At 65.2% G+C, this 56,823-nt stretch carries 51 protein-coding genes and 2 pseudogenes (1 of these 53 only partly in view); 19 read left to right on the top strand and 34 right to left on the bottom strand.

Going from position 1 to position 56,823, the window contains the following annotated elements:
• The 18 genes from AC1Q5S_RS11110 to AC1Q5S_RS11025 form a co-directional block, all read right to left on the bottom strand.
• Positions 1-836, bottom strand: the 5' portion of a protein-coding gene (locus tag AC1Q5S_RS11110) for a putative O-glycosylation ligase, exosortase A system-associated (protein WP_492238869.1). 496 nt of this gene lie to the left of the window's left edge; the window shows 836 of its 1,332 coding nt (coding positions 1-836); it begins with the start codon at positions 834-836; the stop codon falls past the left edge of the window.
• 30 nt (positions 837-866) lie between these two features.
• Positions 867-998, bottom strand: a complete 132-nt coding sequence (locus AC1Q5S_RS11105) for a hypothetical protein (RefSeq protein ID WP_492238868.1) — start codon at positions 996-998, stop codon at positions 867-869.
• A 22-nt stretch (positions 999-1,020) separates the two neighbouring features.
• On the bottom strand, positions 1,021-2,625 hold the full coding sequence (locus tag AC1Q5S_RS11100; RefSeq protein WP_492238867.1) for an ArnT family glycosyltransferase: 1,605 nt from the start codon (positions 2,623-2,625) through the stop codon (positions 1,021-1,023).
• Position 2,626: 1 nt separating this feature from the next.
• A complete protein-coding gene (locus AC1Q5S_RS11095; RefSeq protein ID WP_492238866.1) occupies positions 2,627-3,808 on the bottom strand; it encodes a glycosyltransferase family 4 protein in 1,182 nt (393 codons plus the stop codon).
• A complete protein-coding gene (locus tag AC1Q5S_RS11090) occupies positions 3,805-4,983 on the bottom strand; it encodes a glycosyltransferase family 4 protein (RefSeq protein ID WP_492238865.1) in 1,179 nt (392 codons plus the stop codon). Before AC1Q5S_RS11090 ends, AC1Q5S_RS11095 begins: the two co-directional genes overlap by 4 nt.
• A complete protein-coding gene (locus AC1Q5S_RS11085) occupies positions 4,980-6,170 on the bottom strand; it encodes a TIGR03088 family PEP-CTERM/XrtA system glycosyltransferase (RefSeq protein ID WP_492238864.1) in 1,191 nt (396 codons plus the stop codon). Before AC1Q5S_RS11085 ends, AC1Q5S_RS11090 begins: the two co-directional genes overlap by 4 nt.
• Positions 6,167-8,110 carry an XrtA/PEP-CTERM system amidotransferase gene (locus AC1Q5S_RS11080; RefSeq protein WP_492238863.1) on the bottom strand — a complete coding sequence of 648 codons (1,944 nt, stop codon included), beginning with the start codon at positions 8,108-8,110 and terminating at the stop codon, positions 6,167-6,169. Before AC1Q5S_RS11080 ends, AC1Q5S_RS11085 begins: the two co-directional genes overlap by 4 nt.
• 2 nt (positions 8,111-8,112) lie before the next feature.
• Positions 8,113-9,684, bottom strand: coding sequence for an exosortase A (gene xrtA / locus AC1Q5S_RS11075; RefSeq protein WP_422203884.1), 1,572 nt, complete (start codon positions 9,682-9,684; stop codon positions 8,113-8,115).
• Between the two features lie 10 nt (positions 9,685-9,694).
• Positions 9,695-10,924, bottom strand: coding sequence for a TIGR03087 family PEP-CTERM/XrtA system glycosyltransferase (locus tag AC1Q5S_RS11070; RefSeq protein ID WP_422203882.1), 1,230 nt, complete (start codon positions 10,922-10,924; stop codon positions 9,695-9,697).
• Between the two features lie 22 nt (positions 10,925-10,946).
• A complete protein-coding gene (locus AC1Q5S_RS11065) occupies positions 10,947-12,002 on the bottom strand; it encodes a FemAB family XrtA/PEP-CTERM system-associated protein (protein WP_492238862.1) in 1,056 nt (351 codons plus the stop codon).
• The gene (locus AC1Q5S_RS11060) at positions 11,995-12,861 is read right to left on the bottom strand and encodes an XrtA system polysaccharide deacetylase (RefSeq protein WP_492238861.1); all 867 of its coding nucleotides are present in this window, start codon (positions 12,859-12,861) and stop codon (positions 11,995-11,997) included. Before AC1Q5S_RS11060 ends, AC1Q5S_RS11065 begins: the two co-directional genes overlap by 8 nt.
• A gap of 18 nt (positions 12,862-12,879) precedes the next feature.
• Positions 12,880-13,998 carry an XrtA/PEP-CTERM system-associated ATPase gene (locus AC1Q5S_RS11055; RefSeq protein ID WP_492238860.1) on the bottom strand — a complete coding sequence of 373 codons (1,119 nt, stop codon included), beginning with the start codon at positions 13,996-13,998 and terminating at the stop codon, positions 12,880-12,882.
• Between the two features lie 3 nt (positions 13,999-14,001).
• Positions 14,002-15,555: a TIGR03016 family PEP-CTERM system-associated outer membrane protein gene (locus AC1Q5S_RS11050; protein WP_492238859.1), complete on the bottom strand. Its 1,554-nt coding sequence runs from the start codon at positions 15,553-15,555 to the stop codon at positions 14,002-14,004.
• An 18-nt stretch (positions 15,556-15,573) separates the two neighbouring features.
• Positions 15,574-16,545 carry an XrtA-associated tyrosine autokinase gene (locus AC1Q5S_RS11045; RefSeq protein WP_303834600.1) on the bottom strand — a complete coding sequence of 324 codons (972 nt, stop codon included), beginning with the start codon at positions 16,543-16,545 and terminating at the stop codon, positions 15,574-15,576.
• Positions 16,546-16,554: 9 nt separating this feature from the next.
• The gene (locus tag AC1Q5S_RS11040) at positions 16,555-18,117 is read right to left on the bottom strand and encodes an XrtA system polysaccharide chain length determinant (RefSeq protein ID WP_492238858.1); all 1,563 of its coding nucleotides are present in this window, start codon (positions 18,115-18,117) and stop codon (positions 16,555-16,557) included.
• Positions 18,118-18,184: 67 nt separating this feature from the next.
• Positions 18,185-18,826 carry an XrtA/PEP-CTERM system exopolysaccharide export protein gene (locus tag AC1Q5S_RS11035; protein ID WP_422203871.1) on the bottom strand — a complete coding sequence of 214 codons (642 nt, stop codon included), beginning with the start codon at positions 18,824-18,826 and terminating at the stop codon, positions 18,185-18,187.
• A 163-nt stretch (positions 18,827-18,989) separates the two neighbouring features.
• Positions 18,990-19,991, bottom strand: coding sequence for an NAD-dependent epimerase (locus AC1Q5S_RS11030; RefSeq protein ID WP_422203869.1), 1,002 nt, complete (start codon positions 19,989-19,991; stop codon positions 18,990-18,992).
• 37 nt (positions 19,992-20,028) lie between these two features.
• Positions 20,029-21,471 (bottom strand): mannose-1-phosphate guanylyltransferase/mannose-6-phosphate isomerase, encoded by a 1,443-nt coding sequence (locus AC1Q5S_RS11025; protein WP_492238857.1) that lies wholly within the window; start codon positions 21,469-21,471, stop codon positions 20,029-20,031.
• Between the two features lie 209 nt (positions 21,472-21,680).
• On the opposite strand from AC1Q5S_RS11025, the pseudogene AC1Q5S_RS11020 reads away from it, so the two are divergent.
• A pseudogene (locus AC1Q5S_RS11020) lies at positions 21,681-22,180 on the top strand (low molecular weight protein-tyrosine-phosphatase).
• 15 nt (positions 22,181-22,195) lie between these two features.
• Here AC1Q5S_RS11020 and rpe read toward each other — a convergent pair.
• The gene (gene rpe / locus AC1Q5S_RS11015) at positions 22,196-22,876 is read right to left on the bottom strand and encodes a ribulose-phosphate 3-epimerase (RefSeq protein WP_092699490.1); all 681 of its coding nucleotides are present in this window, start codon (positions 22,874-22,876) and stop codon (positions 22,196-22,198) included.
• A gap of 29 nt (positions 22,877-22,905) precedes the next feature.
• On the opposite strand from rpe, the gene apaG reads away from it, so the two are divergent.
• The 11 genes and pseudogenes from apaG to AC1Q5S_RS10960 all read left to right on the top strand — a co-directional run bounded on the left by apaG (position 22,906) and on the right by AC1Q5S_RS10960 (position 34,147).
• Entirely contained in the window at positions 22,906-23,313 is a 408-nt protein-coding gene (apaG, locus tag AC1Q5S_RS11010; RefSeq protein WP_303834612.1) for a Co2+/Mg2+ efflux protein ApaG, read from the top strand.
• Positions 23,314-23,369: 56 nt separating this feature from the next.
• The gene (locus tag AC1Q5S_RS11005) at positions 23,370-25,289 is read left to right on the top strand and encodes a site-specific recombinase (RefSeq protein ID WP_492238908.1); all 1,920 of its coding nucleotides are present in this window, start codon (positions 23,370-23,372) and stop codon (positions 25,287-25,289) included.
• 169 nt (positions 25,290-25,458) lie between these two features.
• A complete protein-coding gene (locus AC1Q5S_RS11000; protein WP_026435395.1) occupies positions 25,459-26,715 on the top strand; it encodes a cation:proton antiporter domain-containing protein in 1,257 nt (418 codons plus the stop codon).
• Complete coding sequence (locus AC1Q5S_RS10995; protein WP_026435396.1) at positions 26,705-27,826, top strand: YbdK family carboxylate-amine ligase; 1,122 nt, start codon at positions 26,705-26,707, stop codon at positions 27,824-27,826. Before AC1Q5S_RS11000 ends, AC1Q5S_RS10995 begins: the two co-directional genes overlap by 11 nt.
• A 103-nt stretch (positions 27,827-27,929) precedes the next feature.
• Positions 27,930-28,910, top strand: a complete 981-nt coding sequence (gene thiL, locus AC1Q5S_RS10990) for a thiamine-phosphate kinase (RefSeq protein WP_026435397.1) — start codon at positions 27,930-27,932, stop codon at positions 28,908-28,910.
• A 251-nt stretch (positions 28,911-29,161) separates the two neighbouring features.
• A complete protein-coding gene (locus AC1Q5S_RS10985; protein ID WP_034711797.1) occupies positions 29,162-30,907 on the top strand; it encodes an alpha/beta fold hydrolase in 1,746 nt (581 codons plus the stop codon).
• Between the two features lie 95 nt (positions 30,908-31,002).
• Positions 31,003-31,924, top strand: a pseudogene (locus tag AC1Q5S_RS10980) (efflux transporter outer membrane subunit).
• Between the two features lie 32 nt (positions 31,925-31,956).
• Positions 31,957-32,427 carry a universal stress protein gene (locus tag AC1Q5S_RS10975; protein ID WP_492238856.1) on the top strand — a complete coding sequence of 157 codons (471 nt, stop codon included), beginning with the start codon at positions 31,957-31,959 and terminating at the stop codon, positions 32,425-32,427.
• Between the two features lie 201 nt (positions 32,428-32,628).
• Positions 32,629-33,102 (top strand): phosphatidylglycerophosphatase A family protein, encoded by a 474-nt coding sequence (locus AC1Q5S_RS10970; RefSeq protein ID WP_287878525.1) that lies wholly within the window; start codon positions 32,629-32,631, stop codon positions 33,100-33,102.
• 101 nt (positions 33,103-33,203) lie between these two features.
• On the top strand, positions 33,204-33,629 hold the full coding sequence (locus AC1Q5S_RS10965; protein WP_303834665.1) for a CinA family protein: 426 nt from the start codon (positions 33,204-33,206) through the stop codon (positions 33,627-33,629).
• A 29-nt stretch (positions 33,630-33,658) separates the two neighbouring features.
• A complete protein-coding gene (locus tag AC1Q5S_RS10960; RefSeq protein WP_287878488.1) occupies positions 33,659-34,147 on the top strand; it encodes a nuclear transport factor 2 family protein in 489 nt (162 codons plus the stop codon).
• A 1-nt stretch (position 34,148) separates the two neighbouring features.
• On the opposite strand, the gene AC1Q5S_RS10955 is transcribed toward AC1Q5S_RS10960, so the two are convergent.
• The 11 genes from AC1Q5S_RS10955 to argS all read right to left on the bottom strand — a co-directional run bounded on the left by AC1Q5S_RS10955 (position 34,149) and on the right by argS (position 45,639).
• Positions 34,149-35,657, bottom strand: coding sequence for a SulP family inorganic anion transporter (locus AC1Q5S_RS10955; RefSeq protein WP_422203857.1), 1,509 nt, complete (start codon positions 35,655-35,657; stop codon positions 34,149-34,151).
• A 307-nt stretch (positions 35,658-35,964) separates the two neighbouring features.
• On the bottom strand, positions 35,965-36,813 hold the full coding sequence (locus AC1Q5S_RS10950; protein WP_492238855.1) for a YecA/YgfB family protein: 849 nt from the start codon (positions 36,811-36,813) through the stop codon (positions 35,965-35,967).
• A 93-nt stretch (positions 36,814-36,906) separates the two neighbouring features.
• Positions 36,907-37,449, bottom strand: a complete 543-nt coding sequence (locus AC1Q5S_RS10945; protein WP_422203854.1) for a putative toxin-antitoxin system toxin component, PIN family — start codon at positions 37,447-37,449, stop codon at positions 36,907-36,909.
• Positions 37,439-38,728: a THUMP domain-containing class I SAM-dependent RNA methyltransferase gene (locus AC1Q5S_RS10940; protein ID WP_422203852.1), complete on the bottom strand. Its 1,290-nt coding sequence runs from the start codon at positions 38,726-38,728 to the stop codon at positions 37,439-37,441. Before AC1Q5S_RS10940 ends, AC1Q5S_RS10945 begins: the two co-directional genes overlap by 11 nt.
• A 186-nt stretch (positions 38,729-38,914) precedes the next feature.
• Positions 38,915-39,343 (bottom strand): acyl-CoA thioesterase, encoded by a 429-nt coding sequence (locus tag AC1Q5S_RS10935; RefSeq protein WP_303834629.1) that lies wholly within the window; start codon positions 39,341-39,343, stop codon positions 38,915-38,917.
• A gap of 75 nt (positions 39,344-39,418) precedes the next feature.
• Positions 39,419-41,008, bottom strand: coding sequence for an RNA polymerase factor sigma-54 (locus AC1Q5S_RS10930; RefSeq protein WP_422203850.1), 1,590 nt, complete (start codon positions 41,006-41,008; stop codon positions 39,419-39,421).
• Positions 41,008-41,775 (bottom strand): LPS export ABC transporter ATP-binding protein, encoded by a 768-nt coding sequence (lptB, locus tag AC1Q5S_RS10925; RefSeq protein WP_303834633.1) that lies wholly within the window; start codon positions 41,773-41,775, stop codon positions 41,008-41,010. The genes AC1Q5S_RS10930 and lptB overlap by 1 nt, the downstream gene beginning before the upstream one ends.
• A gap of 11 nt (positions 41,776-41,786) precedes the next feature.
• The gene (lptA, locus tag AC1Q5S_RS10920) at positions 41,787-42,434 is read right to left on the bottom strand and encodes a lipopolysaccharide transport periplasmic protein LptA (RefSeq protein ID WP_026435413.1); all 648 of its coding nucleotides are present in this window, start codon (positions 42,432-42,434) and stop codon (positions 41,787-41,789) included.
• A 97-nt stretch (positions 42,435-42,531) separates the two neighbouring features.
• Complete coding sequence (locus AC1Q5S_RS10915) at positions 42,532-43,188, bottom strand: thiol:disulfide interchange protein DsbA/DsbL (RefSeq protein WP_026435414.1); 657 nt, start codon at positions 43,186-43,188, stop codon at positions 42,532-42,534.
• A 78-nt stretch (positions 43,189-43,266) separates the two neighbouring features.
• Entirely contained in the window at positions 43,267-43,917 is a 651-nt protein-coding gene (locus AC1Q5S_RS10910; RefSeq protein ID WP_026435415.1) for an SPOR domain-containing protein, read from the bottom strand.
• 12 nt (positions 43,918-43,929) lie between these two features.
• Positions 43,930-45,639, bottom strand: a complete 1,710-nt coding sequence (gene argS / locus AC1Q5S_RS10905) for an arginine--tRNA ligase (RefSeq protein ID WP_303834637.1) — start codon at positions 45,637-45,639, stop codon at positions 43,930-43,932.
• Positions 45,640-46,016: 377 nt separating this feature from the next.
• Here argS and AC1Q5S_RS10900 point away from each other — a divergent pair, with 377 nt between their 5' ends.
• Entirely contained in the window at positions 46,017-46,304 is a 288-nt protein-coding gene (locus AC1Q5S_RS10900) for a PsiF family protein (protein ID WP_422203842.1), read from the top strand.
• Between the two features lie 87 nt (positions 46,305-46,391).
• On the opposite strand, the gene AC1Q5S_RS10895 is transcribed toward AC1Q5S_RS10900, so the two are convergent.
• Positions 46,392-46,838, bottom strand: coding sequence for a DUF2214 family protein (locus AC1Q5S_RS10895; protein ID WP_303834641.1), 447 nt, complete (start codon positions 46,836-46,838; stop codon positions 46,392-46,394).
• A 54-nt stretch (positions 46,839-46,892) separates the two neighbouring features.
• Positions 46,893-47,816 (bottom strand): LysR family transcriptional regulator, encoded by a 924-nt coding sequence (locus tag AC1Q5S_RS10890; RefSeq protein WP_303834643.1) that lies wholly within the window; start codon positions 47,814-47,816, stop codon positions 46,893-46,895.
• Between the two features lie 273 nt (positions 47,817-48,089).
• On the opposite strand from AC1Q5S_RS10890, the gene AC1Q5S_RS10885 reads away from it, so the two are divergent.
• Positions 48,090-50,300 carry a malate synthase G gene (locus tag AC1Q5S_RS10885; protein WP_303834645.1) on the top strand — a complete coding sequence of 737 codons (2,211 nt, stop codon included), beginning with the start codon at positions 48,090-48,092 and terminating at the stop codon, positions 50,298-50,300.
• Positions 50,301-50,426: 126 nt separating this feature from the next.
• Here AC1Q5S_RS10885 and AC1Q5S_RS10880 read toward each other — a convergent pair whose 3' ends face one another.
• On the bottom strand, positions 50,427-51,599 hold the full coding sequence (locus AC1Q5S_RS10880; protein ID WP_303834647.1) for a M20 aminoacylase family protein: 1,173 nt from the start codon (positions 51,597-51,599) through the stop codon (positions 50,427-50,429).
• 9 nt (positions 51,600-51,608) lie between these two features.
• The gene (locus AC1Q5S_RS10875) at positions 51,609-52,589 is read right to left on the bottom strand and encodes a tripartite tricarboxylate transporter substrate binding protein (RefSeq protein WP_303834649.1); all 981 of its coding nucleotides are present in this window, start codon (positions 52,587-52,589) and stop codon (positions 51,609-51,611) included.
• Between the two features lie 124 nt (positions 52,590-52,713).
• Between AC1Q5S_RS10875 and AC1Q5S_RS10870 the strand changes: the two genes are divergently transcribed.
• The 5 genes from AC1Q5S_RS10870 (at position 52,714) to AC1Q5S_RS10850 (ending at position 56,629) form a co-directional block, all read left to right on the top strand.
• Positions 52,714-53,616, top strand: a complete 903-nt coding sequence (locus AC1Q5S_RS10870; protein ID WP_303834651.1) for a LysR family transcriptional regulator — start codon at positions 52,714-52,716, stop codon at positions 53,614-53,616.
• Positions 53,617-53,800: 184 nt separating this feature from the next.
• Positions 53,801-54,109 carry a cysteine-rich CWC family protein gene (locus tag AC1Q5S_RS10865; protein ID WP_422203835.1) on the top strand — a complete coding sequence of 103 codons (309 nt, stop codon included), beginning with the start codon at positions 53,801-53,803 and terminating at the stop codon, positions 54,107-54,109.
• Positions 54,110-54,145: 36 nt separating this feature from the next.
• The gene (locus tag AC1Q5S_RS10860; RefSeq protein ID WP_422203833.1) at positions 54,146-54,334 is read left to right on the top strand and encodes a 4-oxalocrotonate tautomerase; all 189 of its coding nucleotides are present in this window, start codon (positions 54,146-54,148) and stop codon (positions 54,332-54,334) included.
• Between the two features lie 10 nt (positions 54,335-54,344).
• Positions 54,345-55,823 (top strand): DHA2 family efflux MFS transporter permease subunit, encoded by a 1,479-nt coding sequence (locus AC1Q5S_RS10855; RefSeq protein WP_422203831.1) that lies wholly within the window; start codon positions 54,345-54,347, stop codon positions 55,821-55,823.
• A 35-nt stretch (positions 55,824-55,858) separates the two neighbouring features.
• The gene (locus AC1Q5S_RS10850) at positions 55,859-56,629 is read left to right on the top strand and encodes a class II glutamine amidotransferase (protein WP_303834660.1); all 771 of its coding nucleotides are present in this window, start codon (positions 55,859-55,861) and stop codon (positions 56,627-56,629) included.
• Positions 56,630-56,823 lie beyond the last annotated feature (194 nt).

Below are 56,823 nucleotides of genomic sequence, written 5' to 3'. Positions count from 1 at the left end.
ACGCGGCCCATGAACGAGCTGTCTTCGTCAGCCTCTTTGATGGAGGACAGGCGGCTGGTGATGTCTTCGGGTGCAAATGCCAGGAAAGCCAGCACAGCGCCCACCACCAGCACCAGCGCCATGCCCTTGCGCCGGGAAGTGAGGATGAGCCACAACCCTACGACCGAGACCGCAATGAAGCCGGCGCGCGACCCGCCGCCCAGAATGGCGAGCACCACCACGCAGAATGCGCCCAGATAACCCAGACGGATGAGACGATTGACGGTGTAGCTCTGCAGGTAAAAAAGAACTGGCAACACCAGCGCGAGCCCGGTGGACAGATGGTTGCGGTCTGCCAGCATGGTCCCTGCGGGACCCAGCATGTTGTGCCCACCGCCCGACGCCACCGTTTTCAGGCCATTGAGCACGCCGTGAACCCCCAGGCCCAAGGCAATGACGATGAGGATGGCGTGGAAATGCACGCGTTCACGCACGAAGAATGGCATGACCAGGCAGAACAGCAAGCCCTTGATGAAGAACTCAAAGTACTGGTCGTTGTAGGGGTTGCCAGCGTAGGCCAGCAAAAAAGCCAGAGTGGCATGGGCCGCCAGCCACAAGTAGAGCCACGTCACCTTGTTGAACTGGTAGTCGCGCCAGGGCACCCGCCCAAGCGCCAGCAACACCAGGGTCAGCACCGCACACACAAAATTGACCCGGTTGCCCACCATCCAGCCGTAAAAGTAAGTGGTGGGCGCGAGCAAGCCCGTCCACCCCCAAAGCAGGTAGGCATTGAACGGACGCGCCAGCGCCAGCGGCAGCGCGGCCAGCAACATCAGGGCAAAAGCCAGATCACGCATGTGTCGTCACCATGGAGGGCATTGGGTAGCTCAGCGCTGCCCGTCGTGCTGGTCAAATCGCAAAAAACCCAGGTCGGTTTCGGCCTTGTCCTCGCCCTTGAACAGGCGCCAGCACAGATACAGCATGACGCCCATGTCTATCAACAGAATAAGTGCTTCCACGAACAGCCTCCCAATATTGCGCTCAGTCGGCCGGTATGCGCCGGTTGATGATTTTCAGTTCGATGTCGGTGCCCTGCCGGCGGGGCATCACCGCCCCCTTGTTCCGGTAGATCACCAACTCTGTCTCGTGCGCCTTGTGGTTGGCCGGGGTGGGTATGCGCGCCACCTCTTCAAACTGTTCGCTGGACATCACGCGCTCAAAGCGCTGCATGGCTTCCAGATCGGCCCAGAAGCCGGGCTGCATCACCACGTAGTGCACACCGTGGGCGTTGACGGCCTCGGCAATCTCGGCTTCGGTCAGGCCTTTTTGTTCCACCCCCAGCTCCCGCCGCACGGCCACGCCCAGCAGCAGCTTGTCGGCCCGCATGACATGCAGGTCGCGCCGGCTCTCCAGTGCGCGCATGTTGAATACAAACGAGCCGTCGCGATAGCCCGAAAACATGACCGTGCTGTCTCGCGGAGCAAGCCGGGCCACCTCGGCGGCTGCCTGGGCATAGCCCTGCACATAGAAAACGGGGCGCGTCCCCACGGTCAGGCCGGCGGTGGCCAATACCAGCAAGGCCAATGCGGCCACCGCCCCATGGCCCACACGGGGTGGCACCAGCGTGTGCAGCAGGAGCACGGCAAAAAAGGCCACCGAGGGCAGCAGGAAAACACTGTGGCGGGCTTCCTTCAGGTCGATGGACGAGAAGAACAGGTACCCTACCCCGAAACCCAGCCACCAGAATCCCAGGCCGGGCATGCGCCGCCATGCGGCCATGACGGCGCCGGCCAGGCCCAGTGCCGTCAGCGGCCACCCTGCCTGCGATGGGATCTGCTGCAGGTACCACACCCAGCCTTGCCAGCTGGTACGCGAGGCCACGGCATCGGCCACACCGGTGACCGACTGCAGATTTGCCTGGCCAAACTGGAGGGTGAGCACGGCCAGGGGCAGCAAGCCCACCAATGCCAGGGTGGCCACCCACCAGTGATGACGGTTGCGCAGCATGGCCCAACCGTCGCGCTGCACGATGAGCGCAGCGTAGACCACGCCCATGTAGGCCACGCTGATCTTGGTGTACATGCCCAGCACCAGCAGGGCAGCCCCAAGGTACAGCCACCTGGGCGGCGCGCCGCGCAGGTAGGCCACCACGGCCACGGCGCTCCACACCAGAAAGGCAAAGGCGGGCACCTCCAGCATCACCTGCCGGCCCCAAAAGGCCACCTCGGGCAGCCAGAGCACAAGCGCAGCGAACGCCAGCGATGGTGTCGCAGGCAGCCAGAACCGTGCCAGGCGCCAGCAGCCCAGGCCGAGCGCCAGATAGTGCAGTGCCACCACCAGCAGTGCCGTTTCGTGCGACACCCCGAGCACTGCATAGAACGGCGCGCTGATGGCATAGAACAGCGGGGGGTAGAAAAGAATGGTGAGCGCCGGATACTGGGCGTAATAGCGATAGGCATAGCCCGCCGGGTCGTCGAAGGGCATGGCTTTGGCAAGGTCCATGACGAACACGCCGTTGAGGGCGTGGCGCGGCGAATCGCTCCAATAAAAGTCGCCGCCGTGAGGTGCCTGCGCAAACAGGAGCGCGACGCACACCAGCACCAGCGCCCACGCCAGCAAGCGTTCTTGGGCGTTGATGGATGGCATTTCAGACCGCTGCATCGACCACCCGTCGGAAAAGCTGCAATTGGCCCTGCGTGGTAGCGTCCCACGAGAAAGTCTGGGCGTGGGCGCGGGTTTCTACCCGCGTGGGCGGCTGGGTGTGCAGTTGCATCCACGCTGCGGCCAGCGCCGGGACATCGCGACGGGCCATGAGTACGCCAGCCGCCGGCTTGCCCACCACCTCGGGCGTGCCCCAGATGTTGGTGGCGATTACCGGCGTGCCGCAGGCCATGGCCTCCAGCAGCACGTTGGCCCAACCTTCGCGGCTGCTGCACAGGGCCAGCACGTCGGCCGCGCTGTACCACCATTTCAGCTCGGTTTGCGGCACCACGCCGGCCCAGTGCACACGCTCGGCCACGCCCAGGCGCTGGGCCAGGGCCTTCAGCGCACCCTCTTGCGGGCCAGCGCCAACAATCAGCAGCGTGACCCCGGGCAAGTGAAGCAGGGCCTCGATGGCCACATGGTGGCCTTTTCGCTCGATCAGGTGGCCTACCGAGAGCAGGTAGTGCCCGTCCACCGGTAGGCCCAGGCGCTGGCGGGCCTCGGTGCGGTCTTCGGGCACGAAGCGCTCCAGGTCCACCCCATTGCGCAGGGTGTGCAGCTTGGCGCGGTCGGCACCCAGTTCGCCCAGGGTGTCCATCAGCGCCTGGCATACACCAATCGAGGCGCTGGCCTGCTCGGCCGTTTGCAGGATGCGCTTGCGCGGGAACGGGTATTGCGCAATGAGGTTCAGATCGGTGCCGCGCGCTGTCACCACAAAAGGCTTGCCCAGCCAGCGGGCCAGCAGGCCTGCGGCCACGCCGTCGGGGTAGTAGTAGTGGGCGTCGATGAGGTCAAAGTCAAAGCCCTGGCGCTGCAGGCGGCGGATGGTGGACAAAGCTCCCAGGGCCATGGCGTAAGGCGCGAGGTTCATGCCCACCTTGGGCAGCAGCAGGTAGCGCGGGTGATGCACCTCCACGCCGTTGCGCTGCTCTTGGCGGGGCGTGGCGGCGAACTGGGCGTACTCGCCAAAGCGCTGGGCCTTTAATGGGAACCACGGAACCGGCGCCACCACCTTGGCCTGTACTTCACCGGTCTGGAGCAGTTCGCGCAAGCGCGTTTCCACAAAGATGCCATGGATGGGCCGCACCGTGCTGGGGTATAGCGTGGAGAACAGCAAGACTTTCATGCGCCAGCCTCCGCCAGTGCGGTGACCCGCCGTGCGTTGCCGACCCATGTCAGGTTCAGCCGGTCGATGGTGTCCGCGGCACCTTGCGCCAGGCGCTGCCGCAGCGGTGCGTCGGTGCACAGCCGCGTCAGTGCGCCCTCCAGTGCGCCCGGCTGGGTTGGCTCGAACATGAGGGCGTTGAGGTTGTTGGTCAGCACTTCCAGCAGATTCGGCGTGGCGGGTGCCACTACCGCCTTGCCCAGCACCAGGTATTCCATCAGCTTCAAAGGTGAGGCATACGGCGTGACGGCGGGTTGCAGCGCCACGTCGAAAGCGGCCACATGGGCGGGCACCTGTTCGCGGTGGATCACCCCGGTGAATGTCACACGCCCGGCCAGACCCAGTCGCTTTGCCTGCGCCTCCAGCTCCGCACGCACCGGTCCGTCGCCAACCACCAGCAAATGCGTTTCTTGCGGCGCCTGGGGCGACGCCATCCAGTCGATGATGCGGTCCACGCCATGCCAGTCGCGCACAAATCCGGTGAAGCCCAACACCACCTTGCCCTGCAGACCCAGGCGGCCCTTGGCCACATCGGGCGTGGGCGCGTCGGCGAAGTGTGCGCGGTTGATGCCGTTGGGTATCACATGGATGCGATCGCCGGGCACACCATACCCACGCACATGATCGGCCAGCACCTGCGTGACAGGCAGCACGGCATCTGCGCCGCGCCATGCGGTTCCCTCCGCCCAGCGCGCAAGTCGGCGCAGAGCCAGCCCTCCGCTGTGCTGCGAGCGCTCCAGCACCAGGGGAGAATTCACCTCCAGCAGCAGCGGAATACCCAAGCGCTTTTTGACCAGCAGGCCTGCCAGCAGAAACAGGTTGTACCGCTCGTAAATCACGTGCGGCTGAAATGCGCGTGCGGCGGCCATCAGTTGGCGATAGGCCACCAGGTTGTAGACCAGTTCCATCCCCTCGTAGGCGGCCTTCGGTAGCAAGGTCTTGAGGCGATGCACCCAATCCATGTCGCGCCCCATGTGGCCCACACCCTGCGCTGGCACATCCGAAGGGGCCTCGGGCGCCCCCGGCGCCACCACGCGCACTTCGTGCCCTTGGCTGCGCAGGGCTTCAATCATTTCTTCGATGTGGACGGTTTGTCCATCTTTCGAAGCGGTGCGGTGGTGGTAGAGGATTCTCATGACTCTGCGGAATGCCCCGGAGCGCTGGGTACCGGCTCACCCAAGTGCTGACCGGAAAAGAGTCGCTGGTAGGAATGCACCATCGCATCAATGCCCAATTTTTTCAATGCCTGCCGACGTGCTGCCTGGCCAAATAAGCGTGCCCTGGCCGCGTTGGTGTAAACACTCCACAGAGCGTTCGCCATGGCGTTGGCATCGTCAGAAGGAACAAGCAGTCCGGTCACGCCGTCTTCCACCACATCGGGCGTACCACCCACCGCTGTCGCCACCACAGGCAAACCGCTGGCCATGGCTTCCTGCAGCGTGCAGGACATTCCTTCGGCCTGGGAAGGCAGCACAAAACAGCCCAGCATGCGCAAGATGTCGGCCACATCATCCCGTGCGCCTGCCAACCACGCCAGATGCTGGACATGGGCGGCAGCAAGCACCGCCTCCACTTCCGCCCGCAATGGCCCCGCCCCCACCACGACCAGGCGCATGCGTGATCTGGCTTCTGGGTGGGTTTCCAGCAGTGTCACGAAAGCGCGGGCCAGCAAGGGCTGGTTTTTGACCGTTTGCAAACGCCCCACCGTGCCCACCATCCAGTGTTGACCGGGGACAAAGGGGCAACCGGGCACGGATTGCGCCACCCCAGGGTGGGGTGGTGCAAACGTTTGGGTATCCACCCCATTGGCAATGAGCGAACGGCGGCGGGTGGGCACGCGGATGGCCCGTGCCAGGTATGCATCCAGGTCTTTCGACACCGCCACGTAATGGCTGACGAAGGGCTGGTACAGCCTGCGCAGGCGCTGATAGCGCATGTTGTGCCCCTGGGGGTCGTGCGCATCCCAGCCATGCTCGGCATGGATGCGCAGCGGCACGCGGGCCAACCAGGCCAGCGGAGTGATCTCCAGTGCGGCGAGGTTGCAGGTGTGCACCACGTCGGGTTGGAGTTCACGCAGCAGATGGTAAATGCGCGGATAGAGCGGCACGGCATGGCCCGGTGGCTTGCGCAGTTCAATGAAGCGCACACCGGGCTGGGTGATGCGGTGCTTGAAATCACCGATAGTGGTGAGTGACAGCACCACGTGTTCAAACCGTTCCGCAGGCAGGCGGTTGATCAGCTGAACGATGACGTTTTCCAGCCCCCCCACACCGAAGCTGTACACCACATGAACGATGCGCCGGCGGCGCGGTGTGCTGCTCATGCCGCGACCACATCGGCGGTGGCTGCATGCGCGACGGACCGGACCGGCGCCAGCGCTTGCCGCAAAAACGCATCAAACATGATGAGCATCCACAAGGCCGTCGAATGGTCGTGATGCCCGCCCAGGTGTTGGTGGATGAGGGTCTGCAGCGTGCCCGCATTGAAGTAGCCCGATGCCAGCATGCGCGGGCTCAGCACCGACTCCTGCATGCGTTGCGCCAGCGGGCCGCGCAGCCAACTGGCCAATGGCACCGAAAACCCCATCTTGGGCCGGTACAGGACGTCGTGCGGCAGCAAAGGCTCGAAGGCTTTCTTGAACACATATTTGCCCTCGCCGTTCCGGATCTTCAAGTCGCTGGGCAACGTGGCGAGCCATTCGACGAGTGGATGGTCCATCAAGGGCTCGCGCACTTCGAGCGAGTGCGCCATGCTGGCACGGTCCACCTTGGTGTTGATGTCACCGACCAGCCAGGTTTTGTAGTCCAGGTACTGGACCAGGGCCAGCGGGTCATCGGTCTGGGCCTGCAGGGCGTATTGGCGGAACACGTCGAGCGCGCTGTAACCGCCCAGGCTGCGCTGGAATGCGGGCGAAAACAGCGCCTGGCGCTGATCGGCCCGCAGGTGCGACATGCTGTGGTGGTAGGCCTGCACCGTGTCCATGGCCAAGGCCTGCAAGGTGGTCTTGGCGCGCAGCGGGCGCGGCGCCCAGTCGGCCTTGGGGTACATCTGACCCAGCGCGCCAAACAGCGGACGGCGCAAGCCGTGCGGCAGGCAGTTGCGCACGGCCTCCTCGCCCTGGTGCATGCGGTAGCGCCGGTAGCCGCCCAGACTCTCGTCCCCGCCGTCGCCAGACAGCGCTACGGTGACGTGCTTGCGCGCCATCTGGCAGACGCGGTAAGTGGGTATGGCCGAGCTGTCGGCAAAAGGCTCATCGTAGAGCCCTGCCAGCGTGTCGATGAGATCGAAGTCTTCGCTGCTGACGACTTCGAGCTTGTGGTCGGTGTGGCAACGGTCCGCCACCTGCTGGGCAAAGGCGGATTCGTTGAAGCGCGGGTCGTCGAAACCGATGGCGCAGGTGTGAACCGGCGTGTCTGAAAGACCGGCCATGGTGGCCACCACGGCGCTGGAGTCCACCCCGCCGGAGAGGAAGGCCCCCAGAGGCACATCAGCGATCATGCGCAGCCGCACCGACTCCTTCACCCGCTCGCGCAGCTCGGCTTGTGCGTCGTCGAGGCCAATAGGGTTGTCATTGCTGAAACGAACATCCCAATAGGGCAACGGCTGGGCCTGGGCAGAGTCGCCTCGGCGCAGCGCAAGGGAGTGGGCCGCTGGCAGCTTATGGGCGTTGCGGTAAATGCAGCGTGGATCGGGCACGTAGCCGAACGAGAAATAGTCTTCCACCGCCAGCGGGTCGATAGCGCGCACAAAGCCCGGGTGGGCGGTGAGCACTTTGAGTTCTGAGCCAAAGATGAAACTGCCGTCGGGCAACCAGGCGTAGTGCATGGGCTTGACGCCCATGCGGTCGCGCGCAAGAAACAGGGTTTGCTGGTTGCGATCCCACAGGGCAAAGGCGAACATGCCCCGCAGCCGGTGCAGACAGGCTTCGCCCCAGGCTTGCCAGGCGTGCACGATCACTTCGGTGTCGCTGCGTGTCCTGAAGTGGTGGCCCAGGGCCTTGAGCTCGGTCATCAGTTCACGGTAGTTGTAGATCTCGCCGTTGAAGACGATGCCCACGGTGCCGTTTTCATTGAACAAGGGCTGCTTGCCTGTGGCCAGGTCGATGACGGACAGGCGCCGATGGCCCAGAGCCAAACCGGGCTCCAGGTGCACGTCGTCTTCGTCGGGCCCGCGATGGGCCTGGACATCGTTGATCCGTGCGATCAGGTCGCGCGAGAAGGCGCGCACACCCTGGGTATCGAAAAGACCGGATATGCCGCACATGGTCAGCTGCGCCCTCGCGTTTGCTCCAGCGCCACCACCAGCGCGTCGCCCTGGCGGTCCAGATAGGACTGCAGGCGTGCAGAAGCATCGATCTCGGACTCCTTGGCATCCGACAAGGGGGTGTAGATCACGATATGGGCCCCGTCATCGCCCCATCCGCTGATGCGCCCCAGAGCACCCTGGATCTTGCCGGCATAGTCGCTGGCGGTGAAGGTGCCGCGGACCCAGTAAAAGCGCCAAGCCAACAGCCGCTGCGCATCGGCGACCGTGCCAGGCGCATGCTGGCGCAGCACGGCACTTTCCACACGCAGGGTCCGGCCTTGAAGCCACGCATTGACAGAACCACTGGCCACACGCGCCCAGACCGGGTCCTGGCTCTTCACCAGCACACTCTCTGAACTGACCAGCTTGCGCTGGTAGTCTTGCTGGCGGTAATAGCTGACATGCAGTCCCAGCGGCTGGTTCTGACCATCGGTCAGGCCCATGTCCAGCGTGTCGGAGGCATGTTCAAAAGCCGGCAGCCAGTGGCTGGGTGGCATCGCCGTGGCATGCCAAGGGGCGGCCACAACAGGCGCGACCAGTTGAACAGGCTTGGTCTGTGTGCCCAGGTCCATTGCGACCAGCAGGCCATGCGGCGCCAGCACCACAGAAAAAGCGAGCACCAACGCAAGCCACGGCGTTCCTTTCGGGAGGCTTCCTTCAACCCGGCCAACGGGAACCATTGCCTGAGAAGCGGATGGCGCTGGGTCCACCCAGCGCGCACCGATGAGAAACATCACTCCGATCACGATCCCGAAAAACAACCACCCGTACACGAGGTGGTCCACCCCTGTAGCGACGGTGTTGCCCGAGAGGTGCCCCAGCATCACGATCAGATAAGCGCGCACCCAATTGGCCACCAGCGGAACCACGATGGCCACCACCATGAACACCATGCGCTTGCGCGTCCCTTGGTAGCTGAGGTACGCGAACAGACAGCCCACGGTCACGGAAGCGATCAGGTAGCGAATTCCGCTGCACGCCTCCACGACCGACCATGCTCCGGAGGGAATGATGAATTGCAGGCCTTCCCGGTAGACCGGAATTCCGCTCGCACGCAGGGCCATCACGGTGAAGTCGGCGGTCCACTCCATCAGGCGTGGCAACAGGAAATCCCCGATGGGCACGGCAAAGAAAAGAAAACCCAAAGGAAAAGCCAGTGCTCTGGCTACGCGCCAACCGAACACTGCAGGTACGGACAGCACGATCAGCGTTACCAGCGCAAGTTGCGTGGCGGCATTCACGGCCACCAGATCACCAGCCAGCCAGAGCGCCGCAGCGCCCGCCATCAGCACCCAGGCCAACCGCCCAGGGCGGGGAACCATGGGTGCGAGCACCGCGCGTTGGCGCCACACCAGCCATAGCGAGATGATGGGCACTACAAAACCATGCGCGTAGGTGTCGGAACGCGCCCAGATCATCGCCATGCCCCAGGCCGAATGCCAGTAGGTGATCAGAATGACTGCGTGCAGCAATACCAGCGCAGCCAAGGGCCGACGCCAATGGCCGGGGAGGAGTTGGGTACGGCCCGTCACGTTCGGCCTCTCATGCGACGACGTCGCGGGAATGCCGGGCACGCATACCGGCCAGGCAATGGTCGATGCCACTCAGATGTGCCTGCCAGCTGCATTCCTGCGCCACGTAGCGGCGGGCCTGGTGCCCGAGTGCGACGGCGTTGTAGGGGGACTCCAGCAGCGGCTGCAAGGCCTGCACAAATTCTTCTGGCGAGTCTGCGCGCAGCAGCCCCTGCCCCGCGGTGGCGCCGATGGCATCCGCACAGCTGCTGACCGTGACCACGGGCCTTTGCATGGCCATGGCTTCCAGAATTTTGTTTTGAATGCCACGCGCAACCCGCAACGGCGCCACCACCGCACTGGCGTATTGCAAATAGGGCCGCACATCCGGTACGGTTCCGGTGACCACCACATGCCCACCAGCCAGCGCCTGCACTTGCGGTGAGGGACTGCGGCCAACAATGTAGAAGCGCACCTGCGGCCAGCGCGTGCGCAGCCGCGGCAGCACGTCGGTCACGAACCAGCTGACGCCGTCAATGTTGGGCCAGTAATCCATGGCGCCGGTGAACACCACCGCCTGTTCATTGGCCTGAAAGGGGTTGGGCCGCCGGGGGTCCGGCGTGAAGAAATCCGCATCCACCCCGTTGCCCATGGACTGCACACGTCCCTTGCATTCCGGCGCCTGGGACAAAAACAAAGCGGTTTCATTGGACGTCACGAAGTACGAGCGACGCGCCAGCATGGCCATCGCACGCTCGTAGGCAAGCAGGCGCCGTCCCTCCATGCGGTACAGCGTGGACAGGGGCCAGCGGTGTGCGGGGGCGTACTGGGTCCATTTGGCAGAGTCCACGTCGACAAAGTCCACCAGCATGGGCACCTGCGGCAACAGCGGCTGCGCATACTGCGCCATGGCCGAGGAAAACACCACGCTGGCCTGCAGCGCGTGCCCCGCTGTTGTCTGCTCCACCCAGCGCCGCATACCGGCGTTGCGGTAGTAGGCCAGCGTGAGCGCCTCGCCCGCCAGGAGACCACGGAGGCTTTTGACCTTGGCGCTGCGTGAATGAATGTGCTCCACGTGCAGGTCTGGACACATGGCCCGCAGTGCGGGCAGGTGCTGCGCATCGTCCGGGTCGTCGATGAAGGTGCCCAGAAAAACGCGGTGGTTCTGCTGCAAGTGGCGCAGCAGGTGGTACGAGCGCACCTTGTCACCCTTGTTGGGCGGGTACGGCAATCTGTGCACCAGGTAGAGAATGTTGCCCATGGCGGTGATGCGTGGGGGGTGCTCAGCCAAGGTTGCGCGCGATTTTGGGCCCGAGCCAGTTGGCCAGTCCAATCGGCATGCGCCGCCAGGCAGCGATCAGCCAGCGGTACTTTGCGTTCGCGGGGTTGTTCTGGGGCACGCTGTCGCTCTTGTACAACCGGTATTCGTAGTGCAGCGGAGTGGGTTCAAAGCCCCAGTTCTTCTTGAACGCGTACGAACCCGTGCCCTGCTTGCTGCGCCCATAGTCGAACACCCTCAGCCCCCGGGCGCAGGCCAGGCGCATCAGCTCCCAGTATTTGAAATCGTTGGCTGCCAGTTCCCTGGCCGCCTCGTCGTCACCGGCGTAGTAGGGCAGCACCTCGTCGCGGAAATAGAAGCTCAGCACGCTGCTGATGGGGCGGCCATCGGGCGCGCAAATGGTGAGCACCTCGCAATCAGACCCAAAAACGCGACGCAATCCACTGAAGTAGGCCTTGGAAAAGGCGGGTGTTCCATGGCGGTGCACATTGTCCGCATAGAGCGAAAAAAAACGATCTACGGTGGTGTCGATATGGGACGTCAACCCATTCTTGATGCCTTTGCGCACCATGGCGCGTTGCTTGCGCGGGATGGCAAGCAAGTTGTCCTCTTCTTTCGGTGCAATGGGCTTGCGAAACGTCACGTACAGGTCTTGCAGCGGCCAGTCCGTGTGTCGGCGCTGCACATGGCGCAACTCCAGGTGGTCCACACCCAGGCGCTGGGCCAGTTGCTCGGCCTCCCGCTCCAGCGCAGCCGCGGCTTCCTCGTCCAGCGCAACAACGCCTCCATACACAGAAAAAGGCAGGCTGGTGAGAGCATTGCCGAACAGGCGGCTCCTGACATGCCCCAGCGGCAATATCCCCCGGATGCTTGCTCCGACCTGTGCATAGAGAAAGTAGGTGTCGTGGCGAAACACCTCGCGGATCAGCGTCTGCCAGCCAGCGCGGTGGAAAAAGGTGGCTTGCGGACAATCCAGCACAAACGCGTCCCAACGTGCGGCGTCGGCGGCGCTGTGCACGTCCAGACGGCCAATGGAGAGCCTGGCGGCAACGTCAGACAAGGGGCACCTCTTGCGCTTGCGGGGAAAGAAAAATATGGTCCATGCGACCCCAGTGAAAGTCCCGCAGCAGGTGGCCCAGCCGCCGCTCCATGCGACCGATGTTCACATAGTGTCTGAAGTGGGTCTTGAAACTGATGCCCTGGACACGCGGCTGTTCGACATCCACTTCCCAAGGATGAAAATAAAAAACGGCCGGTGAATGGTCCTGGCGATGCACCTCACGCAGCATCCAGCGCGACAACGCATAGGGGAGGAGGCGAAAGTAACCTCCGCCGCTCGAAGGCAAGTTACGGTGGAAAATGCGCAGGGTGGTCGGCGGCACCTCCATCAATCCGTCGCGTACCTGATAGGCAAACCGCGGTGCATCCGGCATTCCATAATGGTCGTGCCGGATGGGGTAGATGCTGGAGCTGTAGCGGTAGCCCGCGCGCTGCAGCGTGTCTAGCGCCCACAAATTGCCGGAGCCGATGGAAAAGCTGGGGGCACGGTACCCCTGCACACGCACACCGGCAATATCTTCCAGCAGGTCTTTGGCGTGGTGGATGTCGTGGAAGAACGCCTCCTCGGACAAATCACTCACACGCTCATGGCCGTAGCCATGGCTGGCCAGCTCATGTCCACTGTCCACGATGCGGCGCACCAGAGCCGGATACCGCTCGGCAATCCAGCCCAGTGTGAAGAAAGTGGCATGTGCGTTGTTCTCTTGCAGCAAGGCCAGTATGCGATCCACGTTGCGCTCCACCCGGCATTCACGCAAGTCCCATTCACGGCGTTCAATGTAGGGCGCGAAAGCCGACACCTGAAAATAGTCCTCAACGTCGATGGTCAGCGCGTTGGTGATGGAGGGCGTGCTGCGCATGGCGGTGGACTTCCGGTTCTAGCTGGAGGCACTGTCTGAGTGCGAATGCCGACTTGCAACCACCAGCTTTTGCAGATTCACCAAGATTTCCAGGATCACGCGCTCCTGGCGCAACACGCTGCGCTCTATCCGCAACAAATGTGCACTCAGTTGTTCGGCCGTCACGTGCGCAAGTTGCTGGGACATGCGGTCAGCCAGAGAACTCTCCAGATCCAGCCCCAAGGTCTCCAATTCCAGTTCGCCCTCCAGCAGTGCTTCGCGTGCAGCGCTTCGGGTCGCCGTTCTCAATGGCATCTCCCAAGGATATGCGGCCTTGGACGAAACCAGCATTTCAGATTGGACTTCTTGGATGATCTCGCCGACCAGTTCCAGATCAATGTGTGCCCGGTCCGTCAGGAAACCCTGCAGCAGGATACGGTCAAACAAGGTATTGATGCGCCGCGGAATTCCGCCTGTGTAGCGGTGGATGCCGTCGAATATTGCAGGGTCGAAGGTGGGCTTGTCGCTGGCGCCCGCACATTTCAGGCGGTGCTGGATGTACTCACGGGTTTCATCTGCCTCCAGGGGGCCCAGGTGGCATGTTGCAGTCACGCGCTGGCGCAATTGCACCATGCCAGGGCTTTGCAGGATTTCGCGGAACTCGGGCTGGCCCACCAGAAAAGTCTGCAGCAGTGCGTCCTGGCCGTTTTGGAAATTCGACAGCATGCGCAGTTCTTCCACCGCCTGTGGCTGAAGGTTCTGCGCTTCATCAACGATCAGCAGGCATCGTTTTCCTTGCAGCGTCTGGGCGACGAAAAAAGCCTCCAGTGCCAGCAGCAGGTCTGCTTTGGAGACACCCCGCACATGGATCCCGAAAGCGGCACCCACCAAACGCAGGGTATCTTCGGCGCCCAGCTGCGTACTCACCAGATGGGCCGCCACAACGGTTTCAGGATCCAGGCTGTCGATCAGACCGCGGACAATCGTGGTCTTGCCCGCCCCGACCTCCCCCGTGATCACGATGAACCCTTCGCAGCGCATCACGCCATATTCCAAATACGCGCGTGCACGCTGGTGCTGCTTGCTACTGAAATAGAAGCCAGGATCGGGATTGAGCTGGAAGGGTTTGCTGTTCAAACCATAGAACGCTTCATACATGGATCAAAACCGGTGTGTGATCGTTCCGACGATGGCCGATTCGCTGTAGGGACTGGTGACGCCATCAGACACAACGCGGCGTATCTGGAGTCCCCCACTGGTGCGGCGGGCCAACAGCGTATTCCAGCCCAAAACGAGTGAGCGCACCCGGGTTTCCAGCCCCGGCAAACTGCCTTCACTGCGCTGCACTCCCAGATTCGCATGGACCGAAGAATCGGGCGTGAGACGATGCGCAAGCCACAGGTTCCAGCCATGCTGGCGAATGCGAGAACTGGCGTCGAAATCATCGCCCAGCTGGAGCACACCGCCAATTGAACGCGTATCCGAACGCGAAACGGCCAGCGTGATGGTGCTGCGCCGACCCAGCAGCGCCAGGGAAAGTTGCTGCACCCGCTGCAACGTGGTCGATGACCGGAGGAAATCCTGAAACACCTGGACGTTGGCAGGCAAGCCCAAGCGTTCAATTTCTGCCAGTACGAGCTGTGTACGCCGAATGGGGTCAGGCTCCAAGGGGGTGTAGAAGCCCTCGAGCAGATCGAACAGAGACCCCAGCGACGCCGACTGCGCGCCCAACCCGTTGGAAATGGCCTTGACGTCGGTGTAGCGCCAGACGGTGCGCCCGGTGCGGTGCTCCAGTGCAGCGTTGTGGGATTCGCCGAAGTAGCGGCTCTCACGTTCAAAAGACAGCCGCGAGCGCTCCGATGGCTGCCAGTTGACGCCAAAACCCGAGATGCGGTGAGACTCCTGCGTCGGCGAGAGCTGATTGGTGGATTCGGCTCCACCAATCCCTGTGAGAACCCATTGCGGCGTCACCGCCCAACTCACCCGCGCACGCAGCGCCGTGGTTTCAATACTCCGACCGAGCGAATAATCGACGACCTGATGGGTGGCATCTGCGGACCAACCCAGGATTTTCCCGCTTCCCCTGTTGCCCAGATGCAAGAGCCAGTCTTGCGCCGTGACATCCGAACGACTGCCTGTCTTGGTCTGCGTGTCTTGCACGCTGTAACGCGCCTCGTAATCCACCGCGGAGCCGAGACGGCCTCGCAGGTACGGCGACAAGCGGAAACTCGACGTTTGAGACGTGTTGGGATTGGCGGGAGAGCCATCCACAGGCGCACCAAAAGCCGATATGGGCTGTGAAGCGACGACGCCGGACACATCGATAAAAGCCCATTGCTCGATCGCCTCAACGACAGCGCGGGCATTCAGGCTGTGCCGGATCTGATTGAAGCCTGACTCCCGTGCGTAATAGGTATCGTGCAGCGAGTAATCAACAAAACCTTGGACACGGGCCGTGTTGCTGATCAGCTGAAACCCCGGACTCACCTCCGTCACCTGGTCGCTGATGCCGGTGGCATTCAGCCGGGCATTGTTGGTGATGGTGTGTTGCACCGAAACCCGCGGCTCAAATACCAGGCGGGGTTGACGTGCTGCTGCCTGCGCATCTTCCTGTTGCGCCGTGGCCATGCCAGGCAGCAACATCGGCCCCATTGCCAGCACCAAGGAGGCGCAGCGAAGGGAAATACTTGCGGTGCGCCGCTGCGACAGGTTCACGCGAGTTCTCCTTTTATGTCATGCCACGGCGTTGGCTGGCCTGGGCTCGCCGGCGTTCTGCTCGTAACCGAAGCCGTGACCGTATCCATAACCATAAGCACCCAGGCCACGGCTGCGCGCCTGGTTCAGCACCATGAGCCTGATGGGGCAGGCTTCGATGGTGGACAGGGCATGCTGGACCTGGGACTGAAGCGTTTTCTCGGCCTGGACCACGATGACGACCTGGCCCATGTGACGGGCCAGCACCCGCGCTTCCGTGGTCAGCAGCAAGGGAGGCGAATCGAAAACGATGATGCGGTCACTGTAGCGTTTGCCCATGTCGTTGAGCAGGGCGACCATGGCATCACTGGCCAGCAATTCGGTCGCACGCGGGTTCGGCAGTCCCGTCGGCAACAGCGTGAAATTGTCGATGTTGGTGCGCAACAGGACGTCGGGCAATCCGATCTGGTCGTCCAGCAACAAGTCCAGCAGCCCAGGTGCTGGCTGCAAACCCAGCGTTTTCATGACGGACTGGCGTGCGACATCGGCATCCACCAGCATCACCGTGTGGTTCAGCTCCATGGCCAGACTCATGGCCAGGTTGATGGCTGTGAAGGTCTTGCCTTCTCCGGGCAACGAGCTGGTGACCATGATGAGGTTGCCATTGGCCACCACCGCTGCACCTTTGCCCGTTGCATTTTCCAGGAGTGGCCGTTTAATGACACGAAACTGGTCCGTCGTGGCGGATCGCGGCGCGTGAGGCGTGACAAAGCCTGCCGCAGCCAAGGCCGTCAAATCGATATGCACGCTCTTGGACCCCGGCTTGGAAGCTGGCTCGCTGCGCTGCACATCGACGGCCCCATCTTCTGCGGGCGAATCCGTTGGTGTGAACTGCTGCAAGGTGCCCGGCGCGGCAAGCCCTTCAGATGGCATGCCGTTGCCTGGCATGGGCGCCCCCGCCTTGCGCAGTTGCTCTAGCCGCTGGGCCGCTTTTTCAATGGAACTTGTCATGATGGCATGTCACCCCAGAAGGCCCGACAGGTAGGACAGCGCAAGCATGCCACCCGCGTAGAGGAAAACGAGCGCAAGCAAGGCCACGACGAAGCGGTTGAAACTTCTCGATTCGCGCTGGCGGAAATCATCACCGGGGATCAGATCCACCACCCCCAGCAACGGCAGCTGGGTCAACTGGCGCAAGGCAACCCCATCGAAGAACACCGGCCTGATCTGGCTCATGAGAAAAGCCATGCCCAGCCCCGCACCCAAGGCCACCAGCAAGGTGATTGGCATCAGCAGCACCCGATTGGGCGCAACCGGTTTGGGAGCCACGCGCGGCGGGTCGATGACGCGAAATTCGGCCACATTGGACGTGTTTTCCAGCTGCCCCGACATCATGGCCGACTCACGGCGCGACACCAGATCCGCATAGTTTTTTTGATTGATCTGATAGTCCCGGTTGAGCTGGGCCAACTCTGCCTCCAGCTGCGGAGCCACCTTGAGTTGCTGCTGAACCCGGTTGGCGCGTGACTCGTACTCGACCACCCGCGCGCGCAGCGAAGCTACTTGAACCTCGGCGGCAGAATGGATGCGGCTGAGCTCCACCGCCGCCGGGCTGGTTTGAACTGCCGGCGATCCGGGCGCCGCCTGGGCTTTGCGCCGCAGCTCTTCCATTTCGCGACGCTTTTGCGTTTCAAGCTCCCCGATCAATCTGCGCGTGTTGACCACATCAGGGTGCTCCTCGGTGTAGCGCTGAAGCAGCGTATCCAAATTGCGCTTCTGCTCATAAAGGCGTGCGTCCAGCTCAGGCGTCTGTATGCCGGCTGCAGAACCGAGGAGAGACTCGCCAGTTTGCGCGCGCAGCATTTCCAACTGGCGATTTGCCGCCGCGCGCGCGCTTTCGGCCTCGCGCAGTTCCAGCCTGGCCTGACTGAGGAGGTTGCCGATTTCGGCAGCCCGCCCCGCAGAGTCCAGGCCGCTCTGGGACTGCAATTCGATATTGCGCAGCTTGAATGCCTTGAGGCGGCCTTCAGCGTCCGTCAATTTGGCTTCATAGCTCTTGATCTGCTCGTCCAGGAAACGCCGCGCACTGTCCGAATCCTGGCGCGATGCACCCAGGCTGGATTCGACGAAGATGGTCAGCAATGCCTGCACGGCGCGCTGCGCTTTCTCGGGGTTCTGGTCGCGATAGGACAACGTGTAGAGGTTGTCTCGTCCGGTGGTCTGGATGCTGATGGATTTGGTCACGGTGTCGACCACCGCATCCTTGGCCGCCTTGGAATGCGCTCCCAGATCCAGGTCAACGGTGCGGACCAATCGCTCCACGGTCGGCCGACTCAGGAGCGTGCGGCTGAGCATGGCCACCTGCTGCTCGATGTTCGGCTGCACGGCAATGCCCGTCATGAGGGGTCGCAGGATGGATTGCGTATCGACAAATACGCGCGCCGAAGCCTGGTAGTGATCCGGCATCATGAGCACCACCCCCACCCCCACAGCAGCCACCAGCCAGGTGATCAGCATGGCTAAACGGCGATAGATCCACATGCCGCGAACGACCGTGGTGATCTGGCCTAGCAACTCATCCATTCGATCCCCCTCCACACATGTCCTGTTCGCCGGGCGCCTTGCCGGCACCAGTCCTTACTCAGGCAAGTCAGAACCACCCTTGGGGGATGATGAGGATATCGCCGGGAAGCACTTCCACATTGGCGCCGATATCGCCATGTTTGATCAAATCATTCAGGCGCACGTTGTAGCGCTTGTGGCCCTCGGCCGAGCGCACGAGGGTTGCGCGGTTGCCGTCCGCAAAATCGGTCAGACCGCCCACGGCGATCATCACATCGAGGACCGTCATTTTTTGCTTGTAGGGCAGGAACTGCGGCTTGGCGGCCTCTCCCACCACGCGGATCTGTTCACTGTACGGGCCGACGAACCCCGTCACGATGACCGTGACGACCGGATCACGCACGTATTTACCCAGCTCCTTTTCAACGTCCCGGGCGATCTGTACCGATGTCTTACCCTGCGCGACGAGCCCGTCAACCAGCGGCGTGGACACCTGCCCATCAGGGCGCACGGGCACCACTTGCGACAGCTCGGGATTGCGCCAGACGATGATATTGAGCGTATCGCCAGGCCCCACGATGTAGTTGTAATCCGGAGCGGATGCCTTGGCCGGTGCTGCCGGATGGCCCGCTCCCGACCAACTCGCGCAGCCAACCACCGCCATTGCCAATGCGGCCATTGCCACGGCGCGAACCATTGAATCCAGGAGCGTCGAAACGTATTTCTGCATGACACAACTCCTTACATCGTTTGCAAGCTACAGGCCGAATAACCTAGCCTCGCTGCAGCATACCCCGAACGAATGTCACGCGTAAATGCCTTTTTGACCGCAAAAAACCTGTCCCCAATGCGGAAGCCCATACCCGCAGGGCCGTTACATCTTGGCGGCAGACTCAAGCGCAGCGGTAATACGCCCGGTACCAACGCACGAAGTTCCCTATGCCTTCCGCCAGCGGCGTCGACGGCGCAAAACCCACCCAGTCCCGCAGTGCCTGGGTACTGGCGTAGGTTGCCGGCACATCCCCGGGCTGCATGGGAAGCAGCTGCCGGACAGCCGCCTTGCCGAGCGCGTTTTCTATGCAACGGATGAAATCGAGCAGTTGCACAGGTTCGCTGTTACCGATGTTGAACACACGGTAAGGGGCTGTACCCATGCGTTCTGGAGTAGCGGGTTTATCCAGTACGCGCAACACGCCCTCGGTGATGTCATCGATGTAGGTGAAGTCGCGCCGCATGTCCCCGTGGTTGAAAACTGCAATGGGTTCGCCAGCGAGGATGGCACGGGCAAAGAGGTGGTAAGCCATGTCGGGCCGCCCCCAGGGACCATAGACCGTGAAAAAGCGCAGCCCGGTGGTCGGAAAACCATAGAGATGGCTGTAGGTATGGGCCATGAGCTCATTGGCTTTCTTGGTGGCGGCATACAGGCTCACGGGGTGATCGACGGCGTCCGTTTCGGCAAACGGCATCTTGGTGTTGCCGCCATAGACGCTGGAGCTGGACGCATACACAAGGTGCGCGACACCCTGGGCGCGGCAACCCTCCAGGACATGACCAAAACCTGTGAGGTTGGAGTCCAGGTAGGCATTGGGATGGGTGATGCTGTAGCGCACGCCGGCCTGGGCGGCAAGGTGGATGACGCCGTCGAAACGTTCGGCGGCAAAGAGTTCGGCCATTCCAGTGCGATCGGCCAGGTCGCGCCGCACAAAACGAAAACCTGGCGCCCCTTCGAGTCGCCGGAGCCTGGCCTGCTTGAGCGCCGGATCATAGTAATCATTGAGGTTGTCCAGGCCCAGAACCCGGTCGCCACGCGCCAGCAAGCGCTCAACCACATGGCTGCCAATGAAACCAGCCGCGCCGGTCACAAGTACATGCTGGGGTTTTCTTTCGGTCTTCATGCAAGGTGGCTCCCGCCCAATGGTGTCAACGCGGTCATCAGCGCCCATACAGGTCGTCGAACCGCACGATGTCGTCTTCCCCCAGGTACGAGCCGGACTGCACCTCGATCATCTCCAGATCGACCTGGCCTGGGTTTTCCAGGCGATGCGTCACCCCCAAAGGGATGTAGGTGGACTGGTTCTCAGAAAGAAGAAACACTTCATCGCCCTTGGTCACACGGGCAGTACCACGCACGACGATCCAGTGTTCGGCCCGGTGGTGGTGCATCTGCAGCGACAACTTGCCGCCAGGCTTGACCAGAATGCGCTTGACCTGGAAGCGCTCACCCGCGTCAACGCCGTCGTACCAGCCCCAGGGGCGGTATACCTTGCGGTGCAGCAATCCCTCGGTGCGGCCGTCACGTTTGAGACGGTCGACGATTTTTTTCACATCCTGGGTGTGGCGCTGATCGACCACGAGCACTGCGTCAGGCGTCTCCACCACAACCAGCCCTTGCACGCCAACACACGCCAGCAGGCGCCCCGACGACAGCGCCAAGGTGTTGCGGCTGTCCTGCATCAGCGTCCGCCCTTGCGCCACATTGCCCTGCGCATCCTTGGGCAGGATTTGCCACAGGGCGTCCCAGGCGCCCACGTCGGACCAGCCGGCCGACAACGGCACCACCACACCCGATGGCAGATCCAGCAGCGACTGCGCTCCGCCCAATCGCTCCATCACTGCGTAGTCAATCGAATCACTCGGGCAGGCGGCAAATGCCTCGGCCCCGACCCGCAGAAACGACAGGTCGGATACGCCATCTTTCCACGACGCCTGGCATGCAGCCAGGATATCGGGACGACACCGCTCCAGCGCTTGGAGCCAAACGGAAGCACGCAGCACGAACAGGCCGCTGTTCCAGAGGTAATCACCCGCTTGCAGATAGCCTTCGGCCGTGGCGAGATCGGGTTTTTCCACAAAACGGGTGATGGTGCGTGCACCGCCCTCACCCACCGAGGCACCCGCCTGGATATAACCGTAGCCCGTTTCGGGGCGATCCGGGGTGATGCCGAAAGTGACGATGGCACCATCCTGCGCAAGCCTCGCGGCGTGGCGCACGCCTTCCTGGAAGACTGCGGGCTGGGCAACCACGTGGTCCGAGGGCATGACCAGCAACACCGGATCGGCACCGCCAGACTGCGCGGCCAGCGCCGCGAGCGTCAGCGCCGGAGCGGTGTTGCGGCCCACCGGCTCCAGCACGATGCGGCCTTGCGTGCCGATCACACGCAATTGTTCCGCCACCACGAAACGGTATTCCTCGTTGCACACCACCAGCGGTGGTGCGATGTCGGCGCCAGGCGTCCCCTCCACCCGACGCAGCGTCGCTTGCAGCAACGAATCGTCGCCCATGAGCGCGAGCAATTGTTTGGGGTATTTTTCACGCGACAGCGGCCACAGGCGTGTGCCCGAACCGCCGGACAACACCACCGGCTGGATCAACATGGTTTGCTTGCTTCCCGTTTATCGGCAGACATGGGTTTCACCGTGAACCAACGCGGCGTTGCTGGATGGCCAGCGCTTCACACCGGAAGCCATGCTGTTCGACCATCTTATTCCAAATGTTTTGCACCTCAAACCGTGATATTTCGATGGAACAGGCGGGTGCAGCGCCCCTACAATCGCGCCCTCACACGACGGGGACATTCAAGGAAATGCGCCAGTTTTCTGTTCTCTTCGTCTGCATGGGCAACATTTGCCGCAGCCCCAGCGCACTCGGCGTGTTTCGCCAGCGTGTCGCACGCGCCGGGCTGGCCGAAAGCGTGCGCATCGACTCCGCCGGTACCCACGGATCGCACCGGGGCGAACCACCCGACGCGCGCGCACAGGCCCACGCCCGGCGGCGCGGCTATGCACTGGCCGATCTTCGGTCGCGCCAGATCACCGACGGTGATTTCTACCGCTTCGACCTGCTGCTGGCCATGGATGACGACAACCTGTCAGAGCTGCACCGCCGCTGCCCCCCGGACAGCAATACCGCCTGCGGCGCCTGACCGAGTTCTGCCTGCGCAACGACAGCCCCGTGGTGCCCGACCCCTACTATGGCAGTGCACAGGGTTTCGAGCATGTACTGGATCTGCTGGAAGATGCCTGCGACGGGCTGTTGGCACATGTGCAACAACAACTGGCGTCGACTTCCTGGACCCTGCGATGAAAGCCCGTGGCGTCCTCAGGCCAGCTGCGCGCGCATGGCGTCGATGACACCCTGGTAATCGGGCTTGCCGAAAATCGCGCTCCCCGCCACAAAAGTGTCCGCACCTGCATCGGCCACGCGGCGGATGTTGTCCGCCTTGATGCCACCATCCACTTCCAGGCGGATGTCCTTGCCCGATGCATCGATGCGCTTGCGCACGGCTTCGATCTTGCGCAGGGCCGAATCGATGAAGCTCTGGCCGCCAAAGCCGGGGTTCACGCTCATGATCAGGATGAGGTCGATGTCGTCGATCACCCAATCCAGCACATCCAGCGGCTCGGCCGGGTTGAACACCAGGCCCGGTTTCACGCCCTTGCTGCGAATGGCCTGGATGCTGCGGTGCACATGGCCCGAGGCGTCGGGGTGGAAGCTGATGTAGTCTGCGCCCGCCTCCGCAAACGCCGCGGCCAGGGCATCCACGGGCTGGATCATCAGGTGCACGTCCACGGGCACCGCCACGCCCGCGGCCGTCCTCGCATGCGGCTTGAGCGCCTGGCAGACCATGGGGCCGAAGGTGAGATTGGGCACGTAATGGTTGTCCATCACGTCAAAGTGGATCCAGTCGGCACCGGCGGCAATGACGCTGCGCACCTCTTCACCCAGGCGGGCGAAATCGGCAGAGAGGATCGAAGGGGCAATGCGAAAAGTACGGCTCATGGCGCGATTGTCGCAGTTACCATTCGCCCATGCCCAAGTACCAGTTTGACGTGCAGGTACAGCCTGAGTACCTGCCAGAACAATCCTCCCCGGACTCCGGCGTCTTCAGCTTTGCCTACACCATCACCATCACCAATACGGGCGATACGCCCGCACAACTGATCTCGCGCCATTGGGTCATCAGTGATGCCAGGGGCCACACGGAAGAAGTCAAGGGCCTCGGCGTGGTGGGCCAGCAGCCGTTGCTCCAGCCCGGGCAGTCGTTCCAGTACACCAGCGGATGCGGCCTGCGCACCGCCAGCGGCACCATGCATGGCACCTTCCATTGCGTGGCAGAAGACGGTGCGCCGTTCAGCTGCCCGGTACCCTTGTTTGTGCTGGAAGCCACCACCCCCGGGGCCTCGGGACAACCGCTGGCCGGCAGGGTGCTGCATTGAAACGGCCAGCCACCGACCTGGCGGGGCTGCTGGCGGCGCTGGACCCGCAGGCAGGAATGGCACAGCGCCACCTGTGGCTGATCGACCTGCTGAACTGGGTGCGCGGCGCGCGCGATTCGGTGCCGGGCGCCACGGCGCGTGTGCAGCTGTTCCTGGAAGCGGTCGAGGCGCGCCCCGACGTGCAGCCCCGGCTGCAGGCCTGGTGGGCCATCCTCATGGAATCCGTGGACATCACCACGCTGCTGGCCGATTTTGGTTTCGCCAAGGACACGGCCGTGCTCAGCGAAGCGGCTGAGCGACTGCGCAACCAGCTGCTGCCGCACAGCCCCGAAACCATCGACGCCTCGGAACTCTTCGTGCTGGCCCTGCCCAGCGCTTTCGATGCCAAGTGGCTCGGCGCGCTGGACGAAACCCTGCTGAACCGGCTGGCAGCCCTGCTGATGCCGCAAAGCCCCCAGGGTGCGTCGCGCTGGCAGCATGCGCTGCTCGACGCCATCACCTACTGCGCAGGGCAGATCCTTTCGACCGGTTTTGCGCCCGGCTTGCGCCTGCGCATGAGTGCATCGGCCCGCGAAGCACAGCCCTTTCATGCGCTGATTCGCGACGTGGAGAGCCTGCGCATCGAGGTGCTGCACGCGCTGCGCACACCCGACCGGCTGCAGGAGGCCGCCCAGCGCCTGCGCGAGCGCCTGGAAGCCTGCCGGGCCGCCGCAGCCACCGTGTACACCCACTTCGAGGACAACGGCATTTCCGTGGACCTGGTGTTCCGGCTGCGGCAGCTGCGCGCGCGCATCCTGCGGGTGCGGGAGCTGCTCGAGTGCCTGCTGTCTCCCCAGCCCGCCGCCACGGCGGCCCGCCTTCTGGCGCACCTGGTGGAGGTGGGGCAGGAGCGGCGCAGCCTGCGGGCGCTGCTGGCCTCCAACTCCTCGCTGCTGGCGGCCAAGGTGGCCGAACGCAGCGCCGAGACGGGCGAACACTACATCACGCGCACGGCGGCCGAGTACCGCTCGATGGTGAAAAAGGCCGCCGGTGGTGGCGCCGTGATGGCCGTCACCACGCTGGTCAAGTTTGGCCTGTATGCGCTGGCCCTGTCGGCGTTCTGGGGCGGTTTCTGGGCCGGCGTGAACTATGCGGCGAGCTTTGTGCTGGTGCAGCTGCTGCATTTCACCGTGGCGACCAAGCAGCCGGCCATGACGGCACCCGCCATGGCGGCCAAGCTCAAGGAACTGGCTTCGAGCGAGGCCATCGAGTCGTTCGTGGACGAAGTCACCCACCTGGTGCGCTCGCAGGTGGCGGCCGTGCTGGGCAATGTGCTGGTGGTGTACCCCCTGGTTCTGGGCCTGGCGCTGCTGATGGCCTGGGCCAAGGGCTCTCCGGCCATCAGTGCGGACGAGGCAGGCCATGTGCTGGAGTCCCTGCACCTGCTGGGGCCCTCGCTGCTGTTTGCCGCATTCACCGGCGTGCTGCTGTTCGCGTCCAGCATCATCGCCGGCTGGACCGAAAACTGGTTCGTGCTGCACCGGCTCGACTCGGCCGTGCACTACAACCCGCGCATCACCGCCCGCCTGGGCCAGGAACGTGCGGCGCGCTGGGCACGCTTCCTGCGCGAAAACCTGTCGGGCTTTGCCGCCAACATCTCGCTGGGCTTCATGCTCGGCCTGGTCCCGGCGTTTGCAGGGTTTTTCGGGCTGGGGCTGGATGTGCGCCATGTCACACTGTCTTCGGGCCAGCTGGGTGCGGCCACGGCGGCCTTGGGCTGGAACACCTTTCACCAAAGTGCGTTCTGGTGGGCCCTTGCTACCATTCCCCTGCTCGGCGCCCTCAATGTCAGTGTGAGTTTTTACCTGGCTTTTCGCCTGGCATTGCGTGCCCACAACGTGAGCGGTGTAGACCGCTCGCGCATCTATGCAGCGATGCGGCGCCGCCTGCGCAAGGCGCCTCTGAGCTTTTTCGTACCTGAACGCCGGGCCGCCTGATTCGGGCGTAACTGGCCTGCGCCAGCACGAACGCCCCTGTCCTACAGGGGCCTCGCGTTTGCGCAGGTAAATTCAGGCAACCGCCGGGAAGGACTGCGGGGCCGGCTGGCAGCCTGCTTTTTCTTCCCGTCCACCGGGCGCTGCCCGTCTGATGGAGAGGACCTATGACATGAATGAAATCCTGAGCTTCTGGGCCCAGTGGCTGCGCCCTTCGGCGGGGCTGCCCACGGTGCAGTGGTCACTGCTGCTGGCAGTGGCCGCCATGGTGGGCTACCTCACCCAGCGCCACACGGGTCTGCCCAAGGTGGTGGGCTATTCCCTGGTCGGCACCGTTGCCGGTCTGGCGGGCTTCAGCGGGGCGGTGTGGCCGTTGCAAGGCATTGGGCTGTTTCTGCTGGAGCTCGGTATCTCCATCGTGCTGTTCGAATGCGGCGCGCGCATTCCGCTGCGCTGGTTTCGCCACAACCCCATGGTGCTGGTGCAGAGCATTGCCGAATCGGCGCTGACCTACTTTGCCGTCTATTGGGTGCTGGTGTGGCTCGACATGCCTGCGCATGTGGCCGCCCCCCTGGCCCTGGTGGCGCTGGCGGCTTCGCCCGCCGTGCTCACGCGCGTGGTGGCGGACACCCGCGCAGCCGGCCCGGTGACCGAGCGCGCCATCGTGCTCGCCACCCTGTCCACCCTGTATGCGCTGACGCTGGGCAGCGCCCGCGCAGAGCAGATCAACCGCCAAAGCGTCACGCTGCTCGACACCATGTATCCCGTGGTGGTGGTGCTGGGCGTGTCGATCATCGTGGCGGCCGTGTTGTCGCTGGTGCTGCGCATGGCCCTGCGCTTCATGAACCCCACCAGCGAGAACACCTCCATGCTGCTGCTGGCCCTGATCGCCGCGGCCACGGCGGTGGCCGCGCACATGGGCGGCTCTGCCCCCCTGGCGGCGCTGCTGGGCGGCATGCTGCTCAAGCAGCTCAATCCGCGCCCCTGGGCCTGGCCGCGCCAGCTGGGCACCGCCTCGTCGCTGCTCACCATGCTGATGTTCGTGCTGGTGTCCACGGTAGCGGCGCAGGCCGACTGGAGCGGCCCCGTGGCCGGCGTGGTGCTGGCGCTGATCGCCGTGCGCCTGGTGGCCAAGGCCGTGGGCGTGGGACTGGGCAATGTGGGCAGCGGCGCCAGCTGGCGCCAGGCCCTGTGGGTGGGCTGCGCCATGACACCCATGTCGGCCATCGCGCTGCTGATCGCATCGCAGTTCGTGGTGGCATCGCCCTCCACGGGCCATCTGATCGCCCGCGTGGCGCTGCCGGCCATCCTGCTCATGGAAGTGCTGGGTGCCGTGATCGCCACGGTGGCCATCTACCGCGCGGGCGAGAGTTCCAAACCCTGGGCCCCGCTCGCGCGCGGCGGCCATGGAGACAGCAGTGAGTCTTGAAGCATTTCACCATTCCGAGCCGCTGACGCTGGGCGTCGAGCTGGAACTGCAGCTGGTCAACACCCACGACTACGACCTGGCGCCCTACGCCGAAGACATGCTGCGCCTGATGCGCAAGGTGCCGCTGCCCGGCAGCGTGGTCCCCGAGATGACCAACAGCATGATCGAGATCTCCACCGGCATCTGCCATTCGGCCAGCGAGGTGCTGGGTCAGCTCAGTCCCATCCGCGAAGCGCTGGTCAAGAGCGCCGACAAGCTCAACATTGCCGTGGTGGGTGGCGGCACACACCCGTTCCAGCAGTGGCATGAGCGGCGCATCTACGACAAACCGCGCTTTCAGGAACTGTCGCAGCTGTATGGCTACCTCTCCAAGCAGTTCACCATCTTTGGCCAGCATGTGCACATCGGCTGTCCCGATGCCGACGCGGCGCTCCTGATGCTGCACCGCATGTCGCGCTACATCCCGCACTTCATTGCGCTGTCGGCGTCCAGCCCCTACGTGCAGGGGCAGGACACGGCGTTCGACTCGGCGCGGCTCAACTCGGTGTTTGCGTTTCCGCTGTCGGGCCGTGCGCCGTTTGCGCTGACCTGGGACGATTTCACGGCCTATTTCAACAAGATGACGCGCACCGGCGTGGTCAAGAGCATGAAGGACTTTTACTGGGACATCCGCCCCAAGCCCGAGTTCGGCACCATCGAGATCCGCGTGTTCGACACCCCGCTGACCATCGAGCGCGCCGCCGCGCTGGCCGGTTTCGTGCAGTCGCTGGGCGCATGGTTCCTGGCCGAGCAGCCGTTCATGCCCCAGGAAGATGACTACCTCGTCTACACCTACAACCGCTTTCAGGCCTGCCGCTTTGGCATGGACGCCGTGTATGTGGACCCGGCCACCGGCAGCCACATGCCGCTGCGCGACCATATCCGCATGACCATGGACCAGATCGCCGGACACGCCGCCATGCAAGGTGCATCGAACGCCATGCACATGCTGCGCACCGAGGCCGAAGCCGGTCACAACGACGCCCGCTGGCTGCGCGAGTGCCAGCGCGAAGAACAGTTGCTGGCCGAAGTCAGCCGCCAGGCCGCGCTGCGCTTTCGTGGCACGAACTGATCCCCCCTGAGTCGCCTTCGGCGCCTTTCCCCAGGGGGACGCCGCCAGCGCCCGTACCACGCACTGGCGGCTCTGCACTCGATACACCGCACAATCCTCACCCATGGGTGAATTCGACCTGATCGCACGCTATTTCACGCGGCCCGTGCAGCGCGCCGCGCTCGGCGTGGGCGACGACTGCGCGCTGCTGGCGCCCACGCCGGGCATGCAGCTGGCCGTGTCCAGCGACATGCTGGTGGAGGGCCGGCATTTCTTTGCCGATGTAGCCCCCGAACGCCTGGGCCACAAGGCGCTGGCCGTGAACCTGTCGGACCTGGCGGCCTGCGGCGCGCGCCCGCTGGCCTTCACGCTGGCGCTGGCGCTGCCCCGCGTGGATGGGGCCTGGCTGGCGGGCTTCTCCAGCGGGTTGCTGGCGCTGGCCGATGCCCATGGCTGCGAGCTGGTGGGAGGCGACACCACGCAGGGCCCGCTCAATATCTGCATCACCGTGTTCGGCGAAGTGCCAGCCGGCCAAGCCCTGCTGCGCAGCGGCGCACGGCCCGGTGACGACATCTATGTGAGCGGCACGCTGGGCGACGCCCGCCTGGCGCTGGAGGCGCTGCAGGGACACATCGTCCTGCCCCCCGAGGTGCTGGCCGCCAGCCGCCTGCGGCTGGAGCAGCCCACGCCCCGCGTGGCCCTGGGCCAGGCCCTGCGCGGCGTGGCCAGCAGTGCCCTGGATGTGAGCGACGGGCTGCTGGGCGACCTGTCGCACATCCTGAAAGCGTCGGGTGTCGGGGCGTGCCTCGACACCCAAATAATTTCAAATTTGATAGCTGCCAGCGCCTATCCACCAAAATCTATCGGCCGATTTGATCCCGAACTGGTTCGCCAATGCACGCTGGCGGGGGGCGACGACTACGAACTGGCGTTCACCGCCCCGCTGGCCCGGCGCGCTGCGGTGGCCGCCGCGGCCCTGGCCAGCGACACGCCCGTCACGCGCATCGGTCGCATCGAGGCCACGCCGGGCCTGCGGCTGGTGGATGCGCAGGGGCAGCCGGTCGCACGGCGCTACGCATCATTCGATCACTTCGCGCCCGGCTGAATTCGCGCCCGGATTCACATCCCCGCACGCGCACCGCAGGGCATCGTGCGACGGCGCGTTCGGCGCGTTCGGCGCGTTCGGCGGGGACATCGTTGACATCGTTGTGTCTTGGTCCCTGCCTATGCGGGTGCGCTGACAGCGGCCGCCCCGTCGGCAATCCGCCACAAATTGACACACGTCAATTCGCACACGCCGCCACTTCGTAAAGTATCCCGGCACCCTTGGCCCGCTCTTCGCCGGAGACTCCCCACATGCCAACCCCCACCAACACGCCCCTGTCCATGGCCGAGAGGCTCGACCCCACCGTCCATGCGGCACTGGCCCGCAGCGTCGCGTCGCTGTTCCACGCCTCCGCCCTGATGGCGGGCAGTGACTGGGCCCTGCATCTGGCCGCCTCGCCAGGCAAGTGCATGGACCTGGCGCACCTGGCGCTGCGCCAGGGGCAGGAGATGGCCGCCTACGCCCAGGCCCGGATGGCGGCCGGCCCCGACAAGGAAGCCCGCCATGCCGTGGCGACCCCTGCCCAGGACCGGCGCTTTGCCGACCCCGCGTGGCAGCAGTGGCCTTTCAACCTCGTGCACCAGTCCTTTGTGCTCACCGAGCAATGGTGGGCCGCCGCAACGCACGGCGTGTGGGGGGTGGACAAGCACCACGAAGACATGGTGGCCTTCGCGGCCCGGCAGTTCCTCGACGTGTTCTCGCCCGGCAACCAGCTGGCCACCAACCCCGTGGTGCTGAACCGCACGCTCGCGCAAGGCGGCGCCAACCTGGCGCGTGGCGCGCTCCATCTGCTGGAGGACGCCAGGCGCCATGCCGCAGGCGCACCACCCGCGGGCGCCGAGCATTTCGTGGTCGGCCGCGATGTGGGCATCACCCCCGGCAAGGTGGTGCTGAAGAACCGCGTGATGGAACTGATCCAGTACACGCCCACCACCCAAGCCGTGCACCCCGAACCGATCCTGATCGTGCCGGCGTGGATCATGAAGTACTACATCCTCGACTTGTCGCCCCCCAACTCGCTCATCCAATATCTGGTGGACCAGGGGCACACGGTGTTCTGTATTTCCTGGATCAACCCCGGTCCCGAGGACCGTGATCTGGGCATGGACGATTACCTGGACCAGGGCTTTCACGCCGCATTGAACGCCGTTCACTCCATCGTGCCCCAGGCCAAGGTGCACGCCGCCGGCTACTGCCTGGGTGGCACGCTGCTGGCGATTGCGGCCGCCGCCATGGCGCGCGACGGGGATGAGCGCCTGGACTCCATGACGCTGTTCGCGGCGCAGACCGACTTCACCGAGCCGGGCGAACTGGCCCTGTTCATCGACAACAGCCAGATCAGCCTGCTGGAAGCGCAAATGGCCCAGACCGGCTACCTCACCGGGGCCCAGATGGCCGGCGCGTTCCAGATGCTGCGCTCCTACGACCTGCTCTGGTCGCGCCTGGTCAACGAATACCTGTTGGGCGAGCGGCCCCCCGTGAACGACCTGATGGCCTGGAACGCCGACACCACGCGCATGCCGGCCACCATGCACTCGCAGTACCTGCGCCGGCTGTTCCTCGACGACGACCTCAGCGAAGGCCGCTACCCGGTGGGCGGCAAGCCCGTGGCGCTGGGCGACATCACCTTGCCCACCTTCATGGTCGGCACCGTCACCGACCATGTGGCGCCCTGGCGTTCGGTCTTCAAGCTGCAGCAGCTGAGCCCCGCCGAAACCACCTTCGTGCTCACCAGTGGCGGCCACAATGCAGGCATCGTCAGCCCGCCCGGCAACCCGCGCCGGCATTTCCAGATGCTGACCCGTCCGGCGGGCGGCAACTACCTGCCGCCTGACGCGTGGCTGGCCACCGCCCCGGAAACACCCGACTCCTGGTGGCCCGCCTGGCTGGCGTGGCTGAAGGCGCGCTCGGGCGCACCGGTCAAGCCCCCACGCACCGGGTCGGGCGCCTACAAGCCCGTCGGCGACGCCCCGGGCACCTATGTGCTGCAGAAATAGCCATGGATCGCCACCCGTACCACACCAGTCATCCCACCGCACTGCGCGCCTTCCCCCTGGTGGCCGCCATCGGGGCGCTGGCCGGCTGCGCCTCCATGGCGCCACCCCATGAAACGCCCGCCCTGCCGGTGCCTGCGCACTACGCCATGCCCGCGCCCGACGAGGGCACCCCGGCCGCCACCACCGGCTGGCGCGACTATTTCACCGACCCGCGCCTGCCAACCCTGATTGCCCAGGCGCTAGCGAACAACCGCGGCCTGCGCGCCACCGCGCTGCGCGTGCAGGAGGCCCGCGCCGCCCATGGCATCCAGCGCGCCGATCCAGGCGGGCCTGGGCCTGGCCAGCTGGGAAATCGACTTCTGGGGGCGGGTGCGCAGCCTGAACGATGCGGCACTGCGGGAACTCGGCGAGCGCCTGGAGCTGGCGCACCAGGCCATCGCCAGCCGCCAGGAAAGCCTGCGCATCTTCCAGCGCCGCGTGGATGTGGGCTCCGCCTCGCGGCTGAACCTGACCCAGGTGCAGACGCTGCTCACGCAGGCCCAGGCACTGGGCACCCAGCTGGAGCAGGCGCGCGCACAGCAGGCCAACGCCCTGGCGCTGCTGGTGGAGGCGCCCGTGGCAGCGCCCGCTGCAGCCGCGCGGCTGGACAGCCTGTCGATGCCGCCGCTGCGCGCGGCCCAGGCGCAGATCGGCGCGGCGCGTGCGGCGTTTTTCCCGCGCGTGGCCCTCACGGGCTCGCTGGGCCTGTCGGGCCTGTCGTCCGACCCGCGCGTGCTGCTGCAGCAGGAGGCCGGCAACGAACGCGTGCAGGCCGCGCTAGCGCTGTATGTGCGGCGCATCGTGCGCGAGATCGGCGCCATGACCGCCGTGCTGGGCGGGCTGGACATGCTGGTCTTCACCGCCGGCATTGGCGAGCACAACGCCGCCAGCCGCGTGCCCGTGGCGGTGGAGCCCACCAACGAAGAGTGGATTGCTGCCTGGCGCGCCCTCGCGCTGGTCAGCATGCCAGGCCACTGAGTTCACCCTTCCACTTTTGCAAAGCGTTTTCCATGTACGAAAAAATCCTGGTCCCCTTCGACGGCAGCCCCACGTCGGAACAAGCCCTGAAAGAAGCCGCCAGCCTGGCACTGAAGGTGGGCGCGCAGATGCGCCTGCTGCACATCGTCGATCCGCTGACGCATGCGGTTGGCTTCGTGCGCCCCGAGGTGTATCGCACCGACTTCCTGCCCGTGGCCCTGAAGTGCGCTGACACCATGCTGCGCAAGGCCTGCGATCAGCTCACCGGGCAAGGCATCCAGACCGAGACCCGGCTGCTGGAAGCCATGGACGCCCAGGTGGCCACGCTGGTGATCGACGAGGCCCGGCAATGGGGCGCCCGCCTGATCGTGCTGGGCACCCAGGGGCGGCGCGGCCTGGCGCGCATGTTCCTGGGCAGCGATGCCGAGCAGATCGCCCGCACCTCCCCCGTGCCGGTGCTGCTGGTGCGCCTGCCCGAGGCCGCGCCCGCCCCATCCGCCTGAGAACGCTCCTGGCGCAGCAGCCGGGCGACTGCAGCGCGGGCTGCTAGCATTCCCACCCCTGATGCAACGCCCCGGAGCCCCCGCTTGATTCCCTCCCCCCCTGGCGCCCCGCGCGGTCCGGTTGACCCGGTTGATGTGACCGATGCCACGCCGCGCGCCCCCGGCACGCCACCGCCGCCACGGCGGCCCAGCGCCACTTTCATGCTGCAGCACCCGGCGCACTGCATTGCGCTGGGCTTTGGCGCAGGCCTGAGCCCCAAGGCGCCGGGCACCGTGGGCACCCTGTGGGCCTGGCTGGCCTTTCTGGTGCTGCAGCACTGGCTGGGCACGCAGCAGATCGGCCTGCTGATCGGCGCGGGCACGCTGGTCGGCTGGTGGGCCTGCACCGTCACGGCGCGGCACATGGGTGTGTCCGATCCCGGCAGCATCGTCTGGGACGAGGTGGTGGCCTTCTGGCTGGTGCTGTGGCTGGCCATGCCCATGGGGTTCTGGGGCCAGGCCGTGGCGTTTGCCCTGTTCCGCTACTTGGATGCCGCCAAGCCCGGGCCCGTGGGCTGGGCCGACCAGCTGTTCAAGGGCTTCGGCTGGCGCGGCGGCTGGGGCATCCTGTTCGACGACTTCATGGCGGCCTTCTGCACCCTGCTGTTCATCGCGCTGTGGAGGTTCTTCTGGTGAGCCCGTCATCACGATCAAAAGATGCGCTGCCAGCGCTTGATGCACAAGCACCAGAGGCCGTTTTGACTCAAATTTCCGCCCAGCTGCTGGCGCGCGGCTGGATGCTGGCCACCGCCGAGAGCTGCACCGGCGGCATGATCGCCGCCGCCTGCACCGACCTGGCGGGCTCCAGCCAGTGGTTCGAACGCGGTTTCGTTACCTATTCCAACGCCGCCAAGACCGAGATGCTGGGCGTGCCCGTCGCGCTGATCGAAGCGCATGGCGCAGTGAGCGAGCCCGTGGCGCGCGCCATGGCTGGCGGGGCCGTGGCCCACTCCCGTGCGCAGGTCAGCGTGGCGGTGACCGGCGTGGCCGGGCCCACCGGTGGCAGCGCCGAAAAGCCCGTGGGCACCGTGTGGTTTGGCTGGAGCACGGACGGCGTGGTCACCACCGAGATGCGGCGCTTTGCGGGCGACCGCGCCGCCGTGCGGCAGGCCACGCTGGCGCATGCCTTGCGGGGAGTGGTGCAGCGGATGGCGCCGGCTTAGCCACCATACCGCCCAATCCAGGAGACCCCATGCACCCCAATGCCCAGACCCTGCAACGCTTCTACACCGCCTTTGCCCAGCTCGACCATGCCACCATGGCGGCCTGCTACGCACCCGACGCCACGTTTGACGACGAAGCGTTCTCGCTCAAAGGCCGTGACCAGGTGGGCGGCATGTGGCGCATGCTGTGCACTGCCACCAAGAAGCCTGGCGTCGCCGAGCACTGGAAGCTGGAGTTCAGCGGCATCGACGCCGACGCCAACGGCGGCAAGGCGCACTGGGAGGCGCACTACCTCTTCAGTGCCACGGGGCGCAAGGTGCACAACACCATCGACGGCACGTTCACCTTCACGTCCGACGGGCTGATCGCCACGCACCGCGACCGCTTCGGCTTCTGGCGCTGGTCGCGTCAGGCCCTGGGCCTGCCAGGGCTGCTGCTGGGCTGGTCGCCCTCGCTCCGGCGCAAGGTGCGCAGCACGGCAGCGGCGAACTTGAAGAAGTTTCTGGCGCAGGGCTGACTCAACCGCCACCGGGCGCGCGGGCCTCTGCCGCGCTGCCCATGCGGTCGATCAATACCGCACTGGCCTCGTTCAGCCCCAGCACCTGCACCGTGCAGCCGTGGTGGCGCAAGCGCTCCACCACCCTGTCGAGCGCGGCCACGGCGGTGATGTCCCAGAAATGCGCGTGCGTCACGTCGATGCACACCGGCCGGCCTTCGGCGCCCCGCACGTCAAACGATTCGATGAACGCATCCGCCGAGGCAAAGAACACCTGGCCAGACACGCGCCAGGTGCGCTGGCCGGTGGCGCCATCGTCGTGCACGCGCACGTCCAGCATGCGCGAGACCTTGAATGCAAAGAACACCCCGCTGAGCACTACGCCCACGGCCACACCAGCGGCCAGGTTGTGGGTGGCGATGGTGACGGCCACGGTGGCCAGCATGGCGGCGCTGGACAGGCGCGGGTGGTGCACCAGGGCGCCCAGCGATTTCCAGTCGAACGTTTCGGCCGACACCATGACCATGATGGCCACCAGCGCAATCACCGGCACCTGCGACACCCAGGGTTTGAGCGCCACCATGAGGATGAGCAGGAACACCCCGGCAAACAGCGTGGACAGGCGCCCGCGCCCGCCGTACTTCACGTTGCCCACGGCCTGGCCGATCATGCCGCAGCCCGCAATACCGCCAAACAGGCTGGATGCGATGTTGGCCAGCCCCAGGCCCGCGCATTCGCGGTTCTTGTCGCTGGGCGTGTCGGTCAGCTCATCGACCACGGCGGCGGTGAGCACCGATTCGAGCAGGCCCACCATGGCAATCGCCAGCGCGGGCAGCAGGATGATGCGCAGGGTGTCGAGCGACACCGGCACCTGCGGCAGCGCAAACACTGGCAGCGAGTCCGGCAACTGGCCCAGGTCGCCCACGGTGGGCAGACGCAGGCCCAGGGCCGAGGCCAGAACGGACAGCACCACCACGCAGATCAGCGGCGACGGGATGGCCGTGAGCGCGGGCCACGCGAGCCGCTGGCCCAGCCACGGCAGGCCGTAGATGAGCGCCAGCCCCAGCGCCAGCATGGCCCAGGTGGCCGCGCCGGCACCCACCAGGTGCGGCAGCTGCGCGGCAAAGATCAGGATCGCCAGCGCATTGACGAAACCGGTGCGCACCGAGCTGGACACAAAGCGCATCAGCACGCCCAGCTTCATCAGCCCGAACGCCACCTGCACGGCCCCCGCCAGCAGCCCCGCCGCCAGCAGGTAGCCCAGCCCGTGCGACTGCACGAGCGGCGCGGCCACCAGCGCCACCGAGCCCGCCGCGGCCGACACCATGGCGGGCCGCCCGCCCGTGAAGGCGATCACCAGGCTGATGACGAACGAGGCAAAGAGCCCCACGGACGGATCGACACCCGCCACGAACGAGAACGCGATGACTTCGGGGATGAGCGCAAACGTGGCCACGGCCCCGGCCAGCAGTTCGCGCGGAATGCTGGGCGCCCATTCGGCGCGCAGGCGGGTAAGGAAAGAAGGGGTCATGCGAGGTGCCCTGGAAAAAGCAAAGCGCGCCCGAAGGCGCGCTGCGAGGGATTTCAGATCAAAAAGGCTCTAGCGCCTATGCATAAAGCGTCAAAAGCTACAAATTAAATAGCAAACAAATACAAACCATCGTACCGCCTCTGGAGGCCACGCGTTCGCACTGATGCTGGCCTCTTCGGTGCGCGCGGCGCTACCAGCGGCCACCGCGCAAGGGCCGCCCCGCCGCGCTGGTGGCGTCCCCCTTCTCTCGAATCGCATCGCGATTCGAGAGAAGGGGGAAGGCGCGCAGCGCCTCAGGGGGTTGTACTCATCCCCCGTGGCACTTCTTGAACTTCTTGCCGCTGCCGCACCAGCAGGGCTCATTGCGGCCGGGTTCAGCCACCTTGCGCACGGTTTCGATGCGCGGGCCCAGGCTTTTCCAGAGCTGGCGCAGGTCGTACACGGCCCAGATGGCTTCGCCGAAGGTTTCCACGCGGGCCTGGCTGGTGCTGGGCGGGCCGTCCTCGCTGAACATGCAGACCTCGGGCTTGCCGGTGTCGTCCTCGGTCAGGGCAACGATGCTGTCCAGCGCATCGTCGAGCCACTTGGCGGCTTCCTTGTCGCGCGGTGCGGCCCAGTCCTCGGGCCAGTTTTCGACGGCGAACATGAAGCCCAGCGCCCACACCTGGCCAAACGAGGGGATCTCCTGGCCGGCCATTTCGGCGCGCTGGTCTTCGGGCAGGCTGGCCACGGCGCCGCGCATGTCCATGGCCTCGGGCTGGAAGGTGCGGTCGTCGTCCAGCGATTCGACCGGGGCGTCGAGCTGCGCCTCGACCTCGTTCCAGCGCAGCATCCACAGCTCCAGAAACCGCGCCTGCTGGGCCGCATCGGCAAACGCCGGCAGCAGCGGCAGGGGCTCCCCTTCGGCCAGGTCGATGGCCGAGCCATCGCCCAGCAGCATGGGCAGGTATTCCGAGGGCGGAATGGGGCGGCGGCTGCAGATCAGCGCCGTGAGGAAGCCGTCGCAGAACTCCCACTGCGGGATCTCTTCGCCGCGCGTGCGCAGATCGTCCAGCAGGGTATCCATCTCGTCGAGTTCATCGGGACCCAGGGCCGGGGCGGCCAAGGCGGCAGATGCGGCGGCGTCCGTGGGCTCTGGGTGGGGGGTGTTGTTCATGGCGGGGCTCCAGTCGGCGGGGCCTCGGGGCTGGGATGCTGCCCGCTGCCCCGGGCAAAGGCGGCCAGTGTAGCCGCCAGCCGGTGCGGCAAGTCAAGCGATCTGCATGGCAGCAGGTGTAGCGGCAGCACTTGCCGGCGCAATTTCCAGCCGCTCGTCTGCTTCAAAAACAATCGCTGTTGCCACATGCGCACCCAGCGCCAGCAGCCGTTTTTGCATGCACAGAACGGCGTTGTCCTTGCTGAGCAGGATGGCGCGGTGGGCCACGGCCAGGTCGATGAAATGCTGGTCGTCGGCATCCTTGCACACGGCGGACACGCGCGGTGCCACGTCCACCCAGCGCACCTGGGCTTCGTAGGTCTGCAGCAGCTGGCCGGCGGTGAGCCCATAAAAAGCCAGCCGCGGCACGATCTGCGGATAGGCCAGCACACGCACCAGCTCGTCGCGCATGGGCGGCGTGGCCACCCAGCACAGCTGCTGCGCGTCCAGCAGCCTGCGCACGGACGCCACGGCGGCGTCGGCAAACACCAGCAGGTCGAGCACGATGTTGGTGTCCAGCACCAGCGGGCGCGCGCCGGCGTCGGCCTGCCCGCGTTCGGGCCACTGCAGCAGGCAGCGATGGGGTTTAGCCGCCATGGGCCTTGGGGGCTGGGCCATCGGCGGCACGCGGTGCGCGCACCGAGCCCTTGACCATGTCGAAGCGGAACAGCCGGCATTCGATGGGGCCGTTCCACATCGGCACGCGGCGCGATTCCTTCAGGCGCATCTTGCCGGGCAGCTTGAGGTCGGGCGTGAGCATCCAGGCCTGCCAGCCGGCGTAGTTCTTCTTCCAGTGCGCGGCCAGCTGGCTGAAGAACTCGCCGCCATCGTCGGTGTGCGCCTCTTCGCGGCCCACGGCCAGGCCCTGGGCGCGGTCGGCCGCGCGCTCGCTGGCGTTGCGGCCCGCCGTGCCGGCGGCGGCGATGCGTTCGCCATAGGGCGGGTTGAGCAGCATCACGCCGGGCTGCTCGCAGGGCGGCATGCGCTGCAGGGCATCGCCACCGCGCAGCTGCACGGCATCGGCCACACCCGCGCGCTCGGCGTTGCGCTGGGAAAAATCGACCATGCGGAAGGCAACATCACTACCAAAAATGGGTACAGCGCTTTTCTGTATGGTGCCTTCAGCTTCGTTTTTAATAGCAGTCCAGACATGGGCCTGGAACGGCAGCAGTTTCTCGAACGCAAAGCGCCGCAGCATGCCGGCCGGGATGCGGCAGGCGATCTGGGCCGCCTCGACCACGATGGTGCCACTGCCGCAGCAGGGGTCGTACAGGGGCTGGGGGTTGTCGCCCAGCGGGTCCCAGCCGCTGGCGGCGATCATGGCGGCGGCCAGGGTTTCCTTCAGCGGGGCGTCGCCCTTGTCCTCGCGCCAGCCGCGCTTGAACAGCGGCTCGCCCGAGGTGTCGATGTAGATCGTGGCCTCGTCGGTGGTCAGGTGCAGGTGGATGCGCACGTCGGGCCACTGCGTGTTCACGTCGGGGCGCACGCCGCTCTTGGCGCGGAACCGGTCGGCCACGGCGTCCTTGACCTTGAGGCCCGCGAAGTTCAGGCTTTGCAGCGGGCTGTGCTGCGCCGTCACCTCGACCTTGAAGGTCTGGCGCGTGGTGAACCAGATCTCCCAGGCCACGTCGCTGGCCATGCCATAGAGGTCGCTCTCGGAACGGTAGGGTCGGTGCGCCAGTTGCACCAGCACGCGCTGGGCCAGGCGGCTGTGCAGGTTGAGCAGCAGCGCATCGCGCCACGAAGCGCGCAGCAGCACGCCGCCCCGGCCGACCAGCAGGTCTTGCCCGGTAAGGCCGGTGATGGCGTGCACCTCGTCGGCCAGGTAGCCCTCGACGCCGGCGGCGCAGGGCAGAAAAAGTTGGAGTTGGTTCATAAGACTGGCCGAAAGGATACGCGCTCAGAGGCTGAGAGTTTTTCGGCCGTGTCTGCAAGGCATGTCAAAACGCGCCGGATCTAGGCGCAAAACGCAGCCATAGCTCGGGCTATGGCGAGTATTTGCAACGACGAGCCGGTGTGTTTTGGCGTGCAAGGCGGGCATGGATGAAAGACTCTCAGCCTCTCAGGCCTGCAGCAGCAGCTGGCGGATGGATTCGGGAATCGGTGCCACCTTGCGGTCGGTCTTGCCGATGAAAACGATACCGGTCTTGCCGCGCGCCACTTCGCGGCCCTGGGTTTTCTCGGTCATGCGAAAGACCAGATCGAAACCATAGCGGTTGAAATCCACCGGAGTCATCTCGACGCGCATGGTTTCACCATGGAAACCTTCAGACCGGTACTGCGCCACGATGTCACCCACCACGATGGACAGGCCACCCACATCGGCCTCGGGGAAACCCAGCGACTGGAAAAAGCGCACACGCGCCTCGGATACCAGGCTCAGCAGCTGCGCATTGTCGAGGTGCCCGCCCTGGTTCACGTGGCTGATGTAGATCTGCAGTTCGGTGGCAAAGCCGAAATGCGCGGGAAGGTCGAAGACGATACGGGCCATGGCGTGGAAAGCGGGGTGACGGGAGAAAAAACAGCAAACAGGGCACGCTGTGGCAGGCACGCGCCCCAAAGAAGGCTACAGCGCCTTGCGCAGATTGGCCGGTGCGATCTTGAGCGCCTCGCGGTACTTGGCCACCGTGCGGCGCGCGCACTCGATGCCCTGCTCCTTGAGCATCTCGGCGATCTGGCTGTCGGACAGCGGCTTGGCGGGGCTTTCGGCCGCCACGAACTGCTTGATCAGCGCGCGCACCGCCGTGCTCGATGCGTTGCCGCCGGTTTCGGTGCCCAGGCCCGAGCCAAAGAAATACTTGAGCTCGTAGGTACCGATCGGCGTCGCCATGTATTTGGCGGTGGTCACGCGGCTGATGGTGGATTCGTGCAGCCCCAGCTCGTCGGCAATGTCGCGCAGCACCAGCGGGCGCATGGCCAGCTCGCCGTGGGTGAAGAAGTTCTTTTGCCGCTCGACGATGGCGCGCGAGACGCGCAGGATGGTGTCGAAGCGCTGCTGGATGTTCTTGATGAACCAGCGCGCCTCCTGCAGGCGCTGCTGCATGCCCTGGTGGCCCTCGCCACCCTTGTGGCCGCGCAGGGCGCCGGCGTAGATGTCGTGCACGCGCAGGCGGGGCATCACGTCGGGGTTGAGCTGCACGATGAAGTTGTGCTGGCCATCGCGCCCGTTGGCGCGCCCGGATTTGCGCACGATGACGTCGGGCACGATGATGTTGCGCTCCACATCGGCAAAGCGGCGGCCCGGGCGCGGCTCCAGGCGGGCGATCAGCGCCATGGCGGCGCGCGTGCGCTCTTCGCCATCGCCGCACGCCTGCGTCAGGCGGCGGATATCGCGGCGGGCCAGCATCTCCAGCGGCTGCTGGCACACGCGCAACGCGGTCTGCACGGTCGCAGGATCGATCTCGCTGTCTTCGTCGGCGGCCAGGGCCTTGAGCTGCAAGGTCAGGCACTCGGCCAGGCCGCGCGCGCCCACGCCCACGGGCTCCAGGCTTTGCAGCAGGCGCTGGGCCACGGTGAAACGGTGCACCAGTTCTTCGATCTGCTCCAGATCGTCCGGCCCGGCCAGGCCGATGGCCAACTCTTCGAGCGGTTCTTCGAGGTAGCCGTCGTCGTTGAGCGATTCGATGAGAAAGCGCAGCGCGGCGCGGTCCACTTCGGACAGGCGCAGCGCCAGCGCCTGGCGGTGCAAGAAGGCCGTCAGTGATTCGTGCGAGCGGGCCAGCTCGGTGGCGTCGGCCTCGTCGCCTTCGGCGTCGTTGCGGTTGCGGGCGGGCGCATCGCCGCCCCATTCGGCGTCATTGGGCGCCATTTCCACCGTGCCGTCGCCGCTCCAGTCGGGCTCGTCCGCACCGGCGCTGGCCGGCTCAGCATCATTTGGGTTTTCAACGCTTGTGTTGCCTGTGCTGGCAACCCCTGAAAACAGAGCATCGTCGGCGCTGTAGTCGTCGGCCTGCGCGGGCGTGTCGGCGGCGTCCAGGCCGAACTCCTCGCGTGGCGCTTCCTCGGCCGTGCGCTCCAGAAAAGGGTTCTCGTCGAGCATCTGCTCGACTTCCTGCGACAGCTCCAGCGTGGACAGCTGCAACAGCCGGATGGATTGCTGCAACTGGGGTGTGAGCGACAGGTGCTGCGAAACGCGCAGCGAGAGACCGGGTTTCATCACATTCTGAAGTGCTCGCCGAGATAGACCCGGCGTACTTCGGCGTTGTCAACGATCTCGGAGGGCGTGCCCTGCGCCAGAACGCGGCCGTCGCTGATGATGAAGGCGTGGTCGCAGATGCCCAGCGTTTCGCGCACATTGTGGTCGGTGATCAGCACACCGATGCCACGGGCCTTCAGGAAACCGATGATGCGCTGGATCTCGATGACGGCAATCGGGTCGATGCCGGCGAAGGGCTCGTCGAGCAGAATGAAGCGCGGCTGGGTGGCCAGCGCGCGGGCGATTTCGACCCGGCGGCGCTCGCCGCCCGACAGGGCCAGGGCCGGCGATTCGCGCAGATGGTCCACGCGCAACTCCTGCAGCAAGGCGGTGAGGCGTGCTTCGATCTCCTTCCTGGCGAGCGGCTTGCCGTCGTCGCCCCGCTGTAGCTCCAGCACGGCGCGCACGTTTTCCTCGACGTTCAGCTTGCGAAAAATCGACGCCTCTTGCGGCAGATAGGACAGCCCCAGACGCGAGCGCCGGTGGATGGGCATGTCCGCCACCGAGTGGCCATCGATGCGGATGTCACCGCCATCGCAGCGCACCAGGCCCACGATCATGTAGAACGAAGTGGTCTTGCCCGCGCCATTGGGACCGAGCAACCCCACTACCTCGCCCTTTTGCACGACCAGCGACACATCCTTGACGACCTTGCGGCTGCCATAGGACTTTTCGAGGTGCGCGACTTCCAGGCGGCTGCCCGCCTGGGTGTCAGGGCTTGTGTTCACGGTCGCTGCACTCACTTGCTTGCGCCGCCGAGGGTGTTGCTGGGGCGCAGCACCGGCCCGCTGGCCGCAGGGGCTGGGGCAGCGGCAGGAGGCTGCTCCTTGGGCGACAACACGGCGCGCACGCGCCCGCCGGGGGCCGGCGCTTCACCCGCTGCACTGTTGGCCGATTTCTTCTGGCCATCGACAGTGAACACGTCGGTGAGGTTGTTGTAGACGATGACGGCGCCCGAGAGCTGATCGGTCACCACCGATTCCCGGTAGCGGCGCATTTCGGCACGGGTGATGAAGCGCACATTGTCGGCACGGCCGTCGTACTCGATGACCTCACCCTCGCCCTCGATGAACTCGTCCGGGGCACCGGCCACGGTGTCGCGCTTTTGCCGGAAGAATGCGCGCTTGCCGGGTTCGGCCGTCACCACGCCGTACTGGTAGCCATCGGCATCCTGGCGCACATCCAGTTGCGCACCGCGCAGCACGATGGTGCCCTTGGTCATGACCACCCGGCCCGTGAACACGCTGGTCTGCTTGAGCTCATCGTGGCGCAGCGCATCGGACTCGATGTTCATGGGCTTGTTGCGGTCGGCCTTTTCGGCATGGCCCACGCCAGGGGCGCAGGCCAGGGCCGAGAGCAGCAGGATCGGGAGGTATCTTTTTTTCATGAGGCACAAATCTTGCGTTCATTGTAGCCACGCACAGCGCTGGCGCCCATGAAAAAGCCCGCAAACGCGGGCCTCTCGAACGGGGGCAAATGTGGCATCAACCCTTGCGCGCCACGCCCGCCAGATACTCCACCACCTGCAGCACGGTCTGCATGCTGCCGGCCATGGTGCCATCGGTATAGAACCGGCCGGCCACGCCCATCGAAGGAACGCCTTCCACGCCATAGCCCTCCTGCAGCGCCGAGGCGCGGCGCACCTGGCTGGACACCGTGAAGGAGGTGTAGACCTCCTTGAACTTGGCTGCGTCCACCCCCTGCTGGGCCACCCAGGCGAAGATGTCCTCGTCCTTGGCCAGCTTGAGTTTTTCGACGTGGATGGCGCGGAACACCTTGGCGTGCAAGGTGTCGAGCTTGCCCATGCCTTCGAGCGCGAAATACAGCTTTTGCTGGGGTACGAAGCTGGCATTGAAAGCCACGGGAATGCGACGGATGCTGAGATCCTTGGGGGCTGCCTTGACCCAGGCATCGAGCGCGGGCTCAAAGGAGTTGCAGTGCGGGCAGCTGTACCAGAAGAACTCGATCACATCGACCTTGCCGGCGGGCGCATCCGGCGCCAGGGGCTTGGCGAGCCTGGTGTAGTCCTTGCCCTCCTTGAACTGGCGCGCCTGCGCCATGGCCGGCGTGGCCAGCGGCAGGGTCAGGGCGGAAGCGGCAACCACCGAAGCGGTGGACAGGGAAAACTCGCGGCGTTTCATGACGGGGACACTCCTTGTTCTGGTCTGGGGGTGTGAGAACGCCCCCACGAAAAAGTTCAGGCGATGGCGATGAACATCCTAGCGCTGGACACGCACCATCGCGGACTCGACGCCGGCGCCTTCCAGCTTTTCCTTCAGCTGCTCGGCATCGTCGCGCTTGGAAAACGGGCCCACGCGCACGCGGTACATGGTGCGGCCATTCTGTTCGCGCTCGCTCACGCGGGCTTCCCAGCCCAGCATGGCCAGTTTGGCGCGCTGCGCATCGGCCCCAGACTGGGTGGGGAACGCCCCGGCCTGTACGAAATAGTCAAACGGATCGACCGCCGCCGACCTGGCCTTGGCCAGGTCGCCCAGCGGGTCCGCCGAGGCGGCAGGCTTGGCGTCGGCCTTCGTGGCGGGCTTGGCCTCGGCCGTTGCAGGCTTGCTGGCGGGCGTGCGCGCAGCGGTGGCATCGGCGGCCGGGGCCGTGCCATTGGCACTGGCCGACGCGGCGGCGGCCGGAGCCGGCGGGCGCGCGGGGTTCTTGCCGTAGAGCGGCGAGTTCGGATCCCAGTTCTTGTTCTTCTGGGCCTCGGCGGCATCCTGGTCCACGCCACGCAGGCCGCCCTTGTTCAGGAAAGGCACAGGCACCTTGGTCACATACACGGCCACGGCCAGCGCGGCACCCAGGCCCACGACGACCCCGACGATGAACCCGATGATGGCGCCACCCGTCTGTTTTTTCTTCATGGTAGTAACTGCTTACATTCTGGCTGGAGCCGATACGCCCAGCACGGCCAGGCCATTGTGCAACACCTGCGCGGTGGCGGCGACGAGGGCCAGGCGTGCCTTCTTCACGGCCTCGTCGTCCACCAGGATGCGCTCGGCATCGTAGTAGCTGTGGTAACTGGCGGCCAGGTCGCGCAGGTAGAAGGTGACGTCGTGCGGCGCCTCGCCCTGCGCGGCGGCGGTGAGCATCTCGGGGTATTTGGCCAGCTGCAGCATCAGCGCCTGGGCCTGCGGGCCTTCGAGGGCCGACAGATCCACATCCTTCAGCGCCGCCATATCGCCACCGCCCGCCTCTTGCCAGGCGCGCAGCACCGAGCAAATGCGCGCATGGGCGTACTGCACGTAATAGACCGGGTTGTCGTTGTTCTGCGCCACGGCCAGGTCCACGTCGAAGGTGTACTCGGTGTCGGGCTTGCGGCTCAGCAGGAAGAAGCGCACGGCGTCCTTGCTGGTCCACTCGATCAGGTCGCGCAGCGTGACGTAGCTGCCCGCGCGCTTGCTGATCTTGACCTCTTCGCCCCCCTTGACCACGCGCACCATGGTGTGCAGCACGTAGTCGGGGTAGCCCTGCGGAATGCCGACGTCGGCCGCCTGCAGGCCGGCGCGCACGCGGGCGATGGTGCCGTGGTGGTCCGTGCCCTGGATGTTGACGACCTTGGTGAAGCCGCGCTCCCACTTGGCGATGTGGTAGGCCACATCGGGCACGAAGTAGGTGAAGGTGCCATCCTGCTTGCGCATGACGCGGTCCTTGTCGTCACCATAGTCGGTGCTCTTGAGCCACAGCGCGCCGTCCTGCTCGTAGGTCTTGCCGTTGGCAACGAGCTTGTTCACCGTGGCCTCGACGCGGCCGCTGGTGTACAGACTCGATTCGAGGTAATACTCATCGAAGTGCAGGGCGAAAGCCTGCAGGTCCTTGTCCTGCTCGTTGCGCAGGTAGGCCACGGCGAACTGGCGGATGTTGTCATAGTCCTCGACATCGCCGTTGGCGGTGAACTCACGGTCGTCGGCCTTCACCGTGGCCCGGGCCTTGAAGGCCTCGGCGATGTCGGCAATGTAATCGCCGTTGTAGAAGTTCTTGGCCAGCGGGTTGTCGCTGTCGGTGGGCCAGCAGTCATCGCCCGGTTGGAAACCCTTGGCGCGCAGCTGCGTGCTTTTGGTGAGGGTGTCGATCTGCACGCCCGCGTCGTTGTAATAGAACTCGCGGTGCACCTTCCAGCCCTGCGTGCCGAACAGGTTGCAGATGGCATCGCCTAAAGCGGCCTGGCGGCCGTGGCCCACATGCAGCGGGCCGGTGGGGTTGGCCGACACGAACTCGACCAGCACCTTCTCGCCCCGATCGGCCTGGTAGCCAAAGCGCGCGCCAGCGGCCAGCACCTCGCGCACCACCTCCTGCTTGGCCGCGGGCTGCAGGCGGATGTTCAGAAAACCGGGGCCGGCGATCTCGATGGCGGCCACCCAGCGCTGGAAGGCGGGTGTGGCCTCCAGCGCGGTCTTGAGCTGCTCGCCCAGAGCGCGCGGGTTGAGCTTGAGCGGCTTGGCCAGCTGCATGGCGGCGGTGCAGGCGAAGTCGCCATGGGCCGCAACCTTGGGGGATTCAAACGCCGCCTTGGCACCAGCGCCGGGGGACAGGATTTCCAGCTCGGCAGCAAGGGCCGCGAGCAATTCATTTTTGGCTGTGAGCATCGGCGGATTTTACGGGGCGGCCAGCACAGGCCATCCAGCACCCAGGCCAGCGCACCCCGGCGGGCATGCGCGCAGGCTGGCGGCGCCCCCAGGCAGAATGGCGCATCCCACCCATTGCCGAGGAAATTGTGCGCATGCCGCCCCAGCCCATCGTGCTGTACCGACGCCGCTGGACCCTGGCGTTTCAGGCGCCTTGCACGCAGCCGCTGCGCCCCGGCCCCGCATGCTCTGAAAAATCACCGCACACCGCACACCGCACACCGCCCTCGCCGCAGGTCGCGCGGTTGTTTTCACGGCTGGCCCGCGTTGTCGCGCAACACGTTCTATGGTGCAATGCCACCGGGACCCCCCATAACGTATTCACACCAGGAGATTCCATGCAAAAGCTTCTTTCCCTGACCGCGCTCGGCCTGGCTTTGTCGCTGGGTTTCAGCGCCCACGCGGCAGAGAACACCCCCGCTCCCACCAAGCAGCCATCCAGGATGGCGACCTGCAACAAGGATGCCGGCGAGATGAAGGGCGATGAACGCCAGGCCTTCATGAAGACCTGCCTGAGCAACAAGCCGGCCACGCAGCAAAGCAAGATGAAAACCTGCAACGCCGACGCGGCCGGCAAGAAGGGCGATGAACGCAAGGCCTTCATGCGCGAATGTCTCAAGAAATGAGACAACAAGCGCTCTGGACATGAAAAAAACCGCCGGCGCTGCCAGGCGGTTTTTTTCTGCCCGCCGCAAGCCACGGCCCCGCGCGGCCTACCAGCCGCGCGCCCAGAACACGGCAATCACCGCCACCACGGGCAGCACATGCGACTGGATCATGACGAGACGGCGCACCCTGGCAACCTCTTGCGCACCGGGCAAGGCCCCCGTGCTGCGCAGGTCGCGGCGCCAGCGCCGGAACGACAGCGTGGGCCAGATGGACAGCAGCGCCATCGCCACGAACAGCGTGATCTTCACATGAAACAAGGGCTGCGAGACATACCAGGACATGCCCTTGATGCCCCACACCACGCGCGCCAGGCCCGTGAGCAGCAGCACGAACGCCGTCACGCCGTAGATCACATCCAGGCGCACCAGCCGCTCCACCACGGCGGCATTGAGCCATTCGATGCGGCACACCGCCGCCTGGCTCGACAAAAAGACCACCAGGGTCAGGATGGCCACCAGATGCAGGGCGGCCAGAACGGCTTCGAGAGTCATTGCAGATCCTTGTAAACCCCGGCACAACAGTGCGCCGCGCATCACCAGGGTGGGTTACGCAGCCGTCCAGAAACCGGGCTGGCTGTAATTGTGCTTGAGGAAATCGATCCACAGGCGCACACGCAGCGGCAGGTGCTTGCGCTGGGGAAACACCACGTAAATGCCATTGGGCGGTGCGGCAAACTCCTCCAGCACCTCCACCAGGCGGCCCGCGGCGATTTCCGCCTCCACCTCCCAGGTGCTGCGCCAGGCCAGGCCGTAGCCCGCCAGGCACCAGTCGTGCAGCACCTGGCCGTCCGAACAATCGAGCGGCCCGCCCGGCTTGAGGTGCACCACCTCGCTGCCGCCCCCCTCGGCGGGCATGCGAAACGCCCAGCCGCGCGTCTGCGAGGCCTCGCTCGACAGCGTGAGGCAATCGTGCGCCGACAACTCGCCCGGATGGCGCGGTGTGCCATGGCGCTGCAGGTAGGCGGGCGTGGCCACGCAGAGGCGACGGTTGTCGGCAATGCGTACGCTCACCAGCGACGAATCGGGCAGGTCGCCCACGCGCACGGCGCAATCAAAGCCCTCACCGGCCAGATCCACCACGCGGTCGCTGAGGTTGAGCGAGATCGTCACATCGGGGTGTACCGTGCGAAAGCGCGGCACCAGCGGCGCCACATGGCGGCGGCCAAAGCCGGCGGGCGCGGTGATGCGCAGGTGGCCCGTGGCCTTCACCCCCCCTTCCGACACGCTGGCCTCGGCATTGGCCACGTCGGACAGCAGGCGCTGGCAGTCCTCCAGAAAGGCGCTGCCCTCGTGCGTGAGGCTGATGCGCCGCGTGGTGCGCACCAGGAGCTTCACGCCCAGGTGTTCTTCGAGTGCATCGAGCCGGCGCCCCATGATGGCGGGCGCCACGCCTTCGGCCTTGGCAGCGGCAGTGAGGCTGCCACGCGTGGCCACCGACACAAAGGATTCGAAGGCCTTGAGTTTGTCCATGGCGCTGATTATGGAGACAAGTGGCAGCCGCGCCACCGGGTGGTGGTGATCGAGAAGTTTCAGTCAAACATGCCTCTAGCGCTTGCTCAATAAGCGTTAATAGCTATTGTTTTTGTATTAAACAGCCACCCTACTTTTGCAAAAAAGTCATTGGTTTCGAGATATTCAAAGACTTTATGCCACCAAACAATTGCAATACAGTCTCTCCATGGCTCGCGCCAGCGGGCCCAATGGCTGGTTCCCCCTTTATTTCTCCACCTTAGGCATCGCACCATGACCGCACGCACCTCTGTCCACGGCCTGCAAGTGGCCACCTCCCTGTTCCGCTTCGTGGAAGACAAGGTCTTGCCCGGCACCGGCGTGCAGAGCAGCGCCTTCTGGAAAGGCTTTGACGCCCTCGTGTCCGACCTGGCCCCGCGCAACAACGCGCTGCTGGCCGAGCGCGACCGCCTGCAAACCGAGCTCGACACCTGGCACAAGGCCCACCCCGGCCCCATCACCGACATGGCGGCCTACCGCAAGTTCCTGGAAACCATCGGCTACCTGGTGCCGCAGCCCGCCGACGTGCAGGCCACCACCACCAACGTGGACGACGAGCTCGCCATCCAGGCCGGTCCCCAGCTGGTGGTGCCGATTCTCAATGCCCGCTACGCCCTGAACGCCGCCAACGCCCGCTGGGGCAGTCTGTACGACGCGCTGTACGGCACCGACGCCATCCCCGAAACCGACGGCGCCGAAAAGGGCAAGGGTTACAACCCCGTGCGCGGCGCCAGGGTGATCGAGTTCGCCCGCAATGTGCTCGACCAGAGCACGCCGCTGGCCAGCGGCTCGCACAAGGACGCCACGGGCTACCGCGTGGAGGGCGGCCAGCTGGTGGTGGCCCTGAAGAACGGCAGCACCACGGGCCTGAAGAACCCGGCCCAGTTCACCGGCTACCAGGGCAGCGCGGCCCAGCCCTCGTCGGTGCTGCTGCAGCACAACGGCCTGCACCTCGATATCCAGATCAACCGCGCCACGCCCATCGGTCAGACCGATGCTGCCGGCGTGAGCGACCTGGTGCTGGAAGCGGCGCTGTCCACCATCCTCGACCTCGAAGACTCGGTGGCCGCCGTCGATGCCGACGACAAGGTGCTGGGCTACGCCAACTGGCTGGGCATCCTGCAGGCCACGCTGACCGAGTCGTTCGACAAGGGCGGCAAGACCGTGACCCGCGGCCTGAACCCGGACCGCATCTACACGGCCGCCAGCGGCCAGGGCGAAGTGCGCCTGCATGGCCGCTCGCTCATGTTCGTGCGCAACGTGGGCCACCTGATGACCAACCCGGCCATCCTGTGGACCGACGCCCAGGGCCAGCAGCGCGAGATTCCCGAAGGCATCATGGACGCGGTGGTGACCACCGCCATTGCACTGCACGACCTGCAAGGCCACGGCAAGAACGGCATCCGCAACTCGCGCAAGGGCTCGGTCTACATCGTCAAGCCCAAGATGCACGGCCCGTTTGAGGTGGCCTTTGCCGCCGAACTGTTCGGCCGCGTGGAGCAGTTGCTGGGATTGAGCGACAGCACCGTCAAGCTGGGCATCATGGACGAGGAGCGCCGCACCAGCGTCAACCTCAAGGCCTGCATCGCCGCCGCCAGCAGCCGCGTGGCCTTCATCAACACCGGCTTCCTCGACCGCACCGGCGACGAAATGCACACCGCCATGCACGCCGGCCCCATGGTGCGCAAGGGCGACATGAAAACCAGCGCCTGGCTGCCCGCCTACGAACGCAGCAATGTGCTGGTCGGCCTGTCGTGCGGCCTGCGCGGCAAGGCACAGATCGGCAAGGGCATGTGGGCCATGCCCGACCTGATGGCCGACATGCTCAAGCAAAAGATCGCCCACCCCCAGGCCGGCGCCAACACCGCCTGGGTACCCAGCCCCACCGGCGCCACGCTGCATGCCCTGCACTACCACCAGGTCAAGGTGAGCGACATCCAGATCGAACTGGAAAAGACCGACGCCAATGCCCTGCGCGATGACCTGCTGACCGGCCTGCTGACCATTCCCGTCTCGGCCAACCCGAACTGGAGCGACGAGGAGATCCAGCAGGAGCTGGACAACAACGCCCAGGGCATTCTGGGCTACGTGGTGCGCTGGGTGGACCAGGGCGTGGGTTGCTCCAAGGTGCCCGACATCCACAACGTGGGCCTGATGGAAGACCGCGCCACGCTGCGCATCAGCAGCCAGCACATGGCCAACTGGCTGCTGCATGGCGTGGTGACCGAGGCGCAGGTGCAGGAAACCTTCCGCCGCATGGCCGCCGTGGTCGACCAGCAAAACGCTGGTGACCCGCTGTACCAACCCATGGCGGGCCACTTCGACACCTCGTACGCCTACCGCGCCGCGGTGGAGCTGGTGACCAAGGGCACCGAGCAACCCAGCGGCTATACCGAGCCGCTGCTGCACGCCTGGCGCCTGCAGGTGAAGGCAGGCACTGCCTGATCACGTCTGCGCGAATTGCTATTAATTAAATAGCTTCCAGCGCTTACTACATAATCGCCAGAGTCCTATTTGATCTAAAAACAACGGCGCCCTCGGGCGCCGTTGTCGTTCAGATCGGCTGCGGGTTCAGACCAGAAACCGCTGCGCCAGCAGCGCCCAGTAGGCCGCGCCTATGGGCAGGTTGGCGTCGTTGAAGTCATAGCCAGGGTTGTGCACCATGCAGGCGCCGGCGCTGTCGCCATCGCCGTTGCCGATAAACAGATAACTGCCGGGCACGCGCTCCAGCATGAAGGCGAAGTCTTCACTGCCGGACACGGCTGGGCCTTGCAGGGTCACGCGCTCGGAGCCGACCAGCTCCAGGGCCACCTCGCGGGCGAAGGCGGTTTCGCCGGGCGTGTTGACCAGCACCGCGTACCCGGGCCGCCAGGCTATCTGCGCCGTGACGTCAAAGCTTTCGGCCTGCGCGGCGATCAGCGCCCTGATGCGCTGCTCGAGCTTGCCGCGCACCTCGCGATCCAGCGAGCGCACGCTGAGCTCCAGCGTCGCGCTTTGAGGGATCACGTTGTTGGCCTTGCCGGCGTGCAGCGCGCCCACGGTGACCACCGCCATCTGCAGCGGGTCGATGTTGCGCGAGACGATGGTCTGCAGCGCCATCACGATGCTCGCCGCCGCCACGACGGGGTCGGCCGCGCGGTGCGGCATGGCGCCATGACCACCCACGCCGGTAAGCGTGACGGTGGCGTAGTCCGACGAAGCCATGGCGGCGCCTTCGCGCAGGACCAGCCGGCCCTGCGGGATGCCGGGCATGTTGTGCATCGCGAAGACCGCATCGCAGGGGTACTTTTCGAACAGGCCATCATCCATCATGCGCAGCGCGCCGCCGCCGCCTTCTTCGGCTGGCTGGAAGATCAGGTTCAAGGTGCCGGAAAAGCGCCCGTGCTCGGCGAGGTGCTGCGCGGCGGCCAGCAGCATGGCGGTATGGCCGTCGTGGCCGCAGGCGTGCATCACGCCCGCATGGCAACTGGCATGTGGCAGGCCGGTGGCCTCGTGGATGGGCAGGGCGTCCATGTCGGCGCGCAGCCCGAGCCGGCGCCGGCCCTCGCCGCGCACCAGCCGGCCGACCAGGCCGGTGCCGCCCAGGCCGCGTTCGACCGCGTAGCCCCAGCCCTGCAGCTTCTCGGCCACCAGCGCCGAGGTGCGGTGCTCGTCGAAGGCCAGCTCGGGGTGGCGGTGGATGTCGCGCCGCAGGCCTATGAACTCATTGGCCTGCGCGTGCAGTTCCTCAAGCAAGGTGCTCATGGACTTACCTCACTGCGGCTGCAGATTGATCGACTTGGCGATGCTGCGGTAGCGCGCGGTCTCGGCCTCGAAGAACTTCGCCGATTCGGCCAGCGACATGGCTGGCGATGGCTGCGCCGCCTGCGCCGCCAGTTGCGAGCGCACGGAGGGGTCTTTCAGCGTCTCGCCTATGGCCTTTTGCAGCCGCTGCACCACGTTTTCCGGCGTGCTTTTGGGCACCATCAGGCCGCTCCAGATCTTGTACGAGAAGTTCTTCAGCTCCTTGCCTTCACTGGCGGTCGGCACGTTCTTCAGAAGCTCGGAGCGCTGCGCGCCCAGCTGGCCTATCACCTTGAGCCGGCCCTGCTCGGCCAGCGCGCCCATGCCGGCGCTGTAGACCAGCACGGCGAAATCCACCTGGCCGCCGCCTATGTCCTGCAGCAGCGGCGCATTGCCCTTGTACGGCGCGTGCGTCAGCTTGATGCCGGCGACTTGCTGCACGTTCTCAAGGATCAGGTGGTAGAGCGAGCCGATGCCCACGCTGCCGTAGGTCAGCGGCTTGTCGCCCGACTTGCGCGCCAGCGCGATCAATTCGTCAACGCTGTTGGCCGGCAGGTCCTTGCGCGCGACAAACACCATCACCGATTCGGCCACCGGATGCACCAGGCGGAAGTCCTCGGCCTTGAGTTTGACGGCTGCGTTGGCCAGCGGCGAAAGAATCACCTCGTTCGGCGAACCCTGGAACAGGTAGTAGCCGTCGGCGGGCGCCGCCAGCACCTTTTGCGCGGCCAGCGCGCCAGCGACGCCGCCCAGGTTTTCCACGATCACCTGCTGGCCCAGCTCCTTGCCCAGCGGCACGGTGAAGATGCGCGCGATCGCATCGGATGGCCCGCCCGCCGGGTAGGGCACCATCAGGTTGACCGGCTTGGTCGGGTAGGTTTGGGCGAGGGCGCCGCCGGTGGCCAGCAGCAGACCTGCCAGCAGGACGCCGAATTTCTTGAATGTGTTCACGGGATGTCTCCTTGGAATGAGTGCAGGGGGATGCACTTCAGAATGCTAGACCTCCCGAATTAATGCGTCTAATGCATTATTTTTGTGATTGATATTCGTATTACTCATTCAATGCACCTGCACCATGAACCTCCAACACCTCGAACACCTGCTCGCCGTGGCCGAGACCGGCTCTTTCAGCCGTGCCGCCGAGCAGCAGCATCTGACGCAGTCGGCCCTGAGCCGCAGCATCCAGACCCTGGAAGGCGACCTGGGCGCGCGCCTGATCGACCGCACGGGCAAGCGCAACGAGCTCACGCCGCTGGGCCAGGCCGTCGCCGTGCGCGCCCGGCGCATGGTGTTCGAGGCGGCCGAGCTGCGCCGCAGTGCCGAGTTGCTCAAGCAAGGCGACCTGGGCGCCATCCGCATCGGCCTGGGTTCGGGGCCGGGCGTGATGCTGATGACGCCGTTTCTCGTGTACATGGCCCAGCACCATCCGGGCGTGCAGGTCAGCGTGTCGCCGGGCGCGACGGAGTTGCAGCTGATGCTGCTGCGCCAGCGCACGCTGGACGCACTGGTCATCGACGTTCGCCGCATCGCGCCGGCACCCGACCTGGCCATAGAGAACCTGACCGAACTGCGCGCAGGCTTTGTCTGCCGCAGCGGCCACCCCTTGCTGCAGGCCGGCAGGCCAGTGTCTTTTGACGAGATGCTGCGCTACCCCCTGGCCTCGACGCCGATCAGCGCGGAAGTGGCGCACATGCTGGTCAACCGCTTCGGGCCGCGGGCCGACCCGCAGCAGGCCGTGAGCCTGCGTTGCGACGACATCACGAGCCTGATCGAAACGGTCAAGGCCTCGGACGCGATCTACCAGGGCATCGTGGCGGCGGCACGCGCCGGCATCGACGCGGGACAGCTGGCTGAACTGGCGACCGCGCCGCCGTTGGCCATTGGCGCGCGCTTTGCGTTCGTCACGCTGGCCGGGCGCACCGAGGCGCCGTCGATGGGTTTGTTCCGACAGTTTGTGGCGGAGCGGCTGTGTGACTGAGGGGCCCAAAGGGTGGCCCCGGTGGCTCGAGCGAGAACGACAAGGGGCTGGCGTCATCGAAACCGCGCGTGTCGCAGAGGCCCGTAGAAAATCAGGTCAACATGACTCTTAGCGTCCGTGAATAAAGCGGTAGCAGCTATTTTTTATAGTATCAACCGAAGAATGAACCACCGGCAAGCGCCCCATGCACGAAGCCTGTCCAACCCGCCCACCACAGGCCGCCACCGTACACTGGTTACCTGCGCTCCTGTGCGAGCACCGCTCATCCACCTCCATGCCACGCCCAGAACCGGATCCCGCTTGCTGCCCCCTGTGCGGCCAGCCCAACCAATGTGCAATGGCCGCAGGGCAGCCGCCCGAAAGCTGCTGGTGCATGACAAAGCGCATCGCGCCCGGCGCCCTGGATGCGCTGCCCGTGGCCGAGCGCGGCCAACGCTGCATCTGCCCCGCCTGCGGTGCGCCTGGTTCGGACACGCCACAGCCGCCGATATGATTTCTCTTTTGTTTGTTGCCCCCCAAGGAGGCTGATATGCCCACGTACCACGTTGAAATGATGGAAGGCCGCACGGTCGAACAAAAGAAGAAGCTGGTGGAAGAAATCACCCGCGTCTCGGTCGAAATCCTGGGCGGCTCGCCCGAGTCGGTAAACATCCTGATCACCGATATCAAACGCGAAAACTGGGCCACCGGCGGCACGCTCTGGACCGAACGCTCCTGAGCGCCGCGCCATGACACAGCCCTGCGGCTCGCTCACCGTGCTGCGCGAGCGCTACGGTGAGCGGTACCGCTGGCTGGTGCTGTTTTCGGTGATGGTGGGGACCATGGCGTCCATCATGTCGTCCACCATCGTGAATGTGGCGATTCCGGACATGAGCCACTATTTCGCGCTCGGCCAGGAACGCGCCCAATGGGTCACGTCGGGCTTCATGGTGGCCACCACGGTGTCGATGCTCACCACGCCGTGGCTGCTGTCGCGGTATGGCTACCGTGCCACCTACGTAGGCGCCATGGTGCTGCTGCTCGCAGGGGGCATTGGCGGCGGGATCGCCGGGCATTTCGGACTGGTGCTCGCCGCCCGTGTGGCCGAGGGGCTGGCCGCCGGGGTGGTACAGCCGATTCCCGCAGTGATCATCCTGTATGCCTTCCAACCCCATGAACAGGGGCGTGCCAGCGGCATTTTCGGCATGGGGGTGGTACTGGCACCCGCCATCGGGCCCAGCCTGGGAGGCCTGCTGGTGGACTGGTTTGGCTGGCGTTCGATTTTTTTCATGGTCGTGCCGTTTTGCCTGGCATCCATCACACTGGCCTACAAATTCGTGCCCACCACCGCCCCCGGCGGAATGCCAGCGAACCGCAACGGCGAACCACTGGACTGGCGCGGGCTGGCGCTGGGTACCTTGGGCACGCTGTGCCTGCTCAATGGCCTGGTGGCGCTGCACAGCGGGCCTTACGCCCAGGCGATCCTGCTCCTGGGCGCTGCCATGCTGTTCGTGGTGCTGTTCCTGTGGTGGCAACGGCGCATGGCGCGGCGCGGGCACAAACCCCTGATGGACCTGAGGGTCTTTGAATGCCGGCAGTTCGCCATGGGCAGTGTGGTGGCCTTCGTCTACGGCACCGCGCTCTTTGGCTCCACGTATCTGCTACCGGTTTTCATGCAACTGGGGTTGCAGCTCTCAGCCTCGCATGTGGGCACCATTATGCTGCCCTCCGGCCTCGTGCTGGCGGTCACCATTCCGCTGGTCGGCCGGCTGGCCGACAGGGCTCCCACCCACTGGCTGGTCGGCTCCGGCCTGGCGCTGCTGGGCCTTTCCTTTGTGCTGATGAAGCTGGTGGATCTGCAGTCTGCGCTATGGACGCTGGTGCTGTTTGCCGTGCTGGGCCGCATCGGGCTGGGCTTCATCCTGCCCTCGCTCAATCTGGGCGCCATGCGGCCGCTGGACAAGACGCTCATTTCCCAGGGATCGAGCATCATCGGCTTCGTGCGCATGCTGGGGGGCGCGGCAGGAGTGGGTCTTTGCGGAATCGTGCTGGAATGGCGCCTGGGCGCGCATGGTGACTCATTGACGACCGCAGCCACGAGCCCCGCACGCATCGCGGCGTTCGGCGAAACCTTCATGATGCTGGCAGGACTCTGCCTGCTGGCGCTCATTGCGGCCTGGCAATTGCGCGGTACGGCAGGCCAGGCCACCGTCGCTCGGAAGCCCTGACCCCGTATGTCTCCACACCATCACAGGATCCTCTCATGTGCCAGCTGCTTGGAATGAACAGCAATACACCCACGGACATCACCTTCAGCTTTCGGGGGTTTGCGCAACGTGGCGGCAATACCGCCGATCACGCCGATGGGTGGGGCATTGCGTTCTTCGAAGACCGGGGCCTGCGCCATTTCGTGGACCATCTGCGCGCGGCCGATTCACCCATTGCCGAGCTCATCCGGCACTATCCCATCAAAAGCCTCAACGTCATTGCCCATATCCGCAAGGCCACGCAGGGGCCTGTCAGCCTCCAGAACTGCCATCCTTTTGTGCGCGAGCTGTGGGGACGCTATTGGGTTTTTGCGCACAACGGCGATCTAAAGGAGTTTCGTCCACGCCTGCATGCGCATTTTCATCCGGTGGGCAACACCGACAGCGAGCATGCGTTTTGCTGGCTGCTGCAAGAGCTTGCCAAATCGCATGCGGGCATGCCCAGCATTGACGAACTCACCCGCACGCTGCGGGAGCTGACACCGCAAATTGCCGCGCACGGCACCTTTAATTTTCTACTGTCCAATGGCGAAGCCCTGTGGGCCCATGCCTCCACCCACCTTTATCACCTGCAGAGGCGGCATCCTTTTGCCGTCGCCCAGCTATCGGATGAAGATCTCTGCATTGATTTCGCCCCCCTCACCACACCATCCGACAAGGTGCAATTGTTGGCGACGGAGCCGTTGACGGTGAACGAGGAATGGAAAGCGTTCGGCTCGGGAGAACTGAAGGTGTTTGCGGGGGGAAGCGAGGCGGGCAGGGGCTAGTTTTCCCGCCCCACGCTCATCGCATACAGAGCCCACTGGGTGCTGAACGCTGCCCCTTTGCCAGGCTGGGCTGCACAGAAGGCTTGAATTGATTCGCGGCGGGAGGCCATCGCGGCACCCCCAAGCAGAAACGCCCCACTCAATGGCTGAGTGGGGCGTTCTGGGCTGTAAGAGCCTGACGATGACCTACTTTC

The sequence above is a fragment of the Acidovorax sp. GW835-FHT14B10 genome (genome assembly GCF_058793725.1).
This window is presented reverse-complemented; position numbering and strand designations above follow the sequence as displayed.

What these genes read in the sequence shown, in the direction of transcription:
- AC1Q5S_RS11005 (WP_492238908.1), top strand. Translation starts at nt 23,370, where the DNA reads ATGGCACAGCGCCACCTGTGGCTGATCGACCTGCTGAACTGGGTGCGC.
- AC1Q5S_RS10965 (WP_303834665.1), top strand. Translation starts at nt 33,204, where the DNA reads ATGCTGGCCACCGCCGAGAGCTGCACCGGCGGCATGATCGCCGCCGCC.
- AC1Q5S_RS10850 (WP_303834660.1), top strand. Translation starts at nt 55,859, where the DNA reads ATGTGCCAGCTGCTTGGAATGAACAGCAATACACCCACGGACATCACC.
- AC1Q5S_RS10895 (WP_303834641.1), bottom strand. Translation starts at nt 46,838, where the DNA reads ATGACTCTCGAAGCCGTTCTGGCCGCCCTGCATCTGGTGGCCATCCTG.
- AC1Q5S_RS10855 (WP_422203831.1), top strand. Translation starts at nt 54,345, where the DNA reads ATGACACAGCCCTGCGGCTCGCTCACCGTGCTGCGCGAGCGCTACGGT.
- AC1Q5S_RS11045 (WP_303834600.1), bottom strand. Translation starts at nt 16,545, where the DNA reads ATGACAAGTTCCATTGAAAAAGCGGCCCAGCGGCTAGAGCAACTGCGC.
- AC1Q5S_RS10970 (WP_287878525.1), top strand. Translation starts at nt 32,629, where the DNA reads ATGCTGCAGCACCCGGCGCACTGCATTGCGCTGGGCTTTGGCGCAGGC.
- AC1Q5S_RS10940 (WP_422203852.1), bottom strand. Translation starts at nt 38,728, where the DNA reads ATGAACCAACTCCAACTTTTTCTGCCCTGCGCCGCCGGCGTCGAGGGC.
- AC1Q5S_RS11030 (WP_422203869.1), bottom strand. Translation starts at nt 19,991, where the DNA reads ATGAAGACCGAAAGAAAACCCCAGCATGTACTTGTGACCGGCGCGGCT.
- AC1Q5S_RS10985 (WP_034711797.1), top strand. Translation starts at nt 29,162, where the DNA reads ATGCCAACCCCCACCAACACGCCCCTGTCCATGGCCGAGAGGCTCGAC.
- AC1Q5S_RS11090 (WP_492238865.1), bottom strand. Translation starts at nt 4,983, where the DNA reads ATGAGAATCCTCTACCACCACCGCACCGCTTCGAAAGATGGACAAACC.
- AC1Q5S_RS10870 (WP_303834651.1), top strand. Translation starts at nt 52,714, where the DNA reads ATGAACCTCCAACACCTCGAACACCTGCTCGCCGTGGCCGAGACCGGC.
- AC1Q5S_RS10915 (WP_026435414.1), bottom strand. Translation starts at nt 43,188, where the DNA reads ATGAAACGCCGCGAGTTTTCCCTGTCCACCGCTTCGGTGGTTGCCGCT.
- AC1Q5S_RS10975 (WP_492238856.1), top strand. Translation starts at nt 31,957, where the DNA reads ATGTACGAAAAAATCCTGGTCCCCTTCGACGGCAGCCCCACGTCGGAA.
- lptA (WP_026435413.1), bottom strand. Translation starts at nt 42,434, where the DNA reads ATGAAAAAAAGATACCTCCCGATCCTGCTGCTCTCGGCCCTGGCCTGC.
- AC1Q5S_RS10865 (WP_422203835.1), top strand. Translation starts at nt 53,801, where the DNA reads ATGCACGAAGCCTGTCCAACCCGCCCACCACAGGCCGCCACCGTACAC.
- AC1Q5S_RS10900 (WP_422203842.1), top strand. Translation starts at nt 46,017, where the DNA reads ATGCAAAAGCTTCTTTCCCTGACCGCGCTCGGCCTGGCTTTGTCGCTG.
- AC1Q5S_RS10930 (WP_422203850.1), bottom strand. Translation starts at nt 41,008, where the DNA reads ATGAAACCCGGTCTCTCGCTGCGCGTTTCGCAGCACCTGTCGCTCACA.
- AC1Q5S_RS10890 (WP_303834643.1), bottom strand. Translation starts at nt 47,816, where the DNA reads ATGGACAAACTCAAGGCCTTCGAATCCTTTGTGTCGGTGGCCACGCGT.
- AC1Q5S_RS11040 (WP_492238858.1), bottom strand. Translation starts at nt 18,117, where the DNA reads ATGGATGAGTTGCTAGGCCAGATCACCACGGTCGTTCGCGGCATGTGG.
- AC1Q5S_RS10955 (WP_422203857.1), bottom strand. Translation starts at nt 35,657, where the DNA reads ATGACCCCTTCTTTCCTTACCCGCCTGCGCGCCGAATGGGCGCCCAGC.
- apaG (WP_303834612.1), top strand. Translation starts at nt 22,906, where the DNA reads ATGCCCAAGTACCAGTTTGACGTGCAGGTACAGCCTGAGTACCTGCCA.
- argS (WP_303834637.1), bottom strand. Translation starts at nt 45,639, where the DNA reads ATGCTCACAGCCAAAAATGAATTGCTCGCGGCCCTTGCTGCCGAGCTG.
- AC1Q5S_RS10880 (WP_303834647.1), bottom strand. Translation starts at nt 51,599, where the DNA reads ATGAGCACCTTGCTTGAGGAACTGCACGCGCAGGCCAATGAGTTCATA.
- AC1Q5S_RS11085 (WP_492238864.1), bottom strand. Translation starts at nt 6,170, where the DNA reads ATGAGCAGCACACCGCGCCGCCGGCGCATCGTTCATGTGGTGTACAGC.
- AC1Q5S_RS11080 (WP_492238863.1), bottom strand. Translation starts at nt 8,110, where the DNA reads ATGTGCGGCATATCCGGTCTTTTCGATACCCAGGGTGTGCGCGCCTTC.
- thiL (WP_026435397.1), top strand. Translation starts at nt 27,930, where the DNA reads ATGGGTGAATTCGACCTGATCGCACGCTATTTCACGCGGCCCGTGCAG.
- AC1Q5S_RS10860 (WP_422203833.1), top strand. Translation starts at nt 54,146, where the DNA reads ATGCCCACGTACCACGTTGAAATGATGGAAGGCCGCACGGTCGAACAA.
- AC1Q5S_RS11000 (WP_026435395.1), top strand. Translation starts at nt 25,459, where the DNA reads ATGAATGAAATCCTGAGCTTCTGGGCCCAGTGGCTGCGCCCTTCGGCG.
- AC1Q5S_RS11070 (WP_422203882.1), bottom strand. Translation starts at nt 10,924, where the DNA reads ATGGGCAACATTCTCTACCTGGTGCACAGATTGCCGTACCCGCCCAAC.
- AC1Q5S_RS10910 (WP_026435415.1), bottom strand. Translation starts at nt 43,917, where the DNA reads ATGAAGAAAAAACAGACGGGTGGCGCCATCATCGGGTTCATCGTCGGG.
- AC1Q5S_RS11035 (WP_422203871.1), bottom strand. Translation starts at nt 18,826, where the DNA reads ATGCAGAAATACGTTTCGACGCTCCTGGATTCAATGGTTCGCGCCGTG.
- AC1Q5S_RS10935 (WP_303834629.1), bottom strand. Translation starts at nt 39,343, where the DNA reads ATGGCCCGTATCGTCTTCGACCTTCCCGCGCATTTCGGCTTTGCCACC.
- AC1Q5S_RS11025 (WP_492238857.1), bottom strand. Translation starts at nt 21,471, where the DNA reads ATGTTGATCCAGCCGGTGGTGTTGTCCGGCGGTTCGGGCACACGCCTG.
- AC1Q5S_RS10960 (WP_287878488.1), top strand. Translation starts at nt 33,659, where the DNA reads ATGCACCCCAATGCCCAGACCCTGCAACGCTTCTACACCGCCTTTGCC.
- rpe (WP_092699490.1), bottom strand. Translation starts at nt 22,876, where the DNA reads ATGAGCCGTACTTTTCGCATTGCCCCTTCGATCCTCTCTGCCGATTTC.
- AC1Q5S_RS11060 (WP_492238861.1), bottom strand. Translation starts at nt 12,861, where the DNA reads ATGCGCAGCACGCCCTCCATCACCAACGCGCTGACCATCGACGTTGAG.
- AC1Q5S_RS10885 (WP_303834645.1), top strand. Translation starts at nt 48,090, where the DNA reads ATGACCGCACGCACCTCTGTCCACGGCCTGCAAGTGGCCACCTCCCTG.
- AC1Q5S_RS11095 (WP_492238866.1), bottom strand. Translation starts at nt 3,808, where the DNA reads ATGAAAGTCTTGCTGTTCTCCACGCTATACCCCAGCACGGTGCGGCCC.
- AC1Q5S_RS11055 (WP_492238860.1), bottom strand. Translation starts at nt 13,998, where the DNA reads ATGTATGAAGCGTTCTATGGTTTGAACAGCAAACCCTTCCAGCTCAAT.
- AC1Q5S_RS10945 (WP_422203854.1), bottom strand. Translation starts at nt 37,449, where the DNA reads ATGGCGGCTAAACCCCATCGCTGCCTGCTGCAGTGGCCCGAACGCGGG.
- AC1Q5S_RS10950 (WP_492238855.1), bottom strand. Translation starts at nt 36,813, where the DNA reads ATGAACAACACCCCCCACCCAGAGCCCACGGACGCCGCCGCATCTGCC.
- AC1Q5S_RS11100 (WP_492238867.1), bottom strand. Translation starts at nt 2,625, where the DNA reads ATGCCATCCATCAACGCCCAAGAACGCTTGCTGGCGTGGGCGCTGGTG.